This is a genomic window from Methylomarinum vadi, from assembly GCF_000733935.1.
In the GTDB taxonomy this organism is placed as follows: Bacteria; Pseudomonadota; Gammaproteobacteria; order Methylococcales; family Methylomonadaceae; genus Methylomarinum; species Methylomarinum vadi.
In genome coordinates this window covers 3022843-3080513 of the sequence record NZ_JPON01000001.1, presented here as the reverse complement: position 1 = coordinate 3080513, position 57671 = coordinate 3022843, and the positions used below count along the sequence as shown (strand labels likewise).

The window sequence follows — 57671 nt, the reverse complement described above, 5'->3', positions numbered from 1 at the left end:
CGATTTCAGAATCCATGTCGACGGTTTCAGCCGTTTTCTGATCGTTAACGACCACCTGAAAAAAGCGCAGGCCGGCCGCCTGTTGCAGCGCCTGTTCGAAATCGAGGATTATCGGGTCATGGCCCTGCTGGCCTTTCCGATCGCCCGCAAGCTGACGCCGGCATTGATTAAAGCCGACCGGCAATTGAAGGAAATTACCGCGGAAATGGCCGAGGCGGGTTGCAACGACGGGAAATTGCTGGATGAATTGACTACCTTGGCGGCCGAGGTAGAAAATCACATTTCCAGCAATCATTATCGCTTCAGCGCCGCCAATGCCTATTACAACCTGGTCAGCCAGCGTATCGAGGAATTGCGCGAAGTCAGAATCCAAGGCTTGCAGACCTTCAGCGAATTCATGAGCCGGCGCCTGGAGCCCGCCATCAATACCTGTCAATCTACCGCCAAACGCTTCACGCTGTTATCCGAAAGGATCAGCAATGCCGGCGAATTGCTCCGCACCCGGGTCGACATCTCGATCGAGCGGCAAAACCAGGATTTGCTGAAATCGATGAACACCCATGCCAAAATGCAATTTCGCTTACAGGGCACCGTGGAAGGCGTTTCCATTTTCGCGATCACCAGTTATGCGGTCAGCCTGATCGGTTCGATCGCCAAAGCGATGAAATCGACCGGGTGGGACATCAACCCGCCATTAATCATCGGGATTTCGATTCCCTTTGTGCTAACCCTAGTCGCGATCGGCGTGCGGCGGATTCATAAGTTGATTCAAAAAATAGACGAGAACTGAGTCAGTCTTCCTTGGTGTACTCGCCCTCGATGACATCATGCGGCGGCCTTCTGGTAAAGGGGGATCCGTTGGCACTGACGATCAGGTGGTGCTCGATGACATATTGCGCGATTTTCCGCCGCAATTGCGGAACCAGGCAGGCAAAGCCCAGCGCGTCGGTAAAAAAACCGGGCGTCAACAACAGGGCGCCGCCGACCAACAGAAGCGGTCCCTCAATCATTTCATAGGCCGGTATCGCGCCTTGATTGAGGCTGTCCTGGAACCGCCGCCAGGTCGCCAGACCTTGGCGCCGCAATAACCAAGCGCCGAGAACGGCGGTAAACACCACCATGAAGATGGTCGGAAACGGGCCGATCAAGCCGCCGATTTGCAGCAACAGATAAATTTCTACGAACGGCACGATCAGAAAAAACAGGAATATTATTTGTACGACTTTCATTAAAATAACCGGTAAAAGAGTAATACATTGCCGGAACGAGTATTTCCGTCGGCATTGATTTAATAGTATGGGCATCCCTGCCGAATTTCCACCACTATCTGACAAAGGGTTACTTTTTAACATGCATCAAATCATTTTCTGCACCTGCCCAGACCGTGAAACGGCGGAAAAAATCGCCCGCCATCTCGTCCAATCGAACCATGCGGCCTGCATCAATATCCTGCCTACGGTGACCTCTGTTTTTCAATGGAAGAATGCTATCGAAATGGAGCAGGAATTGTTGCTGCTGATCAAGACCCGCGCCGATCACTTTGCTGCAGTCGAGGAACAAATCAAATCCCTGCATCCGTATGAACTTCCGGAAATCATCGCGGTCTCAATCGACCGCGGACTTCCCGATTACCTGAAATGGATTGACTCATGCCTCGTTACCCGATAATCGTTCTTTTTTTACTGACCTTTTTCAGCCAACAAAGTGCCGCCATCAGTCCCGAGGAATTATTGCCCCCGCAGCAGGCGTTCAAACTGTCGGCCAAGGCGGTTGCCAAGGACAAGATCGAAATAACCTGGGACATCCACGACGGCTACTATCTGTACCGCAAAAAGCTGGGGTTCGAATCCCAAACGGCAACTATCGCAGCCGGGCAACCCGAACTGCCGGACGGCAAGATCAAGCATGACGATTTTTTCGGCGATGTCGAAATTTACCGCGGCCAGTTGCGAGTCATGCTGCCGTTGACCGGTGCCGCGCAACAACAACGCCTGCAACTATTGGTCAAATATCAGGGCTGCGCCGATATCGGCGTCTGTTATCCGCCGCAAAAAACGACGCTGGACATCGACCTACCGCAAGCGGCCGACAACGGCGGTACGGTCGGCGATTTGCTGAAAGGCTTGACCGGCGGCCTCAAGCTCAATCTGTTCGAGGACGAATTGCTGCCGGCCGAGCAGGCCTTCCAGTTCTTCGCCAGCGTCAAGAACGCCCATACCCTGCATGTCAATTGGGTCGTCGCCGACGGCTACTATTTGTACCGCGACAAGATCGGCTTCAACCTAAATGGCGCTAGCGCGACACGACTCGGCGAGTACCACATTCCACGCGGCGAACCTTACCACGACGAAGAGTTCGGGCAAGTGGAAATTTTTCACGGCGAATTGAGTTTCGATATTCCCTTGATACGCCAGGACAAGGCCGCCCAAATCCTACAATTGACGGCCAAATATCAAGGCTGCGCCGACCGCGGCGTCTGTTATCCGCCCATGCAATCGATCGTCGATTTGGCGCTGCCGATCGCACAAACATTGGCCAGCCCGGCAACCCCGCCATTGTCGGAACAGGACCGAATCGTCAATTCATTGCAACAGGATACGCTGTGGCTGACCCTGCTCAGTTTCTTCGGCTTCGGCCTGTTGCTCTCGTTCACGCCCTGCGTTTTTCCGATGATTCCGATCCTATCCGGCATCATCGTCGGTCATGGCAAGGAGATGACCACGCGCAAAGCCTTCATGCTGTCGTTCAGCTATGTATTGGCCTCGGCGCTGACTTACACCGCGTTCGGCGTCCTCGCCGCGTTGTTCGGCAGCAATCTCCAGGCCATCTTTCAGGAACCCTGGGTGATCGCCGTATTCAGCGGCATCTTCATCCTGTTGTCGTTGTCGATGTTCGGATTCTATGACCTGGAAATGCCGCAATCACTGCAGAACCGCCTGCACCATTCCAGCGACAAACATCGCGATGGTTCTTACCTGGGCGCCTTCATCATGGGCTCGCTGTCGTCCTTGATCGTCGGCCCCTGCGTGGCCGCGCCATTGGCTGCGGCACTGGTCTATATCGGCCAAACCGGCGATGTGTTGTTGGGCGGATCGGCCTTGTTCGTGTTAGGTATGGGCATGGGCACCCCCTTGTTGCTGATCGGCGCCTCGGCCGGGAAACTGCTGCCCAAGGCCGGCGGTTGGCTCAATTCGACCAAGGCGGTATTCGGCGTCATCATGCTGGCGGTCGCGGTGTGGATGCTGGACCGTATTGTGCCGGCACCGGTCACGATGTTGCTGTGGGCTTCTTTACTGATCGTACCGGCCATTTATTTGAGCGCCATCGATCCGTTGCCGCAGGAAGCCTCGAACTGGCGCCGGTTGTGGAAAGGCTTGGGCTTGATCATGCTCGTCTACGGCGTGCTGCTGTTGATCGGCGTCAGCGCCGGCAACAATAATCCCTTGCAACCCTTGAAAGGACTGGCCGCCAACACTGCCACAGCCAGCGAAGAAAGCTTACGCTTCACCCGCATCAAAACGGTGGCCGAACTGGACAGGCATATTCAACAAGCCAGCGCCAACGGCCAATTGGTGATGCTGGATTTTTATGCCGACTGGTGCATTTCCTGCAAGGAAATGGAAGCCTATACCTTTACCGATCCTGGCGTTCAGCAACAACTGGCGAACTTCGTGCTGCTGCAGGCCGATGTCACGGCCAACGACCAAGACGACCAGGCCTTGCTGCGGCGTTTCAACCTGATCGGCCCGCCGGGAATCATTTTCTTCGGCACCGACCGCCAGGAACTGGCCCACGCCCGGGTTATCGGTTATCAGGATGCCACCATCTTCAGCCAAACCATTCGCCAGTTATGAAACAAAACCTTATGATTCTGCTAGCGGCTTTGCTTGCCTTGACCGGCGGCATAATGCTGCAAAAGTTCACCGCTTCGCCTGCCCAGCTGCAAGCCAAGCCCCGGCTGGACATCAAACTGCCCGATGTAAAGGGTAAGATGCGCGACATCAACGAGTGGCGAGGAAAGATTCTGATCATCAATTTTTGGGCCACCTGGTGCCCTCCTTGCCTGAAGGAAATACCGGAATTCGTCAAACTACAAACAGAGCTGACGTCTAAGAACGTCCAGTTCATCGGCATCGCGATCGAGGAACAAGAGCCGGTCGCGGAATTCCTCGCGTCCCATTCGGTCAATTATCCGATGTTAATCGGCGGCGATGCCGGCATCGCGTTGTCGCAACAACTGGGCAATATCGTCGGCGCCGTACCGTTCACGGTCATCGTCAACCCAACAGGGCAAATCGTTCACAGACATCCCGGGGAATTGAGCAAAAATCGATTGCTTGAGTTATTATCTCCTCTAATCGATCAAGCTCAGACGCACTGACTTCTGATGCATTCGTAAAGCGGCAAATGACAAAACCTGCATGAATCAACGGACCAGGACGCAAACAGATTTTCCCGAAAGGTGATCTTCATGGCCATCAGTGTCTTCGATATTTTTAAAATCGGCATCGGCCCTTCCAGCTCGCACACGGTCGGGCCGATGCGGGCGGCGCGGCTATTCGCCGAACTCTTACTGCAGGAATATGGCGCAGAAGAGATCACCCGCTTGCGGATCGAGCTATTCGGCTCCCTCGGTGCGACCGGCAAGGGCCACGGCACCGACAAGGCCGTCTTGCTAGGTTTGCAAGGCGAACTGCCCGACCAAATCGATCCCGATACGATTCCCGACAAGCTCGACGCCATCCGCCAGCATAAACAACTGTTGCTGTTGAACCGGCTCCCGGTCGCCTTCAAGGAAAGCCGGGATTTGATTTTTCGCCTGGAAGCCTTGCCTTTCCATGCCAACGGCATGCGTTTCAGCGCCTTTTCCGGTTACCGGCTGTTGGCGGCGAAAGAATATTATTCGACCGGCGGCGGCTTCATTACGACCGGCGAGGAAGACCCGCAACAAAACGATAACGACGAAGATAATTGCCTACCCTATCCGTTCAACACTTCCGATGAATTGCTGAAACTTTGCATGCTGCACAAATGTTCCATCAGCACGATCATGCTCAACAATGAAAAAGCCTGGCTCAGCGAGGGGGAAATCCGCCAGGGCTTATTGAACATCTGGTCGGTCATGCAAGCTTGCGCCCAACGCGGCATCACCCAGGAAGGCATTCTGCCCGGCGGCTTGAATGTCAAACGCCGGGCGGCCGACCTATACAAGCAACTGCACTATGAACAACAACGCACCGAAGCCCCGTTGAACCAGCTGGATTGGGTGGATATGTATGCGATCGCCGTCAATGAGGAAAATGCCGCCGGCGGCCGGGTCGTGACCGCCCCGACCAACGGCGCGGCCGGTATCATACCGGCGGTGCTGCACTACTACATGCGCTTTTGCCGCAACGCCAATGAAGAGGGCGTGATCCGTTTTTTATTGACCGCCGGCGCCCTAGCCATCCTCTACAAGAAAAATGCCTCGATTTCCGGCGCCGAGGTAGGCTGCCAGGGCGAGGTCGGCGTCGCTTGCTCGATGGCCGCCGGCGCCTTGGCGGAAGTGATGGGCGGCAGCCCGGAACAGGTCGAAAACGCCGCCGAAATCGGCATGGAGCACAATCTCGGCCTGACCTGCGACCCGATCGGAGGCCTGGTGCAGATTCCCTGTATCGAACGCAATGCGATGGGCGCCGTCAAGGCCATCAATGCCGCGCGCATGGCCCTCCGTGGCAGCGGCACGCATCTGGTTTCTTTGGACAAGGTCATCAAAACCATGCGCGAAACCGGCGCCGACATGCAGAGCAAATACAAGGAAACCTCGCAAGGCGGCCTGGCGGTCAATGTCACCGAGTGCTGACCGGGTTCCCAACGGTTTCCACTCTCTTCCACCTCTCATTTTTGTCTTCGAACTCGCAATAAAGACAATACAATCTGTTTTTGATGTAAGCTTAGGCTTATATTTACGTAAGAAACAATCATTGTTGCCATTGCATCATTACTCATGAGGCTCTTCCCTGCCTTCCACAACCTGAGGATACTCAGCAAGCTGCGCCTTTATTTGGCTATTCCCCTACTCGGATTGCTTTTTTTTGCCGCCAGCGAACTCACCGATGATTATCAACGCTGGTCGAACGCCACTGCCTCTCGCGGCTTTTTAACCATGGGCACAACGCTATCATCCCTGGCCAGACAATTACAACAGGAACGGGGATTGAGCACTAAATTTCTGGCAGGCGATAACCACGTCGCCAACCAACTGCAACAGCAACGCATCAAGGTTGATCGGCTCATCGATAGGTTCAGGAGAGAAATCAGTCATCCCCCCCATGTTCACCTGCAGGATTTTCCTCGGGAATCCGAAAGGCTTGTCTCGTTGTTTAACAAGATCGCCTCCGTACGCGAAGACATAGATTCGGGGCAGTCCAGCATTTATTTCAGTGAGGTCATCGACCATATCCTGGAAATGATCTTGCAAATGCAGTTGGTTTCCGCAAACCTCGATATTGCCCAAATCGCTCGCTGTTACAATGCCTTGCAATGGTTGAAGGAAAATGCCGCGCTGGAACAGAGCGCTTTGTACAAATTACTTGCCGGCAAAAACTTCACCGCCTTGATCTATTCCGATCTGAATGCCCACATCGCCGCGCAAGATGCCTATTTGAACAAATTCCTAAAAATTGCCCCAGCTGCCTATCGAGATCTATTACAAAACCGGTTGAATGCCTCAGTTATCGGCGATTTCATGGATTTTCGCGGCGCCATTCTGCATAAGGCGGAAAAAAGCCTGGCGCTCAACGAACTGCAAATCATGATCGGCTATGGCGGCCTGATTCATCATTTCAAAAACTACGTTATTCGTGGCGACCTACACTATTTAAAACGATTTAAACGAATCCATAGCGAGGCGCACAACATTATCGCTAAGTACCGCAGTTTGCCCAATATTACCGCCAAGGAAAAGCATAACCTGGATGTCATCGAAAATACCTTCGCCACCTACGCAAACCATCTTTCCACGATACAGCGCATGCGGGAAGAAGGGCAACCGATCACGGCAATCGATGCCAGAGTCAGGGTCGACGACAATCCCGCGCTGAATGCCATTAACGAATTAAGCCTGCTAACCGGCCAATTCGACGCTCAACAGTGGTGGAAGTTGGCCGCGGCAAGAATTGATTTGCTTGAGAGCGTTATCGCCACGGTAGAAACCGAACTACGTCAACAAACCGAGCGCAATCAACTACTGACCGCCAGTAAATTTATCGGTAATTTCACCCTGACCCTTTCCATTTTCTTCGTCACTGTGCTATTGGGCAAACGCTTGAAGCGGCGCCTGGTCGGTGAAATTGTCGGCATTGCCGAAAAAATGCACGAGATTGCCAACAACCACCACGATCAAACGCTGATTGTCGAGGGTAGCGATGAAATCAGCGATATGGCGGAAGCCTTCAATCATTTGCTGGCGAACCTTAGAGAAACCAACCAAAAACTACGCCGCTCGGAAGCCAGATACCGCCTGATCAGCTCACTATTGCCACAACAAATCTGGACCGCCACCCCCGACGGCAATGTTGATTTCGTCAATCAGCGGGCTCTGGATTACTTCGGGCTTCCCGAGGAACAAATACTGAAAGAGGGATGGCCTCGAGTGATACATCCGGATGATTTGGCACAGACACTCGAATTATGGAGCCATTCTTTACAAACCGGCGCTGAATTTGAAACCGAATTTCGTCTCAAACATCATAATGGTTCCTATCGTTGGCATCTGGTCCGGGCAATTCCGCAACATGATGAAAATGACAGCATCAGCAAATGGTTCGGCTCCAATACCGATATTTCCGAGCGCAAGCGGTCCGAGGAGCACTAAACAACCACCCGCTCAAGCGGGTGGGTTCCAATAACGGACTGAAAGTCCGGATACGCGTCGACTAAACGACGCGTCTTAGTCGGGCTCCATCTTGAAATTATCGTTTGGATTAGGTTCAAAGTGATGCTCCAAATATTGCTTTATCATCTCATCAGTCATTTGCCCCACTGTGGCGCAAAAATAACCGCGGGCCCAAAAATGTCGACCCCAATATCGCTTTTTCAAGTGCGGGAACTCTTCGAACAGATAGCTCGAAGTTCGTCCCTTGATTCGCCTCATGATTTCGCTTGGGGCCATAGTCGGCGGCGCACTCACCAAAATGTGCACATGATCTTTGCTCACGACACCTTTGATAATCCGTATCTCAAAGGCTTCGCATGTCTGCCGCACCAAGTCTCTCACTCGTTCGGCTATTTCATCCTTCAGCACTTTATAACGATACTTCGTAACCCAAACAAAATGATACTCAATTTGGTAAACCGTATGGCTGCCGTATCTATAGTCCATCGCCACCTCCTTGGGCAAATTATCGCAGCTAAAGCTGACCGGCTAAAGCCGGTGGTTTAAACCTTATGATGGATAATTAAAACTGGCGGCCAAGGTTTTCAGTCATGCGCACGAAGGCATCATGATCACCGACACCCGCCCCGCGATCATAAACGTCAATCCGGTATTCAGCGAAATCACCGGCTACAGCGCCGAAGAAGTCATCGGCAAAAACCCCAATATTCTCAGATCCAACAAGCAATCCCAGGAATTTTACGCAAACATGTGGAAATCGATTCTGGAAACGGGGCATTGGCAAGGGGAAATCTGGAACCGAAAAAAAGACGGTACACTGTATGCGGAACTGCTGACGATTTCTTCGGTTTATGACGATGAAGGCAAGGTACAAAACTATATCAGCCTATTCTCAGACATCACTCAACTCAAATACCAGCAACAAGCGCTGGAACAAATGGCTCACTTTGATGTACTGACCCGCCTGCCCAACCGGACCCTTTTCGCCGACCGCTTTCATCAGGCCATTGCCCGCTGTAAACGCAACAAATCCCTGTTGGCCATTGTTTTTCTCGACCTGGATGGCTTCAAACCGATTAATGATCGCTATGGCCATGAAAGCGGCGACAAAGTCTTGATCGAAGTAGCGAAACGCATTAAACACGCCATTCGCGACGAGGACACCGCATCACGCCTGGGTGGCGATGAATTCGCCTTGCTCTTGACCGGTATCGTTTCCCAGGACCAATGCAAACAAATTTTGTCCCGCATTTATCAGGCCATTTCTCGCCCCTATTCGTTGGACGATCAAACATTGGCACTGGGGGTCAGTGGTGGCGTAACACTTTATCCCCTGGACGACGGCGATCCCGACACCTTGCTACGGCACGCCGACCACGCCATGTATCAGGCCAAAATGGCAGGCAAAAACCGCTATCATTTTTTCGATACCGGCGCGGTACAACAATTGGCGCATAAACACCGGCAATTACAAAACATCGAAAAAGCATTCGAACAACAGGAATTCTGTCTTTATTTTCAACCGAAAATCGATATGAGAAACGGCCGCGTTTTCGGCGCGGAGGCATTATTACGTTGGCGGCATCCACAAAAGGGCATGCTGCAACCTGCCGCTTTTTTGCCGATCATCGAAGGTAGCCACCTGGAGTGCCAAGTCGGGCAATGGGTCATCGAAACCGCCATCGACCAACTGGATCAATGGCGACAACAAGGGCTGACGCTCGAAATGAGCATCAATATTTCATCCCGGCATTTATTGGATTCGGACTTCATTACCCAGTTCCAGGAAATACTCAGCAATTATCCCACCATCAGCCCTGAAAATGTGCAATTGGAAATTCTGGAAAACAGCGCATTGGGCGATCTGAACCTGGTCAATAAAGTCATCAAGACCTTGTCCGAGACGCTGCACGTCAGTACCGCCCTCGATGATTTCGGTACCGGTTACTCCTCGCTGACCCATTTACGCTATTTACCGGTCGATACGGTCAAAATCGACCAAGGCTTTGTCCGCGACATGCTGGACGACCCAAACGACTTCAGTATCATCGAAGGCGTGATCAGCTTGTCGCAGGCGCTGCACCGGCAGGTCATCGCCGAAGGCGTGGAGTCGAGCGACCACGGCCTGATGTTGCTGATGCAGGGCTGCTATCTGGCCCAAGGTTATGGCATCGCCCGCCCCATGCCAGCCGAGGAGTTACCGCAATGGCTGAGCGAATACCGCTGTCCCAAGCAATGGATAGAATTGGCCAATAAGCCATTGTCCGAACATCAGGCCGCCCTGGAACAGTTGTGGCTGACCGACAAACATTGGTTGCAGCGGTTGAAAAATTGCCTGCTGTCTTCTTCTAATACCCTACCGGATTGGCCCATCATGAATTATCATTTATGTCATTGTGGCCGCTGGCTCAAACTCGCCCAGATACACGGCGACTTCGACCCGGCTAACTAAACAACCACCCGCTCAAGCGGGTGGGTTCCAATAACGGACTGAAAGTCCGGATACGCGTCGACTAAACGACGCGTCTTAGTCGGGCTCCATCTTGAAATTATCGTTTGGATTAGGTTCAAAGTGATGCTCCAAATATTGCTTTATCATCTCATCAGTCATTTGCCCCACTGTGGCGCAAAAATAACCGCGGGCTCAAAAATGTCGACCCCAATATCGCTTTTTCAAGTGCGGGAACTCTTCGAACAGATAGCTCGAAGTTCGTCCCTTGATTCGCCTCATGATTTCGCTTGGGGCCATAGTCGGCGGCGCACTCACCAAAATGTGCACATGATCTTTGCTCACGACACCTTTGATAATCCGTATCTCAAAGGCTTCGCATGTCTGCCGCACCAAGTCTCTCACTCGTTCGGCTATTTCATCCTTCAGCACTTTATAACGATACTTCGTAACCCAAACAAAATGATACTCAATTTGGTAAACCGTATGGCTGCCGTATCTATAGTCCATCGCCACCTCCTTGGGCAAATTATCGCAGCTAAAGCTGACCGGCTAAAGCCGGTGGTTTAAACCTTATGATGGATAATTAAAGCAACTGGATACGGCCCATAAGAAACTGCATCAAATCGGTTCCACGCTAATGAATCATTATATGAACGGCGACCGCACCCTGGCCCTGGAAGGAATTGTCGAGCTGAATGACGCCTTCGCGAAACTCGAACCTATGTTGTGGCAAGCCGGCGGCCTGCGAAAAAGTCATTAAATTGCAATTAAACAGAGATAAAATTCGAGTTTTTGCCGCCATCTGATAGGAAATGACATAGATCTAGACAAAACACTGCAAATTAGGCAAAATTACCGCCCTGAGTGTTTCCGATTCGATACCTTTCAATGGCGATAATAACAATACTAAACGGCCCCAACTTAAATCTTTTAGGCGTACGCGAACCCGGACACTATGGCAGCAGGACGCTTAGGGACATACAAAACGCAGTGGAATCGCTGTCTCAAAACCTGGGCCATCGTCTCAATTTTTACCAAAATAATGCCGAACACGAAATCGTCGGGCACATACACCAAGCCATGCAGGACGGCACCGATTTTATCATTATCAATCCGGCAGCATTCACCCATACCAGTGTCGCCATTCGCGACGCATTACTGGCTACGAAAATTCCATTTATAGAAGTGCATTTATCCAACGTTCATGCACGAGAGCCGTTCAGAAAACATTCCTATCTTTCCGACATCGCCAAGGGCGTTATTTGCGGACTGGGAGCTCATGGCTATGAACTGGCTCTGCAAGCCGCTCATCAGATAATAGCAGAGAGAAACTAACATCATGGATATTAGAAAAATAAAAAAACTGATCGAAATTATCGAAGATTCCGACGTCGCCGAACTGGAAATCAGTGAAGGCGAAGAATCTGTCAGAATCAGCCGAATTTCATCCATCGCGCCGCCGCAAGTCGCAGTGTCCGCCCCGGCCGCCGCTGCTCCGGCTCCTGCGCCAGCCGCCGTTGAAGCCGCTCCGGCTGCCGCCGAAGAGAAAATCAGCGGTCATGTGGTCAAATCGCCGATGGTCGGCACCTTTTACCGCGCCGCTTCTCCAGGCGCTAAACCGTTCGTCGAGCTGGGACAAACCGTTTCGCTTGGCGAGACCCTGTGCATCATCGAAGCGATGAAAATCCTCAACCAAATCGAAGCGGACAAGAGCGGTAAGATCAAACAAATCCTGGTCGAAAATGCACAACCCGTCGAATATGACCAACCCTTATTCATTATTGAATAACGAAAAGGTGAATATACATGTTCGATAAAATTGTAATCGCCAATCGAGGCGAGATAGCATTACGCATTCTACGAGCCTGCCGGGAACTCGGCGTCAAGGCCGTTGCCGTCCATTCCGTCGCCGACCGCGACCTGAAACATGTGCGCCTGGCCGACGAAGCCGTCTGTATCGGCCCCGCCGCTTCGACCGACAGCTACCTCAATATCCCGGCCATCATCAGTGCCGCCGAAGTGACCGATGCCGAAGCGATACATCCCGGCTACGGCTTTTTATCCGAAAACGCCGACTTTGCCGAAAAAGTCAGTCAAAGCGGCTTCACTTTCATCGGCCCCAGGGCGGAAACCATTCGCATGATGGGAGACAAGATTTCCGCCAAGAAAGCCATGCGGGACGCGGGCATTCCTTGTGTTCCCGGCAACGGTGACCCGTTGGGCAATGATAACGCGGCCAATTTGAAGCTGGCGCAGGAAATCGGTTATCCGGTCATCATCAAGGCGGCCGGCGGCGGTGGCGGTCGCGGCATGCGCACCGTTCATACCGAGGCGGCGCTAATCAACTCCATCACGATGACCAAGGCCGAAGCTTCGACTGCATTCGGCAACGATACCGTGTACATGGAAAAATTCCTGGAAGATCCTCGTCATATCGAATTCCAGGTTCTGGCCGACGCCCACGGCAATGCCATTCACCTGGGTGAACGTGATTGTTCGATGCAGCGTCGCCACCAAAAAGTGGTCGAAGAAGCGCCTGCTCCCGGCATCACCCCCGAACAACGCCAACGCATGGGCGAGTTATGCGCCAAAGCCTGTATCGATATCGGCTATCTGGGCGCGGGCACGTTCGAGTTCCTGTATGAAAAAGGCGAGTTCTATTTCATTGAAATGAATACTCGCGTCCAGGTCGAACACCCTGTCACCGAGATGATCACCGGTTTCGACATCGTCAAGGAGCAATTGCGTATTGCTGCCGGCGAGCCGTTGTCGATTACCCAAGATGAGGTAATCTTCCGTGGCCATGCCATCGAATGCCGCTTGAATGCCGAAGACCCGAAAACCTTCATGCCCAGTCCGGGCACGATCGACCAATTCCACATGCCTGGCGGCCCGGGTATCCGCTGCGAAACGCATATCTACAACGGCTACAAGGTGCCGCCTTATTATGACTCGATGATCGGCAAACTGATCGCACACGGCGATGATCGGCTAAGCGCCATCGCCCGCATGCAGACCGCATTGAGCGAAATGGTCATAGACGGCATCAAGACCAATATCCCGCTACAGCAGGACATCATGGCCGACAGCGCCTTTGCTCAAGGCTGCCAAAACATTCATTACCTGGAAAAGAAACTGGGTATTACGAAATAACCGGCGGGGTTTCCGCAGAGCGGAAACCCGTCCCTCGATCTATTAAAGCATGACCTGGCATCAATTATCGGTCATCACAGACCAACATACCGCACCGGAATTGTCCGATTTTTTCAGCGACCTGGGCGCCGTCTCCGTCACTTATATGGACGCCGAAGACCGGCCGGTTTACGAGCCAGCGCCCGGGGAAACCCGAATCTGGGAACAGACCAGGGTGATCGCCCTGTTCGAACAGGAGATCGAACCCGAGTTGGTCAAAACGCTGGTTTTTTCCCGATTCGAAGACCAAGAGTTGCAACATTGGCAACAAGAGTTAATCGAGGATCAAACTTGGGAACGGGCCTGGATGGACCATTACAAGCCAATGAAATTCGGCGGGCGCCTATGGGTCTGCCCAACCGGACAAGAGCGGAATGAAGAAGGCTGTGTCTGCATGACGCTGGACCCGGGCCTGGCATTCGGTACCGGCACTCATCCGACTACCGCCCTCTGTCTGGAATGGCTGGCAACCCATCCGCTTCAGGATAAGGTCGTCATCGATTACGGTTGTGGTTCGGGGATTCTGGCAGTTGCGGCCTTGTTATTGGGGGCTCGCGAAGCCCATTGCATCGATATCGATCCACAGGCTCTGGAAGCTACGCAAAGCAACGCCGAAAAAAACGGCGTTCAAGACCGCGTCTTCTGTTATTTACCGGAGCAGTTCAGCGCGCGGGAAAGCGATATCGTGCTGGCCAATATTCTGGCCAAGCCATTGATCGAATTGGCTGCCCCCATCAGTGCCCTCGTGAAACCCGGCGGTCAATTGATATTATCCGGCATTCTCAATGAGCAGGCCGAGGCCGTTGCATCCGCCTATCGCCAGCACGGATTGCATTTCGCCCCCCCTCTTAGCCGAGAAGACTGGAGCCGGCTGGATGGGAACAAGCCTGTTTAAGTAGAGTCATCGTGGGTATTGGCATTGGCTCCTGTCTGGTTGATTTTCTGCTTGGCGCGGAAAATGCAACTGCCGAAAAAACCAGCATTTCCAAAAGCGCGGGTAGGAAGCGATTTACTCGGCATTTTCCCAAGAACAAACCATGCCTATACTATGGCTTTAGCTTTTCAACATTATCGTCCCATGTACACGCAATGCCCGGAATGTAAGACTCAACATAGCATCGATACCGAGCTGCTGCGCACGACCCGCGGCATGTTGAAATGCGACAAATGCGGCGCCATGTTTGATGCGCTCGAATTCATCAGCGACACCCCAATCGACCAATCAATGGAGTCGAAACGGGTTGAATTTTTCCCCGTCGAGGAAGCGACAAGCGGTAAACATAATGCACTCTGGACGGTGGGGCTAGTCATTGGGCTGATGGCTTTGGCGGGACAGTTCTTTTATTTCGAAAGTTACAATCTAAGCCAGAATCCAATCTTGCGCCCTTGGCTAGTGCAAGCTTGCCAGACTTTTTCTTGCAGTTTGCCGGCGTATAAAAACGCCGAGGAAATCAGTATTCTGCAGGGGTCGTTGGAAGCAAGCGGCGCAACCAGCTACCGTTTTAAAGCCATCATCGTCAATCAAGCCGGTTTCAGCCAACCCTTTCCGAATATTCGTCTGACCCTGCTCAACTTTACCGGCGAAGCCTTCGCCGAGAGAGTTTTTACCGCCGACGATTATCGGCCCGCACTCCCTGTATTGGATGCCGATAAAAGCGGCGAAATTATTCTCGACATCGCCGCGCCGGCGCGAAAAATAGGCGGCTACAGTTTCAAATTATTGTAATACCCATGTCTTATCCCGAACTATTCCTGAAAAAACACGAAGACAAACGCCTGCGCAAGGGCCACATGTGGGTATTCAGCAATGAAATCGACACGCGGCGCAGTCTATTGGAGCATTTTTCCGCCGGCGATCTAGTCGTGGTCAAGGACCATGGCGGCAAAGCCTTGGGAACCGCTTACGTCAATCCCAACACGCTGATCGCCGCCCGCCTGCTATCGCGCAAGACCAACCTGAAAATCGGGGCCAAATTCCTGCATGCCCGGCTGAGCGATGCCTTGGCCTTGCGCGAACGCCTGTTCGACAACCCCTATTACCGTTTGGTTTTCGGCGAAAGCGACGGCCTGCCGGGCCTCGTCATCGACCGATTCGGCCCGGTGCTGTCGCTGCAAATCACTACCGCCGGTATAGACAAACTCAAGGATATACTGATCGCCTGCTTGGTCGACTTAGTGGCGCCGGCAGCCATCGTACTGAAAAACGACAGCGGACAGCGGCAACTGGAAGGCTTATCGCAGGAATCGGAAGTCATTTACGGTCGTTTACCGGAGCCCTTGATCATCGAGGAAAACGACGCCCGTTTTTACGTCTCCATCCTGGAAGGCCAGAAAACCGGCTGGTTCTACGACCACCGCCGCAGCCGGGCGATGCTCGCTTCATTGGCGCAGGGCCAAAAAGTCCTGGACCTGTTTGCCTATTCCGGCGCCTGGGGCATACCGGCCGCGCTGGCCGGCGCAACTCAAGTGAGCTGTGTCGACAGTTCCGAATCGGCACTGGCCATCGCGGCCGACAGCGCCAAGTTAAACCGCGTAGACCACAAGATGCATTTCATCCGCAGCGACGCGTTCGAATTTCTGCGCCAAGCTCGGGAGCAAAACGAACGCTATGACCTGATCGTGCTGGATCCGCCGGCGCTGATCAAGCGCAAGAAAGATTTCAAGGCAGGCTACGAAGCCTACCGTCGCCTGAACCATTTGGCCTTGCAAGTTTTGAACAAGAATGGCATTCTGGTCTCCGCCTCTTGTTCGCATCATCTGAGCCGGGACAATTTGCATGAGATCCTGCGTTCGTCGGCCCGCCATATCGATCGCCACGTCGTGTTTTTCGCCGGTGGCGGCCAGGGGCCAGACCATCCCATCCACCCGGCCGTACCGGAAACCGAATACTTGAAGACTTTCTTCTGTTCGGTTTCGGCCAGTTTATAACGCTTTATATGCAATCAATACTTCCCGTCCCATTTCGGCAATCGCCGCCAATTTCCGGGTGCAGCCCCTACCGGCGGAAGACCCAAGGCCCAAAAACAATTACGCTAACGAACAACATAACATCCAACCGCCAACCAAGGAGAAAAAATGAAAGCCTGCGAATCCTGTAACGACCGCGTCAAGATCGGCTGCAACCATAAACAACGTTCGGTGCTGTCCCGCGCCATCGGCCTGTTATTCATCTATTTACCAATTTTGACGCTGCCTTTCGTCATCCTCAGCGCCTACATGACTTATTTCAGCCTGAAGCTGGTAGGCGCCGAAAACGTCAAGACATGGGGAGACTTCCTGCCCGACCGTGCCAGCCACCGCTACGACCTGAAAAGCCAGATCACGATGGAAGGCACCTTCAAACTGAGCCTGGCGCAATCGAAACTTTATTGGATCCTTAACTGCACCTGGTATTGCCCTTACAGCGTCGCCTTGTTCGAATGGCACGCCTACATGGTCAAAGTGGTCGAGAACTGGTGGTGCCCGTTCGGCCATTCGCGTAAAGAGCAATACGACGAAGGCGCGATCGACCAATCGTTCTGGCATATCTACCCGGAAGACAAAATCAAATTGCATGAAGACGATAAAAACAATCCGATCTTCACCGAAAACTCTGAGAAATAACCTCGTGGGGCGGAGTTGTTATCTCTCCGCCGTTTCCACATTGACGCAGACAATCCCGATAAGGGAGGCATCTTCTGATCAAAGAAAACATCCGTTCGTCTTCTACAGCAATTTCTAATTTAGTTGCTGGCATCAAGACTTACACTGCTCGTCGGCAGCCTGACTGGATCCACGAAACAACGCATAAATGGACAAGCCCCGAATTGCTACGCCTTTCCCCGCACCTCCATTTTAGGTAGAATATGCGGCCTTTTCGCAACTGTCCAGACCCATGCAGATTGGCCCCTATCACCTCGCTAACAACTTGATTCTCGCACCGATGGCAGGCGTTAGCGACCGGCCTTTCAGGGACTTGTGCCTGCAATTCGGCGCCGGTCTGACCGTATCGGAAATGGTGACGTCCATTCCGCATCTGCAAGACCACCATAAGACATTGCGAAAAATCGATCACAAAGGCGGCAACGGCTTGCGCTCGGTGCAGATTCTCGGCACCGATCCGGAACAAATGGCCGCTGCGGCCCGCCTCAATGTCGACCGCGGCGCACAGATCATCGACATTAACATGGGTTGTCCGGCCAAAAAGGTCTGTTCGGTTGCCGCCGGTTCGGCATTGATGAAAAATGAAGGACTGGTAGAAAGAATCCTCTCCGTCGTCGTTAATGCCGTCGACGTGCCTGTTACCCTGAAAATCCGTACCGGCTGGAATAAACAGCATCGCAATGCGCTGAGTGTCGCCAAAATCGCCGAAAACTGCGGCATTCAGGCATTGACGATCCATGGCCGCACCCGCGCCTGTAGATTTACCGGCAAGGCGGAATACGACACGATCAGACAAGTCAAACAAGCCGTCTCCATCCCGGTAATCGCCAACGGCGACATCAATTCCGCCGCCAAGGCCAAAGAAGTATTAGCCCATACCGGAGCGGATGGCGTTATGATCGGCCGCGCCGCACAAGGTCGTCCCTGGATTTTCCGGGAAATCCTCAATAGCCGAAACGTAAGCGATAATGACGGCCGGCCTTCGTTGGCAGAGGCTCAATCAATACTTAATAATCATCTTGAAAACTTATACTGCTTCTACGGCAAAATCAGCGGTGTTAAAATAGCAAGAAAACACATCGGTTGGTATTTCGACAACCTGGGCGCTATTCCTCCGGCCCGCAAGCAAGAAATTAACCAGGCGCAACTCCCTTCTGAGCAACTGGCCCTGGTCAATTTATCGTTCACCGACATCACGCACAACGCAGCTTGAATAATGGAAGCATCATCCCAAATTGAAAATGACAGCATTGCTTTAACCCCGGCCAGCGATAACGGCCGACCGCTGTCCGAGCATGTCCGCCTTTCGATTGAAAATTATTTTTCCCAGCTCAACGGCCACGATTCTAGCGGGCTTTATGCGTTGGTCCTGACCGAAGTCGAAAAACCCCTGTTGGAAACCGCCTTGAAACACGCCAATTACAATCAAACCAAAACCGCAAAAATCCTGGGCCTCAGCCGCAGCACCCTGCGCAAAAAGCTCGATCAATACGGAATCAGTTAACATTCTTCCCAATTCCCCTTTTGAGGTTCTAATGAATAAAAAAGTCAACCGCGCCCTGATCAGCGTTTCCGACAAAACCGGAGTTCTTGAATTCTGTCGGGAGCTCGATCAACTGGGCATTGAACTGTTGTCTACCGGCGGTACTGCCAAGTTATTGCAGGACAACAATATTACCGTGACCGAAGTCTCCGATTACACCGGCTTTCCGGAGATGATGGCGGGACGGGTCAAGACTTTGCACCCAAAAGTTCACGGCGGCATTCTCGGCCGCCGCGGCATCGACGATAAGATCATGGCCGCCAACGGTATCAAGGCAATCGACATGGTCGTCGTCAACTTGTACCCATTCGAGCAAACCGTGGCCCGGCCGAGTTGCGATTTGGAAACGGCAATCGAGAATATCGATATAGGAGGGCCGACCATGATCCGTGCGGCGGCCAAAAACCACACCGATGTCGCCGTCGTGGTCGATCCGGAAGACTATGCACCGATCGTGACCGAGTTAAAAGCCAATGACGGTAACCTGTGCCAACAAACCCGTTTCAATTTGGCCCTGAAAAGCTTCGAGCATACCGCCCGTTACGACACCGCGATTTCCGCCTATTTGGGAGGACTCAACCAGCAACGCTTTCCTGGCACACTGAACCTGCAGTTTCACCATCTGCAAACGATGCGCTACGGTGAGAATCCGCATCAGCACGCGGCATTCTACCGGGAAAAAGACCCCGAATCAGGAACGATCTCGGCAGCCAGGCAATTGCAGGGCAAGGATTTATCCTATAACAACATAGCCGATGCCGATGCCGCATTGGAATGCGTCAAGGAATTCAGCGAACAGCCGGCTTGCGTCATCGTCAAACATTCCAATCCGTGCGGCGTGGCCGTCGCCGATTCCATTTACACCGCCTATGACCGTGCCCATGCTACCGATCCAACATCTGCTTTCGGCGGCATCATCGCCTTCAACAGCGAACTGGACGAACAAACCGCCGCCGAAATCATCAAGCGCCAATTCGTCGAAGTGATTATTGCGCCGACCGTCAGCGCCGCGGCGGAAGAGGTATTAGGGGCCAAACAAAATGTCCGTGTGCTGGAATGCGGCATCTGGAACAGCGGGCACTCGCCGGCATGGGATTTCAAACGGGTGTCGGGCGGTTTGTTGGTACAGGACAAGGACCACGGCTGCATCAGCGCCGCCGAAGTCAAAGTCGTCACCCAGCGCGCGCCGAGCGAACAGGAAATGCGCGATTTGCTGTTCAGTTGGAAAGTCGCCAAGTTCGTCAAATCCAATGCCATCGTCTATGCCAAGAACGGCCAGACCATCGGCGTCGGCGCGGGCCAAATGAGCCGGGTCTATTCGGCGAAAATCGCCGGCATCAAGGCGGCCGATGAAGGTCTGGAAGTACCGGGCTCGGTGATGGCGTCGGACGCCTTCTTCCCTTTCCGCGACGGCATCGATGCGGCCGCCGAGGCCGGTATCACTGCAGTTATCCAACCCGGCGGTTCCATGCGCGATGACGAGGTCATCGCTGCCGCCGACGAGCACGGCATTGCCATGGTATTCACCGGCATGCGGCATTTCCGACATTGATCGCGATAACCCGAAAAAACATTTGTAGGATGCGCTGAACAAAGTTAAGCGCATCAAAAAAAAGATTCGCTGATGCGCTTCCTATCGTCATCATCCTACAGTTTATTAGCAACTCCGTATTTACTGTGAAAGAATAATCATGAAAATCCTTATCGTTGGCAGCGGCGGCCGAGAACACGCACTGGCCTGGAAAGCAAAACAATCGCCTCAGGCGGACAAGGTTTTTGTCGCACCGGGTAATGCCGGTACAGCATTGGAAGACGGCATCGAGAATGTCGCCATCGGCTCCGATGACATCCCGTCCCTGCTAAACTTCGCCCAAAAGGAACAGATCGACTTGACCATCGTCGGCCCGGAAGCACCGCTGGTGGCGGGCATCGTGGACCGTTTCCGCGAGGCCGGTCTCGCCTGTTTCGGCCCCACGGCGCAAGCCGCGCAGCTGGAAGGCTCGAAATCGTTCTGCAAGGATTTCATGGCGCGTCACCACATTCCGACCGCCGAATACCAGACCTTTACCAATCCGCAACAGGCTATCGCTTACATTCAAAGCAAGGGTGCGCCTATCGTGGTCAAAGCCGATGGCCTGGCGGCCGGCAAAGGCGTAATCGTCGCCCAAAGCGAGGCCGAGGCCATCGCCGCCGTCGAGGACATGTTATCCGGCAACAGCTTCGGCGAGGCCGGCCACCGCGTCGTCATCGAGGAGTTTCTCGATGGCGAGGAAGCGAGTTTCATCGTCATCGCCGACGGCGAACATGCCCTGCCGATGGCGACCTCGCAGGATCACAAAGCCCGGGATAATGGCGATACCGGCCCCAATACCGGCGGCATGGGCGCCTATTCGCCGGCTCCGGTGGTCACTAATGAAATTTATCAGAAGGTGATGTCTGATGTGATCACCCCAACCTTACAAGGCATGCGCGAAGACGGCCACGAATACTGCGGCTTTCTTTATGCCGGCCTGATGATCGGCAAGGATGGTTCGGTCAAGGTATTGGAATACAATTGCCGTTTCGGCGACCCGGAAACCCAGCCGATCATGATGCGTCTGCAAAGCGACTTGGTGGAATTATGCCTGGCCGCGCTGAATAAGCAATTAGATACAACCGAGACGCAATGGGACAATCGCGTCGCACTGGGCGTTGTGCTGGCGGCCGGCGGCTACCCCAGCAGTTACCGCAAGGGCGACCCGATCAGCGGTCTGCCGCAAGATGAATCAGAGGACAGCAAGGTTTTTCATGCCGGCACCCGGCAGACCCCGCAAGGCGTTGTCACCGCCGGCGGCCGGGTTCTGTGCGCCTGCGCCCTGGGCGACAGTATCGCCGAGGCCCAGGACAAAGCCTACCGGCTGGCGCGGCAAATCAGCTGGGACGATGTTTACTACCGAACCGATATCGGCTTCAAGGCGATCAAATAGATAAGGCGCCCCATCACGTGCCAGGATAAATTCGGCGAAAGGTCAGGTTGATCCTGGCCTTTTTTGGCTGCCGGGTTTTCGGCAGCTCGTGGCGCCAATGATGTTGCAACTCGCCCGCCATCAGCAACAAGTCGCCATGCCCGAGTTCCAGTTCGAGTTTTTGCCGCTGCTTCTTATGGCGGAATCGCATCAGCCGGCGTTCGCCGAAACTCAGCGAGGCGATCAGCGGATTGATGCCCAATTCTTTCTCATCGTCGGCATGGCACCCCATCGAATCCCGCTCGTTTCGATACAAGTTGGCCATGACACTGTTAAATTCCACGGCACAGGCTTTTTCGACATCGGCCTTGATCCGCAGCAAGGTCCCGGTCCACGGCGTGGGGGAATGGTCGGTGCCTGAATAGTGGTAATGCATGCCGGGATCGCCATACCAGCACATCAGACGCGGTACGCCGACCTGACGGCCATATATCAGTATTTGCTCCTGCCGCCAGTCCAGCTCATCCAATAATGTTTGGAAAAAACTGTCGGCCCGCTCCGGTGGATAAAATTCCCTGATAAGATACAACTCCCCATCTATAGGGGCAAGATTTTCGGCATTAAAAAAGAGCCCGGCCATTAAAAATGAACGGCCGCTTCGAAATAAAAACTTTGCCCGGGAATGGGTATGCTGTCGGGATAGGCTGAAATCGCCGGCTCCTTGCCGTCACTGTCGAACAGATTACGCACCGAGGCGGTGACATCGACATGACCGAATAATTTCCTGCCATTCAAAGTGATATCGACCGTTTCATAATCATCCAATACCCTCGAATCGCCCACCGGACTGACCCGGTGTCCGACCCAGTTCAGCTGGGTTTGTAATTGCCATTGTGGAATGAACTTCCACGCCAGCGCCGAATACAATTTATGTTCCGGCACGCCGCTGACCCGGCGATTGAACTCCTTGTTGCGCGCATATTGCCAGGCGTAATTACCGCGAAAATGCCAGTCCTCGTGGAATTGCCAATCCCATTCGAACTCTGAACCCACACCTTGTTGACCTTTGCCATTTGCTACCGTTATTGTAGATTTGCTAGTAAATGCGTTTTCATTACCAATTAAATTGTCAATTTCATAATAAAAAATATTCAGAGCGGTGCGCAGATCTTTAGCCGGCCGATAATCGAAGGCCAGCTCGACGGTTTCGATTTCTTCTGGTTCCAACTCGGAATTGCCAATAAAAAATTGGCTGTTTTGTTGATATTGTTCCAGAAAACTAGGCGCCCGGTAGGCCTGACCATACAATAATTTGGTCGTCAGTTGTTCGTTGATATCCCATACCAACGCAACACGCGGATTGAATGTGCTGCCAAAATCGGAATATTCATCGTAACGAATTCCGGCGGTCAATTGCCAACCGTCGGCGAACTGCCATTCGTCCTGCAAAGCCAGCGACCAGATATCTCTATGGCGATTAGGTAAGAAAGTATTAGGAGTTCCGGTGACCTTTACCATATTACCGGCGATGAATGTCGGAGGATTAAAGGCTAATTGCAACAAATTGGCGCCATCAATGACACCCACTCCGAAATTTCTGCTTTCCTTAGTGACAACGGCCTCGTAACGGTAACCGGCTATGACACGAATCAAGTGATTATTGAATCCTTGATACAGACTGCTCAATTCGACAATGGGCATCCGGTTATCAATACCGATATTAGTGCGCATGCCATCTGGAAACATGACTAAAGCTGCCGGAGAAGAGCCGGGAGCGAAGACAGGATTGCCATCCGTCCCGATTGGCAGCACAGCACCCGCGGGAAAATTATAAATCTGGCTGTCGATTGATGTGGTTAAATAACTCAGATGAGCCTGAAATTCCCAGTCTTCCAAAGCATCCGCTGTGGACAATTTGATATCGGCCAAATAGCTTTCCCCATTTACTTTTCCGCGGTTATCCAGGGCCCCTCCTGCTCCCGCTCGTAGTCCGGCATCCACCTCGCTAAACGCCCAAAAATTGACATCGATGTATTTTCTTTGCAGATTGAGATGGGCATTCCATCTTTCCCCCTGCGTTTGCATCGCTCCCGGCGCCAGCGTAGCCTTAGTGCCAAAAATTTTGTCCAAAGCCGTCTGAGCGTCAGCTTTGATTATCCTATCTTCATCAACACCGTTATTGCTGTATTGCAGACTGGCGGCGATATCCCAACCCTGCCATTTTTTCCCGACTTGCCCCCAGGTGCTGCGTGTGCCCCAGGAACCGCCTCTTCCTCCGACAACGACGCCATCGATATCGGCGGCTTTCTTGGTGATGATATTAATGACCCCCGCGAAAGCGTCGGCGCCATACAAGGCGGATCCGGGCCCGCGGATCACCTCGATGCGCTGTATCGCCTCGACCGGAATTTCCATGCCTTGCATATGACTACCTTTATAAGGCAGTGAATAGCGGCTGCCGTTCATCATAACCAGCACTTCGGTATTGGTAGTATTGGCGATACCCCGCATGGTATAAACATAATCGTTGGTCACCGGCTGTTTACTGACGTGCAACCCCGGTACGGTATCCAGCACTTCGTGCAAATCGGTAGCTCCCATTTCGGTGATCTGTTCGACGGTGATCACGCTGGTCACGGCGGCGGAACGGAAGACCGGCTTGGCGGTGCCGGTGGCGATCGTTACCGGAATGTTGGCCAACTCGGCGGGAGACAAGGCGAAAAAATCGTCCAGGGCTTCCTGGCTATAGCCTAAACCACAGTCTGACAGCAGCAACAGCGAACAACTTAATCGTTTGAGCCTTGTTGAGATCATAAAAAATTAAAAGCCAATATTACAGTTCATCCAATGGCACGGGCTTAGCGATGCCATACCCTTGGGCATAATCCACACCTAGTTCGTCAAGTTTAGCCAGTATTCCGTCATTTTCCACAAATTCGGCGATGGTCTTCTTCCCCATGACATGACCAACCGAATTGATCGATTCCACCATGGCTAAATCGACTTTATCGTCTAGGATATCCTTGACGAAGAGCCCATCGATTTTCAGATAATCTACCGGCAAATTTTTTAAATAGGCAAAGGAAGACAGGCCGCTGCCGAAATCGTCCAGGGAAAAACTGCAACCTTTTTGCCTAAAATGATCGATAAAATGCCTGGCATAGCCCAGATTGCTGATTGCGGCGGTCTCGGTGATTTCGAAACAGATTTTTTGTGTCGGAATTTGCCAATGCCGAAGAGCACGGTCGATATATGCCAACATACTTTCATCCGACAGAGTCAATCCGGACAAATTGACCGAACATAAGGCCACTTTTTCCAAGACTCCAGGCTTTTCGGCCAGCCAAGCAAACAAATTTTCGATCACCCAGCGATCCAGCGAAGCCGCCATATTATAGCGTTCCGCCGCCGGTAGAAACGCACCGGGCGGGACGGCGACTCCCTGCTCGTTACGGTAACGGATCAACGTTTCGAAATGCAATCCTTCCGTCATTTTGCCGACCGGAACGATCAACTGGCCATACAAACAAAAGCGATTATTTTCAATGCCTTGCTGGATTTTTTGCACCCATTGCATTTCTCCCTGGCGTGAGGCCAGTTCTTCGTCATCCGGGCTGAAGACATGCACCCGGTTACGGCCTTTTTCCTTGGCGGCATAACAGGCCGCGTCGGCCATTTTCAACAATTCGACGGCATTGCCGCTGGTACGGTTTATCAACGTCACGCCAATACTGACGCCGACGCTGAAACTTCTATCGTCCCAGCCGAACTGGAAATCGCGCACCACATTACGCAATTTCTCGCTGACATTGATCGCTTGAATCAACGGGCAATCGTACATCAGAATACCGAATTCGTCGCCTCCCAGCCGCGCCAGCACATCATTCTGCCGGATATTTTGTCTTAGCAAATCACCCAACTGCCGCAACAACTCGTCGCCGGCCATGTGACCGCACGTATCGTTGACCACCTTGAATTGGTCCAGATCCAGATAACAAAGCGCATGTTCTCCCTGTAGCTGCCGGGTGCGTTCCACCAGTTTCTGTACATAAGTATCGAACTCCCGGCGGTTGACCAAGCCGGTCAAGGCGTCGTGACGGGCCTGATATTCTATTTTCTCGGTCAAGCGTTTGGTTTCGGTCACGTCTTCGCAAACCAGCAGCATATTGCGCTGGCCTTGATCGTTGGTCAGCAAACGCGCCGACACTCGTCCCCAAATGATGGTGCCGTTATCGCAAATGATCCTGACTTCCTGTTTATAAACCTTGTTGATATTCAATTGGCATAAATCGAACAAAGCCCTGATCGCATTGATATCGTCGGGATGCACAAAGTCATAAATCAAACACCCTTGAACCTGCTCCGCAGTCATATGCAATTGCCTGGCGCCAAAACGGTTGACCGACAATACCAAACCATCCATGTTCAGATAAAACACCATGGTCGGATTATTATCGTAAAGTGCCAAATAGTTGTTTTTGACGCTGACTAAGGCCTTGTTCTGCTGGTCGACGGTCTCGATCATATTATTAAAGGCATCGACCAATACATCTAACTCGTCATCACTGCGTTTGACCGCGCGTAACGAATAATTTTTTTCCCGGCTGATTTTACGGGCGGTGACGGCCAACTTGATGAGCGGTTCGGACACCAGGTTCAGCAGCGGCGCGGTTAGAAAAAAGGTGATCAGAGAGGCTATAAAGAGAATGCCCAAGACCAATCCGATGAATTGAAGTTTACGCCAGAGTAACGGCAGCAAATCGGCAGCGATATAGACGGCGCCGATTTTTTCTCCATCCAATAATACCGGCTCGATAACAAACAGGTCCAGGCGTTCGAAGTGTGTTCGCATCCCTTCGGAGGCTTGAGGGCAAGAGGAGACTTGTTTACGTCCCTCATGCAACGAGGTGAAAACCTTTCCGTCCATGCCATAGAGACAAGCGGCCTCGACTTCGCCGAACTCCTTCAATGCCGCCAAGTTTTCCTGGGCCACGTTAGGATCGTCAAATGACAATGCGGCGGTACTCCGGTTGGCGATCAAACTCGCCATTGCCGTCAAATCGCTATTGGCCTTCGCTTTCAATTCGATGGTTTCGACAATGACTAATAGCAATAACGCCAATAACAGCGACAAAATGCTGGAGAAACTCAGAATCGACAATAATTTCCATTTGATCGACAAATAGCGAAAATGACTAATCATCGCTCTCTCCTTCAACCAATTCCGCAACCTCCATCAGCTTCGCACTAATCTTCAAGCCATTTTTTTTGAATTCCTCCAGATTCACTTGCAGTTTTATCCTGCCATCACGCAGGATAAAACCGATCATGCCGCCCCGTTGAGCAAAAAATGGTTGGCTGCTGACCGTCAAGATGCCATCCAAGGAGCCGTCGGTTAAGAAGGCGGGCAATGGTTCGCCGTCGTCCATATAAAGGATATGACACATTTTGGCTTGATCGATCGTATCGAGCCGTTGTAAACGAATAGGCTTCCCCAGAGCTGTCCTTTGCTCCAACGGCTTCAACAATGCTAGAAATTGATCGGCGCCGAAAATGCACAAATTAAAGGTTTCGCTGTGCTTTTCGGGCCAGGTGATGAATTTGGTGAAATTATACAGATAGGCTGCCTTGATCTTATATTCCAACGCTGGTTGGCTATTAGCCAGGGCCAAAGAGGAAATACAAAAAACTAATACTATCCGTCGAAGCAGCATCAATTTGTTACCCGGCGGATCACCAAGCGCGGTGATCCGGCAACCAGATATCCTTGAATTATGTGAAAAAAATATTATGTAAGACTATAAGCATAGACCATTTCCCGTCATAAGCTATTATCCTGCAAAAAAACAGCGCAATACCTTAATCAAATCAATATGGTCATACACTCCGGCGGATTCTCGTGCGCTATGCATTGCCCACATCGGATTTCCGATATCGACGGTACGAACGCCCAACCTGGCCGATAGCATCGGCCCGATGGTGCTGCCGCAGGCGATATCGGTGCGATGGGAATATTGTTGCCAGCCCACTTCCGCTTGTCGGCACCATTCCATGAACATTGCTTCGGACAAACTTTCCGACGTATAGCGTTGATTGGCGTTGACCTTGATGACCGGCCCCCGGTTGATCATGACCTTATGATCGGGCTCGTAGGCATTGGGAAAATTGGGTTGATAGGCGTGCGCCATATCCGCGCTGATCATGAAACTGCGCGCCAGCGCCCGTTGATAGCCGTCCCGGTCTTCCCCCACGGCGCGCGACATCCTTTCCAACACATCCGGTAAAAAACAGCCGTCCGCCCCCTTGTGACTTTCGCTGCCGATTTCCTCGTGATCGAAAAATGCGCAGACCGATGTAGCCTCCGCATTTAGACTGTTCTCATCGAGTAAGGCGCTCAATCCGGCATGACACGAAGCCAGATTGTCCAGTTGGCTGTCGGCGAAAAATTCCTCGCTCGGCCCCCAAAATACTCCCTTCTGGGTATCGTAAACCTGCAGCTCCCAACTCAATACCCGCTCTTTATCGATGGCGGTTGCCTGCTGCAACAACTGATAAAAATAAGCGGGCGGCAACTGTTCCTCGGCAAAAGTCGTCAACAATAACGGCAGTTCCAGCTGCTTGTTCAGTTTCAAACCCTCGTCGTTGACGTTCCTATTCATGTGGATCGCCAGATTTGGTAGACGCAGCAAAGGCTGGTCGAAGCGGCACAGACGGCTGGCGATAGCCCCATCGTCGGCCTTATAACTGACCCTGCCCGCCAAACTTAAATCGCGATCGGTAAAGGTCGCCAGGATCGGCCCGCCATAAACCTCGACGCCGACCCTGATCACGCCATCGAGCAAACCGATGGCATTCGGCTTGACCCTCAACCCAGGCGAATCGGTATGCGCGCCGAGAATCTTGAAACCGGTATCGCTGAGCGGCTTACTTCCCGCCACGAAGGCGATGATCGAGGAGCCGTCGCGGATAACATAGTACCGGCCGCCGGGCACCAACGACCATTGTTCGGCCTCGTGCAAACGCACGAAATCGAATTGTTGCAAACGCTGTTCTAGCGTCGCGACCGCATGCCAGGGGCTGGGACTGGCATCGATGAAATTGAGTAAGTCCTGCACCTGTTCCTTAGCATTCATGTTCTTTCCTTCAGTTCCAAAGCCGCCGAGTTGATGCAATAACGCAAACCGGTCGGCTCCGGCCCATCCTCGAACACATGTCCCAAATGCGCGCCGCAGGATTGGCAGGTCACTTCCACTCGGCGCATGCCGTGGCTTTCGTCGAGCACCCGATCCAGACTTCGTTCGTTCAACACCTCCCAAAAACTGGGCCAGCCGGAACCGGAATCGTATTTGGCCGAGGAGTCGAACAGCGGATTGCCGCAACAAACACAATGGTAAATGCCGTCTTTCTTGCAATCGGCGTATTTACCGGTAAAGGGCGGCTCGGTTCCCTTCAACCGGCAGATGCTGAATTGTTCGGGCGTCAGTTTTTCCCGCCATTCCTGTTCTGTCGTTTCTTTATCGACCATCTTCAACCTTCCCCTTTGCAAATGCTTCATTGTACGCCGTTAGTGCGGCCTGTCCAAAACAGACCAGATAAACCTTTTCCAGTTCAGGATTGTCGGCGAGAGCGTGTCGCACAGTGTTGATGGCAATAGCTGCAGCCTGATCGACTGGAAAACGATAAACGCCACAGGAAATCGCCGGAAAGGCAATACTTTTCAATCGGTATTGTTGCGCCAGTTTCAGGCTTTCACGGTAACAAGAAGCCAACAATTCGGCCTCGTTGTTTGCGCCTCCCCGCCACACCGGACCGACGGTATGAATGACATATTTGGCGGGCAGGCGATATCCTTGCGTGATCTTGGCCTGACCTGTCGGACAGCCGTTCAGGGTCCGGCATTCTTGCAACAATTCAGGTCCGGCCGCACGATGAATCGCGCCGTCGACACCGCCGCCACCCAGCAACGACGTATTGGCGGCATTGACGATAGCATCGACAGGCAATTGGGTAATATCGGTGTCAATGATTTCAATAGTCCCCATAACGATATTCACCTCATATCTCGTACAATTTTGAATAATTTGCTGATTCGGGTTATGTTTCGACCGTCATACCGACACATCGTCACATTAACCTATCGAATACCATGAGAAAAAATACCCGCTGGGTCAAGGAATCCGCTTTCGGCATTTGGTTTTTAAACTCATCCATTTGGTTAAACCATGTGCTAAAGCTGGCTCTGAACGACCTGGAACGGCTGATGCCGGACAAACAAGAGCGTTATGCGAAACTTTTGGATATCGGCTGCGGCCGGGGCCATTCCCTTAAGTTGCTGGACGAGCGGTTCTCCCCGGAATCTATCAACGCGATAGAAATCGATCCTACCCTATTGCCGGAAGCCATCATGCACGGGCGGCAATGCAGCGCTCGGGTGGCCATCGCGGCGGGCAACGCCGAATGCCTGCCTTATATGGATAACAGTTTCGACCTGTTATTCTGCCACCAAAGCTTTCACCATCTGATTGAGCACGAACAGGCCATGCGCGAATTCTACCGGGTGCTGAAACCTGGTGGCGTCCTGCTGTTCGCCGAATCCTGCCGCAAATTTATCCACTCGCCGGTCATTCGCCTGCTATTCCGCCACCCGATGGACGTACAAAAAACGTCGGAACAATACCTGGCATTGATTCAAGCTACGGGTTTCAGCGTCGCGCCCGAAACCATTTCCAAGCCTTATCTTTGGTGGAGCCGTTGGGATTTGGGCATCTGCGAATTTTTCGGTTTTCATCCATCCCAGCAACGCGAAGAAACGCTGCTCAATCTGGTCGCTACGAAACCCGCCTGAATATCAGCGAGGTATTGATGCCGCCGAAGGCGAAATTGTTACTCATCAGAACCTCGCAATCCAGCCGGCGCACATCCCCCATGATGTAATCGAGCTCGGCGCAAGCGGGATCCACCCGCTGAAGGTTAGCGGTCGGATGAAACCAGCCTTCCCGCATCATCCGTAAAGCAGCCCAAGCCTCAATTACGCCGCAGGCGCCTAGGGTATGCCCCGTATAACTCTTCATCGAACTGATCGGCGTGCGGTCGCCTAACACGGCTAATGTAGCCTGGCTTTCGGCGATGTCGCCCAGTTCGGTGGCGGTACCGTGGGCACTGACATATTCGATCGCCTCCGCCGCCAGGCCAGAATCCTGCAAAGCCAACCGCATCGCCACCTGCATGCTGTCGCTGTCGGGCTGGGTCACATGCAAGGCGTCGCAATTGGTGCCGAAACCGATGATCTCGGCATAAATCTTCGCTCCCCGGCTCAAGGCGTGCTCGCGCTCCTCTAGAATGAAGCTGCCGCCGCCTTCGCCAATCACCAGCCCGTCGCGGTCCTGATCGAACGGACGAGGCGTTTTATCCGGCTCGTCGTTGCGCAGGCTGGTGGCAAACAGGGTATCGAAAACCGCGGCCTGCGAGGCCGACAACTCGTCGCTACCGCCGGCCACCATGATCAATTGCTGACCATGCTTGATCGCCTCATAGGCATAACCGATGCCCTGGCTACTGGAAGTACAGGCACTGGATGTCGGAATGATACGGCCGTTGATGCTGAAATGCAGGCTGATATTGACCGGACAGGTATGCCCCATCATGCGGATATAGGACGTCGCGTTCAGGCTGCCCTTGTCGAAATTCAACAGCATCTTGGTAAAATCGATCAGCCCGTCGAAACTGCCCGAAGAACTGCCGTAGGCGACGCCCACCCGGCCGCTGCGCAGGATCGGATCGTCCAGCAAACCGGCATCGAGCAACGCCAGCTCCGTCGCATAAGTGCCTAGCATCGCCACCCGCCCCATGCCGCGCACCTGTTTGCGGGTATAATGCTCGGGCCTAGAAAAATCGACCGGCGCGGCCAAGCGGGTATTGAGACCGTTATACTTGTCCCAATCGGCCATGTGCCTGATGCCAGTAATCTGCGTCTTCAGTTTTTTCGCGACCGTATCCCAATCGTTGCCCAACGGCGTGAGAGCAGCCATCCCTGTCACCACGACCCGTTTCATCAGCATAATCCTCCGTTGACCGAGATCACTTGGCGGGTGATATAGGCGGCATCCTCCGACAGCAGAAACGCCACCGTCGCGGCCACTTCCCTGGCGGCGCCGACCCGCCTCATTGGAATCATTTTCTTGATCTCGTCCAGCGGCAAATTTTCCACCATTTCGGTATCGATCAGTCCCGGCGCGACGCAATTGACCGTAATATTGCGCTTGGCCAGCTCCAGCGCCAACGCCTTGGTGGCGCCGATGATGCCGGCCTTGGCCGCGCTGTAGTTGACCTGGCCGCGATTGCCGATCATTCCCGACACGGAGGACAGCGTCACGATGCGTCCCGGCTTGCGCCGCCGGATCATCGGCATGATTAGCGGATTCAGCACATTGTAAAAGCCGTCCAGATTGGTATGCACGACACTGTCCCATTCCTCGCCGCTCATCGCCGGGAAGGCGTTGTCGGCGCTGATGCCGGCATTGCAGACCACGCCATAATAGGCGCCATAAGCCTCGATATCGTCGCTCAAAACCTGCGCGCATTGCTCGCGGTCGGCCAAATCGAATTGCAGCACCCGGGATTGCCGGCCCATCTCCCGCAACTGCGTCGTCACCTGTTCCGCTTCGTCGCGGCGACTCCGACAATGCACCACCACATCGAAACCCTGACGTCCCAAATACAAGGCTACGGCCTTGCCGATACCGCGACTGGAGCCAGTCACCAATATTGTTTCATTCATTTTCTATTCAATCGGTTATTACCCGGTTCACCGCGGAATCGGGTTGATACACATTCAGTTTGGCCGACGCCGCAATGCCATCAGCCTCGATACGGCAATCGAACACGCCCAGCCCCTGGTCCTGGATCACATGCCGAACGCCGACCGTCAGAACCGTTCCTACCGCAAACCGGTCCACATTGGATTCATAACGCCGGGTCCCCAACAAAAAGCCCAAATTGATCGCCTTGCCGGCCAGCCTCCGCTTCATGCCGCCCAAGGCCGCCACCGTTTGCGCCATGTATTCTATGCCCAGCCAGGCCGGGACCGAGCCTTCGTCGCCGAACAACCCGTCTGCGCGCACGATCACCTCTGCGACCATCTTTTCCGGCTCGAATTCAATTACCCGCTCCAGCAACACCATGTTACCGGCATGGGGAACCAGTTCCTCGACGCTGAATTGCCGCCAGTCCGTCATGTCCGGGAAACGATAATGGAAATATTGTTGCCACCGAAAGCAAAGGAATTGCTCTGGCAATGATTGATGCGCCGGCCCAACGTTTGCCCGGCCTGGACAAAATTCAACGCCGGCAACGAATCGTCCAGCTCGTCGTCGCTGCTATTCGGTAATAATAGCCCTTGCTCATCGTCACTGGTCAACAGCAACCAACACAGCCCCAACTCCAGCGCGGCGGCGGCGCCCAAGGCATGGCCGGTCATGCCTTTCGTAGAACTGACCGCGATCTGCCTGCCGAAAACCTTATCGACGGCCTTGCTTTCCATGGCATCGTTCAACGGCGTGGCTGTGCCGTGCAGGTTTATATAATCGATTTGCTCAGGCCGCATGTCCGCCTCGGCCAAAGCCATTTCCATCGCCCCGATCACCGACCCGCCCTCGGGATCGGGCGCGGAGAAATGATAGGCATCGCTGCTGGCGCCGATACCGCTCAAACGCACCGGCCCTTCGTCCCGGCTCAGAACAAACAAACCCGCCGCCTCGGCCAGATTGATGCCGTCCCGATGCTGGCCGAAGGGTTTACAATGCCCCGCCGACACCGATTCCAGCGCGCCGAACCCGGTCACGGTAAAGCGACACAGGCTGTCGGCGCCGCCGACGATGACGGCATCGCAAAGCCCTAACGCCAACAAACGGCGCGCCGAGGCGAACGCCCGCCCGCTGGAGGAACAGGCCGTCGACACGGCGTAAGCGGGACCTTGCAACTCCAATAAATGGGCGAGAAAATCGGCACCACCTGCAAACTGTTGCTGCTTGTAATGGAACCAGTTTGGTTTGGGCCTGCCAGCAGCAACTTCGGCCAGCGCCAACTCGGTATTTCTGACGCCAGAAGTGCTCGTCCCTATCACGACGCCAACCCGCTCCGGTCCATACTTGGCGATCATCGCGTCCACCGTCGGCCGAATCTGATTCAGCGCCGCCAGCAACAAGCGGTTGTTGCGGCAATCATAAACGGCGAATTTCGCTTCGATTTTCGGCAAATCGCCTTGTACCTCGCCGACAAACACTTCCTGTCCCGGCGAATAGCGCTCGGTTTTGACCAATCCCGAGCGGTCGCCGGCCACTAATCGACGCAAGATTTCATTCTTTTCGCTGCCCGCCGCGCACAGCAAGCCCAGGTCATTCAAAAACAAGGTCATAGCCATCCCGGCTCGCGGCATAACTCGACCAGGGTCTTCAGGCGCAGGCGGTGGTTTTTGACATAGGGGTTGCTCTCGTCCCAGACATAGCCGGCCAGAATCGAACAGATCATCTGTTTGATATTGTTCTTCTGCTCGGCCTGTTTCAAGTGCGGATAAAACACGATATCCTGAAATCCTCCGTCATACCAGGCACTGACAAAAGTTCGGAATGTCTCTACGCCCTGTTGCAGCGGCTCGGCGAATTCACTCCGCCAATCAACTTGCTCGCCCTTGAATTGGCGGTCCAATACTGCGGCGGCCAGGCTGGCTGATTTCATCGCGATCGTGACGCCGGAGGAGAACACCGGATCGAGAAATTCGCCAGCATTGCCCAACAAGGCAAAGCCGTTGCCGTGCAAACTTTTGACATTGGCGCTGTAGCCGCCAAGACTGCTCACCGGGGTATCGAACACGGCATTATGCAACAGAGCTGACAGCCCAGGCTCTTCGGCGACAAAGCGCTGCAACATCGTTTCATTATCTAGTCCGGGCTGATTGAATATCTCCGGTTTACCGACCACGCCGAGACTGCACCGGCCGTTACTGAACGGAATCAACCAAAACCAGACATCGTGCATCCGCGGATGTACGATGATTCGGATCAGATTCCGATCGTATCCTGGATCGTCGATGCGGTCTTCCAGATGCGTGAACAAGGCTTGCCGGAATGGAAAAGCGGAAGGCTTTTCCAGTTCCAGCAAACGCGGCAATACTCTGCCGAAACCGCTGGCATCGAGAACGAAGTCGACACTTAAATCAAACTGCTCGCCGTTTTCATCGCGGATCGTTAGTACCGGTTTTGTGCTGAAATCGGCCGCGACCACCTCCTGCCGCCAGCGGATGCCGACGCCCATTTCTTGCGCTTGTTCTGCCAGTAAGGCATCGAAACGATCGCGCTGTACCTGAAAAGTGGTATCGAAACCGGGCGTAAATTTATCGGCGAAGCAAAATTCGGAATACTTGTCTTGATGCAAAAAAGCCGCGCCGGTTTTCAATTGGAACCCGGCCTCCCTGACCGCTTCCAGCATGCCGGCCTCGGCGATGAATTCCATGCACTGCGGTAACAGGCTCTCGCCGATACAAAATCGGGGAAAAGCGTCCCTCTCGACGATAGTCACCCGGTGCCCTTTCTTGCTCAGCAGCGCTCCTGCAATGCTGCCGGCAGGTCCCGCACCGATAATGACGACGTTGCCTCTCTCAGCCATGTTGCCGGCCTACCTGCCTGTCCATATTCATATTGCAAAAAATCTCTAAAAAGTCGCAGCGGACTCTGTTGTAATGCCGCCCGAGTAAAAATCGGCCGGTCCGATTGGTGGTGACTATTGTAGCCGCAATCGGCTATCATTGGCCGCCATAAGTATAACTTACCAAGACCATGAAAAAGAAACTACGCGACTTTATCTTTCAGGAACTGGTGTTCGTGGCCGAACCGGAGCTCTTCGGCGATGACGACGACTTGTTGGAAGCCGGCCTCGACAGCATGGGTATCATGCGCTTGATCATGTACATAGAAAACGAGTTCGGCGTCACTCTGCCCGATACCGAAATCGAACCGGATAACGTCCAATCCTTTAACGCCCTGGAGCAATGGATTTTACGGCATAAAAGCACATGAGCGCTGATAAACAGGCTATTCTCGAACGGCTCAATCCCGCCGATAGTTTTACTCTGGCCATGGACGACGAAATCCGCCGCGACGGCCTGGCCGGCAGTTACGGCTGTTTTGCCCTGGAATTAAGTAAAACGCCGAATATCGAGGAACTCAAACGGCGCATCGAAGAATTCGCCGAACGTTTCCCGGTGGCGCAGGCGAGTCTTCGGCAAATCGGCCGCCGCTTTTACTGGTGCAGACGCGAAGAGGCGCCGCCGTTATTTTTCCATCATCGGTGTCCGGAAGATCAGGAAGAAGCCGGATTCCAGCGCGCCACGATCGACCTTATCGTCAACGAAAAATTGGCACGGGAAAGCACTCCGCCGATCGAATTTCATCTGCTGACGGGACCTCGGCAAAACACCCTTTTCACCCGTTGGCTACATCCCTTCTGCGACGCTCGCGGCGCCGATTTGATCCTCAAGTTTTTGTGCACAGCCGATGCTGAACAGCGATCCGCTTTCGGCCAGCCGCTCGGCGAACCGTTGGTGTATGCGCAATTAGCCAAATACCGTTGGTGGCAAAAAATAGCGTTGTTGTGGAAAGGCAAGCGCTATATCGACAACCTGGACCGATTGGAAAGCATTCAGCCTTTCGATTGCGACAGGCCCCGGCAACGGTTGAACTATTCATTGCACAGGCTGAGCGAAGCGCAAACCGAACAGGTGCTTAAACTGGCGAGAGAATCGGTCGGCCTGACCGGCACCAGTCTTTACTACATCGGTTGTTTGATGCGCGCCCTGGAAAGACTGCATCCCGACCGTGACGGCGAGGCCTATTGCGTACCCTACGCCTTCAACCTGCGCAAGCAACGTGCCCTGGCGCCGGTAACCGGGAATCATGTCTGCGCCTTATTCGCCCAGGCGCCGCGCGACATCGTTAAAGACCGTTCGCGAATTTTCGAACACTTGAAACGACAAAACGCCGAGGTCATTCGCAAACAGCAGGATTACGCCTTTCTGCCCTTGATGTGGGCCGGCAGTTGGCTGTCCTTGCCCGAGTACGGCAAGACCCTGCGCCTGTCTTACGGCTCTGGCAAGGAACGCAGCTCGTTCTGGTTTTCCGATATCGGACGGCTGGACATAGCCCCTGGTAGTTTTCCGGGGGCCGAAATCAGCAATGTGTTTCATGTCTGCCAAATGACGACGCCGCCGGGGCTGGCATTTTTGAGCTGCATCTTTCAGGGCCGATTGACATTAAGCTATAACTTCGTCGAACCGATTGCCGACAGCGCACTCATCGAACGATTGCACCAGCTGATGCTGGAGGAGCTGTTGGGGCAAACCTCGTAAAGGCGATACGGAAAACAACGAATCATGCCACTACTTTCAGCTTTTCATCGGCAATGCCGAACCGCTCCCGACAGCATCGCTTTGTGCGAGGGAGAACGCCGGCTCAGCTATCGTCAACTCGAACGACAAGCCTGCCAGCTACGTGCCAGAATATTAACCGCATCAACAAACTGCGAGCGAGTCGCCATCGCGCTGGAACGCGGCATCGACGCGACAATCGCCATTCTGGCAACATTGCAGGCCGGCGCATGCTATGTGCCGCTGGATATGAAAAACCCCGCCGACCGTCTGCGCTTCATTTGCAGCGATGCCGCCCCGCATTGCATCATCGGCCAAGGCCCCTGCCCGGACTGGCTGGAGCACCCTTCCCTATGGCTCGATATCGCCGCTATTGAGCCGCCGTCAACCGCCTACCCATCTCCTCAAATTCGCAATGACGAAGCCATGGCGGCGATACTCTATACGTCCGGCTCCACCGGAACGCCGAAAGGCGTTGCGCTGAGCCACAGGGCCATGACTAATTTTGCCGACTGGGCGGTTCGCACTTTCAACATTGGTCCTGCCGACCGTATCGCCTCGCTGGCCCCGTTTCATTTCGATTTATCCGTTTTCGACCTGTTCGCCAGTCTGCGCAGCGGCGCGACGGTGTGTTTCGTTCCCGCCGGCCTGACACTGTCGCCGAGCCGGTTAAGCGCCTGGCTGAGCCAACAGCGCATCACGGTTTTCTATACGGTACCTTCATTACTCGCCTTCCTCGCGCTGAAAGGCGCTTTGACCACCACGCCGCTGCCCGCCCTAAAATCGATCTTATTCGCCGGGGAAGTCTTCCCGACGGCGCAGTTGAAACAATTGTGCGAATTGTTGCCAAGGGTCGAGTTCTTTAATTTATACGGACCCACCGAAACCAATGTCTGTTGCTATTGGCCGGTCGAACGCCGGCGCCTGCGAAACAATCTTCCCATTCCGATCGGCTTTCCGGCCAGCGGCGCCGAGCTAAAAATTACCGACAGCAACGGCGAACTGCTGGTCAAATGCGCCAATAACCTCTCCGGTTATTGGCAGCAAGGACGGCTGGTCGACGCCTTATCGGCCGACGGTTATTTCGCGAGCGGCGACAAAGTTTCGTTGAACGAACACGGCGAAGTTTGCTATCACGGCCGACTCGATCGCATGTTGAAATGTTCCGGTCACAGAGTCGAACCGGCGGAAATCGAAACGGCCCTGTTACGATGTCCGGGAGTGACTCAATGCGCTGTCGTTGGTATCATTGACAGTGCTAGCGGTCATAGGCCGGCCGCCGCCCTGGTCGTCACTCCCGGCGCCGACCTGGCAACCATCGTTAAAACGTGTAAACAACGCTTGCCGACCTATATGCATCCCTGTAAATTTATCGTGCTGGAAACGCTGCCCTATTTGAGTAACGGCAAAATCGATTATCAGGCTTTGAAACTTCAATTGGAGCCTAGCTAAGCATGGACACGAACGACCTACCCTGCGGCGGGAATCATACCGCCTCATTACAACGGCTATTACATTGCGCGCAACAAGGCCTCTTAAAACACGCCATCCATAGCAATCGCGGCGGCTACGGCAATCGTTTCACTGACCTGGTCGACGCCCATGAAGCGCTCGGCAAAGACAGCCAGGATCCAGGCTTGTTACTTTCCATCAATGCCCATCTGTGGGGCGCCTTGTTCCCGTTATTGAATTACGGCAATCCGCAACAACAAGGCGACTATATCAACAAACTGATGTCCGGCTTGTTAGTCGGCGGTCATGCTATCACCGAACCGCAAGCAGGCTCCGACCTGAATGCCCTCGCCATGAAAGCAATAAACACCGATAGCGGTTTTTTGCTGAACGGCCACAAACGTTACATCACCAATACACCGATCGCCGATATACTGGTGGTGTACGCCCGCATCGACGATAAATTATCCGCCTTCATCGTCCATCACGACGACATCGGCGCCCACTTTTTGGACTCACCTCAGGTAACGGCCTGTCGCAGTGCCCCGATGGGTGATGTCATTCTGGAAAATTGCCTAGTCCCTGCGGACAGGCAACTGGGCCGAAGCGGCTCCGGCAATATGATGATTCAGCAGGCGCTGGAACTGGAACGGGCATTCATCTTCGCCGGTATCTGCGGCATCATGGACTGGCAATTGGACTACGTGATCAAGCATAGCCGCGAACGTAGGGTCAACGGTGTGCATCTAGGCAAGAACCAGGCGATCAGCCATAAAATCGCCGACATGAAACTGAGGCTGGACACTACCCGATTATGGGTCAAAGAATGCGCCAGGCTGAAGGACGGCAACAAACGAATCACCATGGCCAGCGCCCAGACCAAATTGTTCGCCGCCGAAGCCTTCCTGCAATCCAGCCTCGACGCCGTCCACATCCTCGGCGCCTGCGGGCTGCAACAGAACAATCCGCTGGCGGAACTGGTCCATGACGCGCTCGCCAGCCGCCTGTTCTCCGGCTCATCGGAAATACAGAAGAATATCATCGCCGCATTACTGGGTACTGGGGACGGTTATAAATAGGCAATAAAGCCAAACAATAAGCCCCTGTTAATCTTACGTCAGATTTTGTCGGATATTTTCGATAATCAGCTTTACTCCACTTTGAATAATTCCGCCGCAAAAAAGGGCCAATATCCTTGAGACGATGCCCTCACCTTCAAACGGTTCGACAGGCTGAATGCTATATTGAGTGGAGGAAACGCTCGTAATGAGGCGGAGCTAACCGGCGTTGAAGTTTTCAACCTAATTGAATTGATAGGGCTTTCATGTTTTCGACCTTGCCGGCCAAAGACATGATATTAGTTGATTTTGGAAATTACCAGTTGCCAATCAGCGGAAAAATTTCAACGCCAGTTAACCCTTAGTATTTTACGGACCACAAAATGGTCTAGAAACAGCCTTGTTAACCACAAGGTCGCGGGTAGACAAACCACCCTGCAACAGCAATAACTTACAATAGATTTGTCGCCACCCAATAAATTGCGGCAATTTCTAGCACAATAGGTAGAATGAAATAATATGGATTCTGTATTCTTACCGCTAAATGTGATTCTTTAACACTTTCACCCCCATATAAGATTGGGTTCTCTTCGTCATAAGAAGGACCGCTACTTGTCGCTTGAGATGAAGAAGAGGGACTGTTGATAAAATAATTATCGTCGTCGAAAATCGAATCAAACAGCTCGTCCATCTTCTTTTGGTTATCAAAAAGATCGTTTAATGTATTTATATCAATGGAAACAGCGCTCATGACAATTACCTCCGATGCGATCGCTATGGTTAATAGACTAGCTATAAATCCGCCCATAAAATGTGAAGAATTTCATGAAACACGGTATTGCTTAGATGATTACCCAAAAGGGTGGTCTCTGCCTGGGTCTTAAAATCTTCAAATACGAAGCCTTTTCTACAATCAACTCCGGGGCCAATGATAAGTTTAGCGCCTCAGATGCCGAAAGCGTTAACCGATTACACATTATTTATGCTCCGGTCGCCAGCACAAGGAACACAGGATATAGTCTATCGCTCTTATTCAGAACATGGGCGGTGACGAAACGGATGTCTTTGAAACCGTGTCGTGACAATAAGGACTGCAAGGTTTCGCGGTCGAAGCCGGTATGATAGACCCCTTTCGCGTCGACGGAATGAAAAGACCCGTCCTCCTCATCCAAATCGGCCAGCGCTATCCTGCCTCCCGGCTTCAGATGTTCGGCCAAGCATGCAACCATTTTATCCGTGTCTTCCACATGATGCATGGCCATCGCGCTGACGATCAGGTCGAAACGAATCCCCAATGGTTGCTCCAGAATATTTTGGCACAGAGCCTCAACTTTTCCATGCAATTCCGCCTTGGCCTGCAGTTTATCCAACATGGCCTGGGAAACATCTACGGCGGTCACCTTGTTAACCTTGTCTGCAATTTGCAAGGCGATCAGACCGGTGCCGGCACCGAAATCCATTACCTGCAGCGTCTCGTCCAAAGCCACATTAGCCTGAATGGCGTTAGCGATGCCAGTGGAAAGCCCTCTGACCATGTCGTTAGCATCCCAGTCCTGCGCTTTTTCTTTAAACAAATCCGTCATGGTGCGATCCTTTGAATAAAATAACGTTGCAAACGCTCAACGCCGCGAATCCTCCTGTCTAGGGAAAAGCGGCGCGATGTTTCATCGATCCGATCGCATCCAGGCTATTTTGTTCCAACATAGACAGATATCGGATAGGAAAAGTGAATGTCCGTTCCCACCCAATGCGCATCGACACCCAGACAGTTAGGACCAATATCATGCCTGAATATATGCCTTAACTTGTCATCATCGCCTGGCTTCGGAAATGAAGCCTCGAGCTGTTTTTCCAGTTCCATAGTTACTTGATAACTGCCTCGCCGAAGATTTCGCAATCCAGCCTCCCCCAGAAGTTGTTCCCACTCTTGCAAAGAAAGCGCTTTAATATGAGAAGGATCGCGAAGTTTTTCCATACGATTGTAGGCATCGACCTTCTCTTTCGGCAACGCGACATCGGCAATCAAAACCATGCCATTGTGCTTACACACCCGAATCATTTCCATTAAAACTGCTTTATGATCAAGAAAATGATGAAAACTGTATCTGGAAACCACGACAGCAAAAGAATTCGATTCATACGGCAAAGACAATACGTTTCCGGTATCCCATGAGAGATTAGTCAACCCCATGTCCATTTGCCGCAGTTTGGCCTGTTCGATCATGGTTTCGGTGAGATCGATACCCGTGACATGCCGGGCGATCTTGGCAAACTCGCAAGCCACCAATCCTGGCCCACAAGCCACATCGAGCACGGAGTCATCTTCGGAAACCTTGCTCAGCTCGACGAGCAATTGCATCGAATCGCGATGGCCGGTCAATTGCGCAAAGGGAATAGCTTGTTTGGAAAACTGGTTAACGATTTCTGCATCGTGCGCTTGTTGCTTTATCATGCTCTCTCCTGGCTGTAAAACAAAGGGATGGAGAGAAAGCATAGAGATTATTCGTCGCTTTTTCTTGTATGAGAATGACGTGTTTCCAACACGGCTTCACGGTACTTTTGCGGGCTAATCTGATAAATCGCCTTGAATACCCGCGTAAAATGACTTTGATCGTAAAAACCGCACATTAGCGATATTTCGGTAAGCCTTGTCTCGGAAACCAGCAACTCCCTGGCCTTGGCAGCTTTTTGATTGAGAAAATAGGCCTGCATAGTAAGATTAAAAGTTTGCTTGAATACCCGGTTGCAATGTTCCTTACTGCAGCCACAAGACCTCGCTATATCATCGTAGGAAGGGATTTCTTTCCACTCTTCATCCAGCATTTTCCGAATTCTATTAGCAAGCGAATTCGGTTCGTAGCTTTGGGGTATTTGTGGCGAATCGCCACTGAAACGGTCGCTGAAAAGACGATACACCCAATCGATATAGACCTTGACCTTATCAAAGACAGATGCGCGGCCCAAAAGTGTTTGGCAAAGAACAAGAAAAGCGTCATAACTCCCTTTTCCTTGATATACCCGGCTGCCGAATGCTTGAAGATGGAATTCGTCGAATTCTTCGCAACCCGTTGGCAAGCTCGATATTTCCAACACATAGACACCGGCAAAGTCAGGAGAATAAGAGCAGACACAATGGCGGACATGGGGCCCGATAGCGGCAACCTTTTCTTTTCCCAGACAAATTTCATAGCTATTCATTTGCAGCGAAACAGTCCCTTTCGATACGGCAGCAATAATCAACGAGGAATGCGTATGGGGCCTCTCGCACCCTCCGGCACGATCAGCGAAGCGCACCTCAAATAAAGAGGGAATTGTGAATGCTTTAACCGCCATGGACTTGTATTTGCTCGTCTTACGCCGCCTGGATTGTTCGTTCGCGTGCATGAAATGACGACGTCGGTCCGTAGCATAGCAAAATCCCAAGCGTTTGACCCTCGGTAATTTGGTTAATTTCCACCGTTGGGATTGGTTGTAATTAACCACTTTTGCTTAAGTTGCCCCTTTTTTTTCCAACATCCGCGCAACGGTCAGCATCGACAATAACCCTTGCCCCACTCAATTGCAAGACACATCAAGCTTTTGCAGCGCCTTGGCCATTGAATACTACCGACCTTACAGGCTTTTAATTTTCTTGGCATCGACTTTGCTGTTAGTGAAGTAAACGTTAACCCATCAATCAAGGAGAAACAGCCATGTATCCAGCTAAATTGAAAACAATCACCGCCGCCGTCGCCTTAGCCCTGACCGCTTCCACTTTTATAGGCCAGAGCGTATCCGCCGCGGCTGCCAATCCCCCGGCCACTACGAACAGCAAACAAGAAAAGGGCACGCAATCGACCAAAGAGCAATTACTGCGAGAAAAGCAGCAAAAAATTGAGCAGGAAGCCAAAGCCGCCATTCAAGGCACCCGCGAAGCGTTGCAAGCCTTGCGCCAGAATGATAGCGTCAAAGCCACGGCTTTGTTACAAAAGGTATCGGGGGAACTCGATATCTTGCTGGCCAAGCACCCCGACTTGAAAATGATCCCCGCGGATGTGCAGGCGCAAGTCTTCGATTTGGACAGCAGCCCGGAACAAGTCGAGAAGATGGTCGATTCCGCCGACGAATTGCTTGACGATGAAAAAGTTCAAGACGCCCGCTATATCTTGTCGGCGTTGGTTAGCGAAATCCGTATTACCACGACCAGTATTCCGTTGGGCGTCTTTCCGGAAGCAATCAAGGAAGCGGCCTCGCTCAGCGAGCAGGGTAAAACCGATCAGGCGGCCGAGGCCTTGTCGGACGTCCTGAACATGTTGGTGTCGACTACCGACGTCATCCCTTTGCCGGTACTACGCGCCGAAGCCTTATTGACAGCGGCATCGGAATTGGAGCACAAAAGCGATCTTAGTAAACAAGAAAGCAGAGCGGATATACTGAGACTGACCGACGCCGCCAAACAAAAATTAAAACTGGCCGAAGTGCTTGGCTACGGCGATAAAAAGGATTATAAACCGCTTTACCAGTCGATCGACGAAATCAAGGACGTCATCCATTCGGAAAAATCAGCGGCGACCTGGAACAAGATCAAAAAATCGCTCTCAGACTTTAAAAACAAAATCATCCATCCGACGAAATAAGAGTGATCGGGCGCTAAGCCTTTCCCTTCGTTGCCCCGGCGACCGGGGCAACGAATACAGTGCCGCTATTTTACTGCAGAAGGCGGAACTTTCCCGGTCTACAACCGGGAACGCGGACTTGATCAAACTGGAGGAAAATTTTTTATCCTTTTGCTTGTCAAGGACGTTATATTAATCCAAACCATCGAGGTAAGGTCATGAACAAATCGTTGGTAATGATCGCCGGACTCATCCTGTTCGCCATCATCGGCTGGCAAGCTTACATGATTTACACCTTGCACCACCAGGTGCAACGATTATCCGAGCCGGCCGGCATTGATGATGAATCGTTTTTCAACCAATTACCCCAGGACGACTTTTTCGGCAATAAGACCTGGGACCCCTACCAGGAATTCCAACGGCTGCAGCAGAATATCGACCGGACCTTCGGCAATGCCTTCTCCCGTTTCCATCTGCATCGAGGCTTTTCCTCCCTGACCAAGATGCCGGCATTAGACTTGAAGGAAGAAGCGGATCGGTATATCGTCAAGATGGACATTCCAGGGGCCGATACGTCATCGTTATCGGTCGATTTGGACGGCGAGCAATTATCGATCACCGTGAAAACGGAACAGCAAGACGAAAGCAAGCCGGGCCAAGGCCGGCAGCATTTTCAACGCCGTGAACGTTTTGCCGGCACTTTTCATCGTTCGCTGACGCTGCCGGGCCCGGTCAACGCCTCGGCAATGAAATCCGATTACAAGAACGGCGTTTTGACTATTATTATCCCCAAGGCCTAGCGATGAAAAAATATCGTTCTCGCGTTACAAAATAACCAAGAAGGCTGCCCATGAAAAAAAAGCTTCAGCAATTTCCTCCGCAACCGAACGACGAAAAAATTCGCTCGCTAGGCGTCGACAACCTTCTCGACTATCTGCAAAGCGGGAAAAACGGTCTTTCCCAGCAGGCGGCCCAAGCCCGGCTGACGTTCTACGGCCTCAATACCATTCAGGAGCGGCGTAAACATCCGCTGCTGAAATTTCTTTCCTTTTTTTGGGGGCCCATCGCCTGGATGATCGAAGCGGCGGCCGTATTGTCAGCCTTCGTGCGTGACTACGAAGACCTCGACATCATCCTGGTGCTGCTGCTGTTCAACGCCGTCGTCGGTTTCTGGCAGGAATACCAAGCCGGCAATGCGATAGCGCAATTGAAAAAACAATTGGCGCTGCACGCCCGGGTGCGCCGCGATGGCGAGTGGCACGACACCCCGGCCGAGCAATTGGTGCCCGGCGATATCGTCCGCCTGCGGCTTGGCGATATCGTCCCGGCCGATATCGTGTTGCTGTCCGGCGACTATCTGAGCATCGACCAGTCGGCCTTGACCGGAGAATCGTTGCCGGTCGATAAAGGCGCCGGCGACCTGGTTTATTCCGGATCGATCGCTAAACAAGGTGAAATGACCGGCGTCGTCGTCGCTACCGGCGCCCATAGTTTCTTCGGCAAGACCGCAAAGCTGGTCGGCTCGGTAAAAACGGTCTCGCATTTTCAAAAAGCGGTGCTAACCATCGGCGACTACCTGATTTTCATGAGCATGGCATTAGTCGCCGTTCTGGTTCTGGTCGGCCTGGAACGGCATCTGCCGATCATGGAACTGGTGCAATTCGCGTTGATCCTGACCGTGGCGTCGATTCCGGTGGCGATGCCGGCGGTTTTGTCGGTGACGATGGCGGTCGGCGCGATGACGCTGGCCAAGCTTAAAGCCATCGTCTCTCGTCTGGAGTCGATCGAGGAACTGGCCGGCATGGACATCCTCTGCTCCGACAAGACCGGCACCTTGACCCAGAACAAGCTGACGCTGGGTGATTCGGCCTTATTTAACGGCGCCGACGAAACAACGCTGATTTTGACGGCGGCGTTGGCGGCCGAAGCGGAAAATCCCGACGCGATAGACAGCGCCATCCTGCACAAGCTCGGCGACAAAAATGTCTTAACCGCCTACTCCCAAACCGACTTCATTCCTTTCGATCCGGTCAGCAAGCGCACCGAGGCGCTGATTCAAGCCGGCGACGGAAAGCAGTTTCGCGTCAGCAAGGGGGCGCCGCAGGTCGTGCTGGATTTATGCCAACCCAATCCGCAACAACGGCGCCAGGCCGAAGAAGTCGTCGACGGCTTTGCCGTCAAGGGTTATCGCGCCCTGGGCGTGGCCCGCACCGACCAGGAGGGTCGCTGGCAATTCCTGGGCATCCTGTCGCTGTTCGATCCGCCCCGGGAAGACGCCAGGGAAACCATCGCCACCGCCAAACGCCAAGGCATCGCGATCAAAATGGTGACGGGCGACAATCTGGCCATCGCCAAACAAATCGCCGGCCAGCTAGGTCTTGGACAAAATATCGTACCGGCCGAACAAATCAGCAGCAGTAAAGACCAGGACGATGTCGAGGCGGTCGCCCGCTGCGCCGAACATGCCGACGGTTTCGCTCAGGTGTTTCCGGAACACAAATACCGCTTGGTCAAAAGCCTGCAAGCCGACCATCATTTCGTCGGCATGACCGGGGACGGCGTCAACGACGCGCCCGCCCTGAAACAGGCCGATGTCGGCATCGCCGTCTCCGGCGCGACCGACGCGGCCCGGGCCGCGGCCGATCTGGTGCTGACCGCGCCGGGGCTGAGCGTCATTACCCATGCGATCGAGGAAGCGCGGCGTATTTTCGAACGCATGAACGCCTATGCCATTTATCGCATCACCGAAACCATCCGCATCATGCTGTTCATGGTGTCGGCGATCCTGGTGTACAACGTTTATCCGATCACCGCGGTGATGATCATTCTGTTGGCGCTGCTAAACGATCTGCCGATCCTGACCATCGCCAAGGACAACACCCGTCTGCCTTCGGCGCCGGTAAGTTGGGATATGCGGCGGGTTTTGACCGTAGCGACCGTATTGGGCATGGTAGGAGTCATCGAAACATTCTTGTTGCTGATTATTGCCAAGAACCACTTTCACGTCGAAACGGCGCAATTGCAAACCATCATTTTTCTGAAACTGGCGGTGGCCGGGCATTTGACCTTGTTCGTGGCGCGCGGCCGGCATTTTTTCCTGACCCGCCCTTATCCCGCGCCGTTATTGCTGATGACGATCATCGCCACTCAACTGGTCGCGGTACTCATCGCTCATTATGGCTGGCATGTAACACCGATTTCCTGGCAATACATCGGCCTGATCTGGGCCTATTGCCTGGTATGGGTATTCATCGAGGACGGTTTGAAACTGACGGTCTACCATCGCCTTGAACATAGCTCGCCGCGGCACAGGTCTTTTTTGTCCGGGCTCAGGCATTCCATGCACTTTCATGGCAAAAACAACGATCATGAATAGACTTTTCCATAAAGCACGGTCTTTCTTCCCAATGCATCATTAGAGGCAACCCATGAAGCAAGAACAACCGCTCAATCATACCGTTTGCCGCCCTCAGCTGATGGATATCGACGGCTTCGACTCCCTGGTCGAACTGGCCCTGAACATGCGCTGCGCCTGGAACCATGCGGCCGATAAGATATGGCGCCGGCTCGACCCGGAACAATGGGAAATCACCCGTAACCCTTGGGGCATTTTACAAACGGTCTCCCGCAGCCGGGTAGAAGAGGTCACCGCAGACCCGGAGTTTCGCGATACCATCGCGGAATTATTGAAATGTAAACAGCAATTTAAGGAAGCCCCCGGCTGGTTCCAACAAAAACACGCCAACTCGACGCTCACAGGTGTCGCCTATTTCAGCATGGAGTTCATGCTGGGCGAGGCGCTGCCGATTTACTCTGGAGGTCTGGGCAACGTCGCCGGCGACCAATTGAAAGCCGCCAGCGACCTGGGCATTCCCATCATCGGTGTCGGCCTGCTTTATCAACAAGGTTATTTTCGGCAACTGATCAGCCAGGACGGTTCGCAACAGGCTTTTTATCCCTACAACGATCCGGGACAGTTACCGATCACACCGGTGCGCGAAGCTGACGGCGAATGGCTACGCCTTAAAATCGTGCTGCCCGGTTATTCCGTCTGGTTGCGTACCTGGCAAGTCCAAGTCGGCCGGACCGTGCTATATCTGTTGGACAGTAACGACGCGGCTAATTTCCCAGCCCATCAGGGCATCACCAGCGAGCTATATGGCGGCGGACTGGAACAACGATTGCAACAGGAAATGATCCTGGGCATCGGCGGCTGGCGCCTGCTTCACGAACTGGGTATAAAGCCAGAAGTCTGCCATTTGAACGAAGGACATGCCGCCTTTGCCGTGCTGGAGCGCGCCCGGCTGTTCATGGAACAGACCGGGCAGCCATTCGAGATCGCCTTGGCCGCCACCCGCGCCGGCAACTTGTTTACTACCCATACCGCAGTCAAGGCCGGCTTCGACCTCTTTCCCCCCGCCTTGATCGAACAATATCTCGGTCACTATGCCGAGCAACGGTTGGGCATTTCGGTGGAGCAATTACTGGCATTGGGACGCAACAACGCCGACGATCCGGCGGAAAGCTTCAACATGGCCTACCTGGCGATCCGTGGCAGCGGCGCCGTTAACGGTGTCAGCCAGTTACACGGCAATGTCAGCCGCAGCATATTCCAGCCGCTTTTTCCACGCTGGCCGAAGACCGATATCCCGGTCGGTCACGTCACCAACGGCGTGCACATGCCCAGCTGGGATTCGCCAATGGCCGATAAAATATGGACACAATCGTGCGGTCAGGATCGTTGGTCGGGAACCAGCGAAACACTGACCGAAGACATCTTCGCTATTCCCGATGCGCAATTGTGGGAATTCCGCGCCGCCGCCAGGAAATCCCTGGTGATTTATGCCCGCAAACGGCTGACCCGACATCTTGCCGCCGGCGGCGCGCCTGCCGAGGCAGTCGACGAAGTCCATAACTTGCTCGACCACAATTTTCTGACGTTGGGTTTTGCCCGCCGCTTCGCCACCTATAAAAGACCCGCCTTGTTGTTGCACGATCCGGAACGGCTTTTACGCATCTTGACCAATCCGCAAAGGCCGGTTCAACTAATTCTGGCCGGCAAGGCGCATCCGGCCGACCAGCAAGGGCAGGAACTGATTCGCAAGTGGATCCACTTTATCCGCCAATCGAAGGCACGCAAACACATCATTTTTTTAAGCGATTACGACATGCTGCTGACCGAACGTCTGGTCCAGGGCGTGGATGTCTGGATCAACACCCCGCGTCGTCCCTGGGAAGCCTGCGGCACCAGCGGCATGAAGGTGCTCGTCAACGGCGGCATCAATCTTTCGGAACTGGACGGCTGGTGGGCCGAAGCCTATTCTCCCGATGTCGGCTGGGCCTTGGGCGACGTCCGCGAACACAACGACGATCCCGCCTGGGACGCCATCGAGGCCGAAGCCTTGTACGACCTGTTGGAACAGGAAGTAATCCCCGAATTCTATGCCCGGGACGATCAAGGAATTCCTTCCGCCTGGGTCGCCCGCATGAGGGAAAGCATGGCGCGGCTGACGCCGAAATTTTCGGCCAGCCGGGCCGTTCAGGAATATACTGAACAGTACTACCTGCCCGCTGCCCAAACTAAACAACCACCCGCTCAAGCGGGTGGGTTCCAATAACGGACTGAAAGTCCGGATACGCGTCGACTAAACGACGCGTCTTAGTCGGGCTCCATCTTGAAATTATCGTTTGGATTAGGTTCAAAGTGATGCTCCAAATATTGCTTTATCATCTCATCAGTCATTTGCCCCACTGTGGCGCAAAAATAACCGCGGGCTCAAAAATGTCGACCCCAATATCGCTTTTTCAAGTGCGGGAACTCTTCGAACAGATAGCTCGAAGTTCGTCCCTTGATTCGCCTCATGATTTCGCTTGGGGCCATAGTCGGCGGCGCACTCACCAAAATGTGCACATGATCTTTGCTCACGACACCTTTGATAATCCGTATCTCAAAGGCTTCGCATGTCTGCCGCACCAAGTCTCTCACTCGTTCGGCTATTTCATCCTTCAGCACTTTATAACGATACTTCGTAACCCAAACAAAATGATACTCAATTTGGTAAACCGTATGGCTGCCGTATCTATAGTCCATCGCCACCTCCTTGGGCAAATTATCGCAGCTAAAGCTGACCGGCTAAAGCCGGTGGTTTAAACCTTATGATGGATAATTACCTGGGACGTGCAGCCGATAACGCAGCCGAAGGTCAACGCTTGGTTGCCTGGACCCAGATGCTGAAACAACATTGGAACAATCTTCGCTTCGGCGAGATCCATATTGAAAGCGCGAACGGCCAGCATTATTTCGAGATTCAGGTTTATGCCGACGATATCAACATAGAGGGGTTGGCGGTCGAGCTGTATGCCGAGGGCGTCAACGGCGATTTCCCCATCTGCCAGCCGATGCAGCGCAGCCGGGAATTAGTGGGCGCGGTAAACGGTTACATATACACGGCAAGCGTTTCAAGCAGCCGTCCCGCAACGGACTATACCGCGCGTATCGTACCTTACGATGCCGCGGCTTCGGTCCCATTGGAATCGAACTGTATTTTATGGCAGCGATAAGAAAATGCAATCATACCCACATAATCACGGATAATTGCAGCAAGCGGTACGAACCGCGCAACCACCGAGAAAAGTGCAATGGAAAAACCTAAACCGATAGACCTGCAACAAATGCGGGAGGCCATGCTGTCTTTCCTGCAACAGCATTGGAAAATTTTTCTGCTGGAAGGCCTGATTTTCGTGATTCTAGGCACCCTCGCCGTCATCGCGCCTCATGTCTCCACCATCGGCATTACCCTTTTTCTCGGCTGGCTGTTATTGCTGGGCGGTATCGTTCAGCTCGTCAGGTCGGTTGGCTTGATGACCATGCCGGGGTTCGGCCTGTGGTTTTTTATCGGGGCCGCGCAAACTGCGGTAGGTTATTATCTGATTAAAAACCCGACTCAAGGCAGCCTGACCTTGACATTAATCATCACCGTATTTTTTGTCATCGAAGGTATCAGTAAGGTTTCGCTGGCCCTGATGATGCGCCCCTTGGCTCACTGGGGCTCGATGTTCTTTACCGGCATAACCGCCATCTGTTTTGCTTTTGCAGTATGGCTGGGCTGGCCGGAAACCGGTTATTGGGTGCTCGGGCTTTTTTTGGGCGTCAATATGATGCTATTGGGCTGGGTGTTAATCAGAATCAGTCTGCATCACAAGACGACATCATAGGATTCATTGAATGGCCATGCCTCGCGAAGGCCGAAACCCAACCCGCATCGCTATGCCGCGAATAATATACGGCACGGCTTGGAAACAGGAACGCACCGAAGACTTGGTGGTGACGGCAGTGCAGGCCGGCTTCAGGGGCATCGATACCGCCTGCCAACCCAGGCATTACCAAGAGCCGTTGGTCGGAACCGCCTTGCAACGCTTGCAGACTCAGGGCATCGGGCGGAAAGATTTATTCCTGCAAACCAAGTTCACCCCTTTACCCGGGCACGATCCCAACCGGGTTCCCTACGATCAACACGCGCCGCTGCAAAGCCAGGTTGCGCAATCGTTTAAGACATCGCAACAAAACCTGCAAACCGATTACGTCGATTCCCTGCTGCTGCATTCGCCGCTCTCCCCTTATTGCGATTTACTGACGGTTTGGCGGGCCTTGGAGCAAATCCACACAAGCGGCGGCGCGCGCCAATTGGGCATCAGCAACTGTTACGACCTGGCTCGACTGAAACGCCTCTATGCCGATGCCGAGGTGAAACCGACCATCGTACAAAACCGTTTTTATCGGGATTCCGGCTATGACGCGGCATTAAGACAATGGTGCCGTCAGCATGACATCGTCTATCAAAGCTTCTGGACGCTGACGGCCAATCCCCATATTCTGTCCAGCGAAACCGTTTTCAGGCTGGCCCGCCGCCATCGCAAAACGCCGGAGCAGATTTTCTTTGGTTTTCTCGGTCAAATCGGCATCGTCCCGTTGACGGGCACTTGCTCTGAGCGGCATATGCGGGAAGACCTTAATAGTTTCGACATAAATCTGACGGGAGACGAGCTGGAAAGCATGCATCGCCTTATTGCCTAATTGTCTGCCGGCGAAAAACACGGTTATGACCATAGGCAGACCATGAGATCGGCGCATCGCGCCAGTGCCGATAAAAAACGAATCCGCTAAACGGCCAAACTTTTATCCTTAATGATGACATCATCGTTCCGACAAAAAAGTCCGCATACAGCGATACCCCGAACGATCTGGGCTCTGGGCTTTGTCAGTCTGTTCATGGATTTATCCTCGGAACTGATCCATAGCCTGTTGCCCGTATTTTTGGTCACGACACTCGGTGCCAGCGCTATCACCGTCGGCCTGATCGAAGGCTTCGCCGAGGGGGTCGCCCATATCGTAAAAGTGTTCTCCGGCGCGCTCAGCGATTTTTTTGCCCGCCGTAAACTGGCTTTGTTGCTCGGTTACGGCCTCGCCGCCGTGTCCAAACCCTTGTTTCCTCTGGCTGAATCAGTCGGCCTTGTATTTGCCGCGCGTTTTCTGGACAGAATCGGAAAAGGTATCCGTGGGGCGCCACGCGATGCGCTGGTCGCCGATATTGCACCGGCCGAAATTCGCGGCGCCTGCTATGGCTTGCGCCAATCGATGGATACGATTGGCGCATTCCTCGGCCCATTGTCTGCGATGTTTTTATTGTGGTTGCTTAACGACTCGATCAACTGGGTTTTATGGTTCGCTTGCATTCCGGCCTTAATTGCCGTTTTGTTGATCGTTGTCGCCGTCGATGAACCGGCGCTCCATAGCCGGGACCAAGAAATGCAACTCACATTTAACCCCGCTATGATCTCCCGCTTTTCGCGGGCCTATTGGTGGGTATTAATAACTGGCGCGCTGTTTACTCTGGCTCGTTTCAGCGAGGCCTTTCTCGTCTTGCGCGCGCAACAAATCGGCTTGTCGATCGTCTGGATTCCGTCTGTCATGGTCATGATGAACCTGTGCTACGCCCTTTCGGCCTACCCGGTCGGTATATTGTCCGACCGTTTCAACAAACGTTGGCTACTGGCTACCGCTTTGTTGATTCTGATCTTGGCGGATCTGTTGCTGGCGCATACCGTGTCGATTTCCGTTCTCATGCTCGGCGCCTGTTGCTGGGGCTTGCATATGGGATTCAGCCAAGGCGTTCTAACTACGCTCGTTGCCGAAACCACTCCGCTGGAATTTAAAGGAACGGCCTTTGGTTTATTCAATTTTACCTGTGGAATATTGTCGCTTTTGGCCAGTTTTATTGCCGGTTGGCTATGGGACCGGTTGGGCGCCGAATTTACCTTTTATGGCGGGGCCGCATTTTCCTTGCTGGCGTTGATACTACTGTTTTGTCAACCGTCGAAACCATCCAATCAAATGCTATTTTGATTTAGATTACTCGACAACATCCATGAAAATATTTTAACGTTTACCCGAAAGGCCATCATATTTTAATCAGGAGAAATAAATGAAGAATCTTCACTATGGTTTATTAATGATTAGTTTAGCGTCGGCAGCCACGGTGGCATTCGCCAAGGAGGAACGCAACGACATCAAATTCGAGGCGATGCCGGAATCGGTTCGCGCCACCGTCTCCAACTTCATCAAAACGGATAACATTACCAAGATAGAACAAGTGAACGATGACGGCCATATAAAGTTCGAAATCACCAGCGACAAAACTGTCGGTAACAAAGAGTTTACCGACATGTCCATGACCGTCGCTACCGACGGCGAGATCATGAAAATAAGCAAGGAAGTACCGGTTTTCAAAATTCCGTTTCCAATCATGCAAGAGATCAATCGACAATATCCCGGCCTCAAGGTCAATGAAGTCGAAATCGTGCAAACCCGTCATTTTTTACTGCAGGGTAACAAGGAGGGCCAGCCGGTCAATTTAAAAATCTTCGACGATGGCACGATTCGAGATATGTCGGTCGACAAAACTACGCCTGAACAAGCTTCCGGGCCAGGGCAGAAAAAAAGCTCGGCTACCCCAGCCGAGGAAGAGCAGTTACCTCTTCCGGGACATATAGACGAGCTTCCGGACGATGATTTTGAAAACGAAATCAAACCGCTGCTTAACGATAAATGAACATACCGGTTTGATTCCAATCGAATTAGACAAGAACGAATGCAGACAGGGAATCGTTCAAACTGAACAAAGCGCGATAATTCTTAGGAAATGCAGAGTAATTCAGTATTTGTAGGGTTAAGGCAAATCGCATTTTTCTTAACCGGGCGCTCTGAGAAATCCAGGCCGGATTTATTCGGCGCTTCCCTAAAGAAATAACCGCTACAGGGTTAAGCCAAAATCGCGATAGGAAACGAATGTGGAGGCAAGCGATGTACCTAAAAAGCCGCAAGAACATGTTGCTAGCTTACAGCCGCCTTGCGCTTATCATCGCTTGCCTCGTCAACTTCGGCGCCGGCCATTGTATGGAATTGATCGATCTCGAACCATCCGGACCGGTAGCCCGCGATATAGACGAGTTGTTTTGGACGACCGTGGCCCTAATGTCGCTGGTACTGATTCCCGTGCTGGCGATGACCGGCTGGTTTGCCTGGAAATACCGGGCCGGCAACGGGCGGGCTCCTTACGCTCCCGCGTGGGACCGCTCTTTTTGGCTGGAATGCCTGGTCTGGTTTGTACCCGGCTTGATCATCACTGTCTTGGCCGGCATGACATGGATTTTCACCCACCGCCTCGATCCCTACCAGCCCTTGCCGTCGGATAAGCCGCCCTTGGAAATCCAAGTGGTCGCGTTGGATTGGAAATGGTTGTTCATATATCCGCAACAGAATATTGCCGCGGTCAACGAGTTGTATTTTCCAGTCGGCCGCCCCCTCCATTTCAAAATCACCTCCGCCACCGTCATGAATTCTTTTTTCATTCCGCGCCTGGGCGGTCAAATCTACGCGATGGCCGGTATGCAGACGCAGCTGCATTTAATCGCCGACAAACCAGGCCATTATTTCGGCGAAAACACCCAATTCAGCGGCCGGGGGTTTCCCTATCAACACTTCCTCGCCATGGCGACCGGCAAACAGGATTTCAACGCCTGGGTGGAACAAGCGAAGCGTTCGCCCCAGCATCTCGACCGCGACAGTCTAGACGAACTGGCGCAACCCAGCATCCGTCATCCGGTTTCTTATTATGGCTCGGTAACGCCTAGTCTATTCGAACACGTCATCGCCGCCTTCAAGACGGCGAAATCAAACGCGCTTCCCTCCTCCGACAACCGATACGGAGCACGCCCAAATGTTCGGTAAGCTCAGCCTGCAAGCCATCCCTTTCGACCAACCGATCATCATGACGGCGGTCGCCATGATGTTGCTGGGAGCACTGGCCGTGGCCGCGTTGATTACCTATTTTCAAAAGTGGCACTACTTGTGGAAACATTGGCTAACCAGTCTGGACCATAAGAAAATCGGCGTCATGTACATTACACTGGCCTTGATCATGCTGCTAAGAGGCTTCGCCGACGCCCTCATGATGCGCAGCCAACAGGCCCTGGCGGTCGGCAACGAGCAAGGGTTTCTGCCGCCCCATCATTACGACCAAATCTTCAGCGCCCACGGCACGATCATGATCATATTGATGGCGATGCCATTTCTGACCGGCCTGATGAATATCCTCGTGCCGTTGCAACTCGGCAAACGCGACGTCGCCTTCCCTTTCATGAATTCCCTAAGCCTGTGGATGACCGTGGCCGCCGCCATTCTGATGATGCTGTCGCTGGCCGTCGGCGAATTCTCGACGGCCGGCTGGAGCGGATATCCGCCTTATTCCGAAACAGAATTCAGTCCCGGCGTCGGCGTCGATTACTGGATCTGGGTGTTGATGTTGAGCGGTGCCGCCTCGACGATGACCGGCATTAATTTTCTCGTCACGATTTTGCTGGACCGGGCCCCGGGCATGACGCTGATGCAGATGCCGTTGTTCAGTTGGACCGCTTTGTGCACCAGCATGCTGATCGTGCTGGCCTTTCCCGCCTTGACCGTGGCCACCGCCCTGCTCGGCCTGGACCGATATTTGGGCATGCATTTTTTCAGCAACGGCCTCGGCGGCGACATGATGAACTACGTTAACTTGTTTTGGATCTGGGGCCATCCGGAAGTGTATATCGTGATCCTGCCCGCCTTCGGCATTTTTTCCGAAGTGATTTCAACGTTCTCCGGGAAAAAGCTGTTCGGTTATGCGTCGCTGGTCTACGCCACGCTGGCCATCACGTTGCTGTCCTTTACCGTCTGGCTGCACCATTTCTTCACGATGGGCGCCAGCGCCAACGTCAATGCCGCGTTCGGCATCGCGACGATGATCATCGCGGTGCCCACCGGCGTCAAGATCTTCGATTGGCTGTTTACCCTGTATCGGGGCCGCATCCGTTTCTCCACGCCGATGTTGTGGACCCTGGCCTTCTTGCCGACCTTCGCAATCGGCGGGGCGGCCGGCGTGCTGCTTGCCGTGCCTCCGGTCGATTTCATGATGCACAACAGCGAATTCCTGGTCGCCCATTTTCACAACATGCTGATCCCGGGCGCCCTGTTCGGTTACCTGGCGGGCTATCACTATTGGTTTCCCAAAGTTTTCGGCTTTCGCCTCGACGAACGTTGGGGCAAACTGGCCTTCTGGAACTGGCTGGTCGGCTTCTACCTGGCCTTCATGCCGCTCTATGCGCTGGGACTAATGGGCATGCCGCGGCGGATGCAACATTACGGCAACCCGGAATGGCAACCGCTATTGATCGTCGCGGCCATCGGCGCGCTGCTGATAGCGCTCGGCATCGGCTGCCTGCTCGTCCAGTTGGCGATCAGCCTCCGCAAACGGCATGAGCTGGCCGACCTGACCGGCGACCCCTGGGACGGCCGCAACCTGGAATGGGCGACTTCCTCGCCGCCGCCGGTTTATAACTTCGCCGTGATTCCTGAAGTCGACGGCACCGATGCGTTCACGGCCATGAAGCAAAATCATACGGCCTATCGCAAACCGGCGCATTATTACGATATTCATCTGCCCAAGAACAGCGCCATCGGCATCGTCTTCGGCGGACTGTCACTACTGTTCGGTTTCGCGATGGTCTGGCATATCTGGTGGCTGGCCGTGACAGCGGCCCTGTCGATGGTGGTCGCTCTCATAGCCCGTGCCTTCGACGAGAATTGCGAGTACCGCATTCCGGCTGAGGAAATAAAACGCATCGAGGAAAACCGTTTCCAACAACTACAGCTTGCACAAAAACTTTCCAAGGCAAACTCTCCGCCAATCAATGCGCCAAAAGGTTGCTGATCATGCCGGATCTAACTAGTTTTCATCATAACGACATCATCACCAATCCGGCCGACGCTTCCGCATCGGCCAAGGAATTGGGGTTCTGGATTTATTTACTGAGCGATGCCGTTATCTTCACCTTGCTGTTCGCAACCTATGCGGACATGAGCCAAAACTTTGCCGGCGGTCCCGGCGGCAAGGAATTGTTCGACCTGAGC

At 53.2% G+C, this 57671-nt stretch carries 54 protein-coding genes and 2 pseudogenes (2 of these 56 only partly in view); 36 read left to right on the top strand and 20 right to left on the bottom strand.

Annotation, left to right across the window (positions count from 1 at the left end):
- Window positions 1–790 carry the 3' portion of a DUF3422 family protein gene (locus EP25_RS0115335; RefSeq protein WP_031434707.1) on the top strand. It extends 506 nt beyond the left edge of the window, so the window shows 790 of its 1296 coding nt (coding positions 507–1296); its start codon lies off the left edge, out of view; its stop codon occupies window positions 788–790.
- A 1-nt stretch (window position 791) separates the two neighbouring features.
- On the opposite strand, the gene EP25_RS0115330 is transcribed toward EP25_RS0115335, so the two are convergent.
- On the bottom strand, window positions 792–1229 hold the full coding sequence (locus EP25_RS0115330) for an FxsA family protein (protein WP_031434706.1): 438 nt from the start codon (window positions 1227–1229) through the stop codon (window positions 792–794).
- Window positions 1230–1296: 67 nt separating this feature from the next.
- On the opposite strand from EP25_RS0115330, the gene cutA reads away from it, so the two are divergent.
- From cutA to EP25_RS0115305, 5 genes are all read left to right on the top strand, one after another.
- The gene (gene cutA, locus EP25_RS0115325) at window positions 1297–1668 is read left to right on the top strand and encodes a divalent-cation tolerance protein CutA (protein ID WP_235185917.1); all 372 of its coding nucleotides are present in this window, start codon (window positions 1297–1299) and stop codon (window positions 1666–1668) included.
- Window positions 1650–3854: a protein-disulfide reductase DsbD gene (gene dsbD / locus EP25_RS0115320; RefSeq protein ID WP_031434704.1), complete on the top strand. Its 2205-nt coding sequence runs from the start codon at window positions 1650–1652 to the stop codon at window positions 3852–3854. Before cutA ends, dsbD begins: the two co-directional genes overlap by 19 nt.
- Window positions 3851–4381: a TlpA family protein disulfide reductase gene (locus EP25_RS0115315; protein ID WP_031434703.1), complete on the top strand. Its 531-nt coding sequence runs from the start codon at window positions 3851–3853 to the stop codon at window positions 4379–4381. Before dsbD ends, EP25_RS0115315 begins: the two co-directional genes overlap by 4 nt.
- A gap of 90 nt (window positions 4382–4471) precedes the next feature.
- Complete coding sequence (locus EP25_RS0115310; protein WP_031434702.1) at window positions 4472–5842, top strand: L-serine ammonia-lyase; 1371 nt, start codon at window positions 4472–4474, stop codon at window positions 5840–5842.
- A gap of 144 nt (window positions 5843–5986) precedes the next feature.
- Window positions 5987–7855 carry a nitrate- and nitrite sensing domain-containing protein gene (locus tag EP25_RS0115305; protein WP_084191058.1) on the top strand — a complete coding sequence of 623 codons (1869 nt, stop codon included), beginning with the start codon at window positions 5987–5989 and terminating at the stop codon, window positions 7853–7855.
- A 75-nt stretch (window positions 7856–7930) separates the two neighbouring features.
- On the opposite strand, the gene tnpA (EP25_RS0115300) is transcribed toward EP25_RS0115305, so the two are convergent.
- Complete coding sequence (gene tnpA / locus EP25_RS0115300; RefSeq protein ID WP_031432165.1) at window positions 7931–8362, bottom strand: IS200/IS605 family transposase; 432 nt, start codon at window positions 8360–8362, stop codon at window positions 7931–7933.
- Window positions 8363–8444: 82 nt separating this feature from the next.
- On the opposite strand from tnpA (EP25_RS0115300), the gene EP25_RS0115295 reads away from it, so the two are divergent.
- On the top strand, window positions 8445–10328 hold the full coding sequence (locus tag EP25_RS0115295; protein WP_268745442.1) for a putative bifunctional diguanylate cyclase/phosphodiesterase: 1884 nt from the start codon (window positions 8445–8447) through the stop codon (window positions 10326–10328).
- 75 nt (window positions 10329–10403) lie between these two features.
- Here EP25_RS0115295 and tnpA (EP25_RS0115285) read toward each other — a convergent pair.
- Window positions 10404–10835: pseudogene (gene tnpA / locus EP25_RS0115285) on the bottom strand (IS200/IS605 family transposase).
- A gap of 130 nt (window positions 10836–10965) precedes the next feature.
- Between tnpA (EP25_RS0115285) and EP25_RS24065 the strand changes: the two are divergent.
- The 12 genes from EP25_RS24065 (at window position 10966) to purD (ending at window position 21671) form a co-directional block, all read left to right on the top strand.
- Entirely contained in the window at window positions 10966–11088 is a 123-nt protein-coding gene (locus EP25_RS24065) for a hypothetical protein (protein ID WP_268745416.1), read from the top strand.
- Between the two features lie 128 nt (window positions 11089–11216).
- A complete protein-coding gene (gene aroQ / locus EP25_RS0115275) occupies window positions 11217–11663 on the top strand; it encodes a type II 3-dehydroquinate dehydratase (RefSeq protein WP_031434699.1) in 447 nt (148 codons plus the stop codon).
- A gap of 4 nt (window positions 11664–11667) precedes the next feature.
- On the top strand, window positions 11668–12117 hold the full coding sequence (gene accB / locus EP25_RS0115270; protein ID WP_031434698.1) for an acetyl-CoA carboxylase biotin carboxyl carrier protein: 450 nt from the start codon (window positions 11668–11670) through the stop codon (window positions 12115–12117).
- 17 nt (window positions 12118–12134) lie between these two features.
- The gene (gene accC / locus EP25_RS0115265; protein ID WP_031434697.1) at window positions 12135–13481 is read left to right on the top strand and encodes an acetyl-CoA carboxylase biotin carboxylase subunit; all 1347 of its coding nucleotides are present in this window, start codon (window positions 12135–12137) and stop codon (window positions 13479–13481) included.
- Between the two features lie 49 nt (window positions 13482–13530).
- Complete coding sequence (gene prmA, locus EP25_RS0115260; RefSeq protein ID WP_031434696.1) at window positions 13531–14415, top strand: 50S ribosomal protein L11 methyltransferase; 885 nt, start codon at window positions 13531–13533, stop codon at window positions 14413–14415.
- Window positions 14416–14568: 153 nt separating this feature from the next.
- A complete protein-coding gene (locus EP25_RS22575; protein WP_160172742.1) occupies window positions 14569–15246 on the top strand; it encodes a zinc-ribbon and DUF3426 domain-containing protein in 678 nt (225 codons plus the stop codon).
- A 5-nt stretch (window positions 15247–15251) separates the two neighbouring features.
- A complete protein-coding gene (locus EP25_RS0115250) occupies window positions 15252–16448 on the top strand; it encodes a class I SAM-dependent rRNA methyltransferase (RefSeq protein ID WP_031434694.1) in 1197 nt (398 codons plus the stop codon).
- A 147-nt stretch (window positions 16449–16595) separates the two neighbouring features.
- Window positions 16596–17123: a hypothetical protein gene (locus EP25_RS0115245; RefSeq protein WP_031434693.1), complete on the top strand. Its 528-nt coding sequence runs from the start codon at window positions 16596–16598 to the stop codon at window positions 17121–17123.
- 271 nt (window positions 17124–17394) lie between these two features.
- Window positions 17395–18375 (top strand): tRNA dihydrouridine synthase DusB, encoded by a 981-nt coding sequence (dusB, locus tag EP25_RS0115240; RefSeq protein WP_031434692.1) that lies wholly within the window; start codon window positions 17395–17397, stop codon window positions 18373–18375.
- Between the two features lie 3 nt (window positions 18376–18378).
- Complete coding sequence (locus EP25_RS0115235) at window positions 18379–18666, top strand: helix-turn-helix domain-containing protein (RefSeq protein WP_051906761.1); 288 nt, start codon at window positions 18379–18381, stop codon at window positions 18664–18666.
- A gap of 31 nt (window positions 18667–18697) precedes the next feature.
- Entirely contained in the window at window positions 18698–20257 is a 1560-nt protein-coding gene (gene purH / locus EP25_RS0115230; protein ID WP_031434690.1) for a bifunctional phosphoribosylaminoimidazolecarboxamide formyltransferase/IMP cyclohydrolase, read from the top strand.
- 139 nt (window positions 20258–20396) lie between these two features.
- Window positions 20397–21671, top strand: a complete 1275-nt coding sequence (gene purD, locus EP25_RS0115225) for a phosphoribosylamine--glycine ligase (protein ID WP_031434689.1) — start codon at window positions 20397–20399, stop codon at window positions 21669–21671.
- Between the two features lie 13 nt (window positions 21672–21684).
- On the opposite strand, the gene EP25_RS0115220 is transcribed toward purD, so the two are convergent.
- The 7 genes from EP25_RS0115220 to EP25_RS0115190 all read right to left on the bottom strand — a co-directional run bounded on the left by EP25_RS0115220 (window position 21685) and on the right by EP25_RS0115190 (window position 29692).
- The gene (locus EP25_RS0115220) at window positions 21685–22290 is read right to left on the bottom strand and encodes an alpha-ketoglutarate-dependent dioxygenase AlkB family protein (protein WP_031434688.1); all 606 of its coding nucleotides are present in this window, start codon (window positions 22288–22290) and stop codon (window positions 21685–21687) included.
- The gene (locus tag EP25_RS0115215) at window positions 22290–24464 is read right to left on the bottom strand and encodes a TonB-dependent receptor plug domain-containing protein (protein WP_031434687.1); all 2175 of its coding nucleotides are present in this window, start codon (window positions 24462–24464) and stop codon (window positions 22290–22292) included. The genes EP25_RS0115220 and EP25_RS0115215 overlap by 1 nt, the downstream gene beginning before the upstream one ends.
- Before the next feature lie 19 nt (window positions 24465–24483).
- Window positions 24484–26853 carry an EAL domain-containing protein gene (locus tag EP25_RS0115210; RefSeq protein ID WP_031434686.1) on the bottom strand — a complete coding sequence of 790 codons (2370 nt, stop codon included), beginning with the start codon at window positions 26851–26853 and terminating at the stop codon, window positions 24484–24486.
- A complete protein-coding gene (locus EP25_RS0115205; RefSeq protein ID WP_235185916.1) occupies window positions 26846–27295 on the bottom strand; it encodes a YfiR family protein in 450 nt (149 codons plus the stop codon). Before EP25_RS0115205 ends, EP25_RS0115210 begins: the two co-directional genes overlap by 8 nt.
- A gap of 186 nt (window positions 27296–27481) precedes the next feature.
- Window positions 27482–28783 (bottom strand): M18 family aminopeptidase, encoded by a 1302-nt coding sequence (locus EP25_RS0115200; RefSeq protein WP_031434684.1) that lies wholly within the window; start codon window positions 28781–28783, stop codon window positions 27482–27484.
- On the bottom strand, window positions 28780–29175 hold the full coding sequence (msrB, locus tag EP25_RS0115195; RefSeq protein ID WP_031434683.1) for a peptide-methionine (R)-S-oxide reductase MsrB: 396 nt from the start codon (window positions 29173–29175) through the stop codon (window positions 28780–28782). The genes EP25_RS0115200 and msrB overlap by 4 nt, the downstream gene beginning before the upstream one ends.
- The gene (locus EP25_RS0115190; protein ID WP_031434682.1) at window positions 29165–29692 is read right to left on the bottom strand and encodes an O-acetyl-ADP-ribose deacetylase; all 528 of its coding nucleotides are present in this window, start codon (window positions 29690–29692) and stop codon (window positions 29165–29167) included. The genes msrB and EP25_RS0115190 overlap by 11 nt, the downstream gene beginning before the upstream one ends.
- A 104-nt stretch (window positions 29693–29796) precedes the next feature.
- Here EP25_RS0115190 and EP25_RS0115185 point away from each other — a divergent pair, with 104 nt between their 5' ends.
- Window positions 29797–30495 carry a class I SAM-dependent methyltransferase gene (locus EP25_RS0115185; RefSeq protein ID WP_031434681.1) on the top strand — a complete coding sequence of 233 codons (699 nt, stop codon included), beginning with the start codon at window positions 29797–29799 and terminating at the stop codon, window positions 30493–30495.
- On the opposite strand, the gene EP25_RS0115180 is transcribed toward EP25_RS0115185, so the two are convergent.
- Genes EP25_RS0115180 through EP25_RS0115160 form a run of 5 tightly spaced genes read right to left on the bottom strand, consistent with a single transcriptional unit; the run spans window position 30479 to window position 35309 of the window.
- Window positions 30479–31708 carry a beta-ketoacyl-ACP synthase gene (locus EP25_RS0115180; RefSeq protein ID WP_084191057.1) on the bottom strand — a complete coding sequence of 410 codons (1230 nt, stop codon included), beginning with the start codon at window positions 31706–31708 and terminating at the stop codon, window positions 30479–30481. The genes EP25_RS0115185 and EP25_RS0115180 overlap by 17 nt on opposite strands.
- Window positions 31702–32427, bottom strand: coding sequence for a 3-oxoacyl-ACP reductase FabG (fabG, locus tag EP25_RS0115175; RefSeq protein WP_031434679.1), 726 nt, complete (start codon window positions 32425–32427; stop codon window positions 31702–31704). The genes EP25_RS0115180 and fabG overlap by 7 nt, the downstream gene beginning before the upstream one ends.
- 7 nt (window positions 32428–32434) lie before the next feature.
- The gene (locus EP25_RS0115170) at window positions 32435–32884 is read right to left on the bottom strand and encodes an ApeP family dehydratase (protein ID WP_031434678.1); all 450 of its coding nucleotides are present in this window, start codon (window positions 32882–32884) and stop codon (window positions 32435–32437) included.
- A complete protein-coding gene (locus EP25_RS0115165; protein ID WP_031434677.1) occupies window positions 32881–34062 on the bottom strand; it encodes a beta-ketoacyl-ACP synthase in 1182 nt (393 codons plus the stop codon). Before EP25_RS0115165 ends, EP25_RS0115170 begins: the two co-directional genes overlap by 4 nt.
- Window positions 34059–35309 (bottom strand): NAD(P)/FAD-dependent oxidoreductase, encoded by a 1251-nt coding sequence (locus EP25_RS0115160; RefSeq protein WP_031434676.1) that lies wholly within the window; start codon window positions 35307–35309, stop codon window positions 34059–34061. The genes EP25_RS0115165 and EP25_RS0115160 overlap by 4 nt, the downstream gene beginning before the upstream one ends.
- A gap of 170 nt (window positions 35310–35479) precedes the next feature.
- On the opposite strand from EP25_RS0115160, the gene EP25_RS0115155 reads away from it, so the two are divergent.
- From EP25_RS0115155 to EP25_RS0115140, 4 genes are read left to right on the top strand one after another with little or no spacing between them, the layout of a single operon-like run.
- A complete protein-coding gene (locus EP25_RS0115155) occupies window positions 35480–35719 on the top strand; it encodes an acyl carrier protein (RefSeq protein ID WP_031434675.1) in 240 nt (79 codons plus the stop codon).
- Window positions 35716–37047 carry a hypothetical protein gene (locus EP25_RS0115150; protein ID WP_051906758.1) on the top strand — a complete coding sequence of 444 codons (1332 nt, stop codon included), beginning with the start codon at window positions 35716–35718 and terminating at the stop codon, window positions 37045–37047. Before EP25_RS0115155 ends, EP25_RS0115150 begins: the two co-directional genes overlap by 4 nt.
- 24 nt (window positions 37048–37071) lie before the next feature.
- Entirely contained in the window at window positions 37072–38517 is a 1446-nt protein-coding gene (locus EP25_RS0115145) for an amino acid adenylation domain-containing protein (RefSeq protein ID WP_031434673.1), read from the top strand.
- A gap of 2 nt (window positions 38518–38519) precedes the next feature.
- The gene (locus tag EP25_RS0115140; RefSeq protein WP_031434672.1) at window positions 38520–39596 is read left to right on the top strand and encodes an acyl-CoA dehydrogenase family protein; all 1077 of its coding nucleotides are present in this window, start codon (window positions 38520–38522) and stop codon (window positions 39594–39596) included.
- A 430-nt stretch (window positions 39597–40026) separates the two neighbouring features.
- On the opposite strand, the gene EP25_RS0115135 is transcribed toward EP25_RS0115140, so the two are convergent.
- The 4 genes from EP25_RS0115135 to EP25_RS23005 all read right to left on the bottom strand — a co-directional run bounded on the left by EP25_RS0115135 (window position 40027) and on the right by EP25_RS23005 (window position 42908).
- On the bottom strand, window positions 40027–40326 hold the full coding sequence (locus tag EP25_RS0115135; RefSeq protein WP_031434671.1) for a hypothetical protein: 300 nt from the start codon (window positions 40324–40326) through the stop codon (window positions 40027–40029).
- 229 nt (window positions 40327–40555) lie between these two features.
- Window positions 40556–41158: a class I SAM-dependent DNA methyltransferase gene (locus tag EP25_RS0115130; RefSeq protein ID WP_031434670.1), complete on the bottom strand. Its 603-nt coding sequence runs from the start codon at window positions 41156–41158 to the stop codon at window positions 40556–40558.
- 104 nt (window positions 41159–41262) lie between these two features.
- Complete coding sequence (locus EP25_RS0115125) at window positions 41263–42027, bottom strand: class I SAM-dependent methyltransferase (RefSeq protein WP_031434669.1); 765 nt, start codon at window positions 42025–42027, stop codon at window positions 41263–41265.
- A gap of 47 nt (window positions 42028–42074) precedes the next feature.
- Window positions 42075–42908, bottom strand: a complete 834-nt coding sequence (locus EP25_RS23005; protein ID WP_160172741.1) for a helix-turn-helix transcriptional regulator — start codon at window positions 42906–42908, stop codon at window positions 42075–42077.
- A gap of 359 nt (window positions 42909–43267) precedes the next feature.
- Here EP25_RS23005 and EP25_RS22065 point away from each other — a divergent pair, with 359 nt between their 5' ends.
- From EP25_RS22065 to glgP, 4 genes are all read left to right on the top strand, one after another.
- Window positions 43268–44191 (top strand): YfdX family protein, encoded by a 924-nt coding sequence (locus EP25_RS22065; RefSeq protein WP_036300677.1) that lies wholly within the window; start codon window positions 43268–43270, stop codon window positions 44189–44191.
- A gap of 197 nt (window positions 44192–44388) precedes the next feature.
- Entirely contained in the window at window positions 44389–44970 is a 582-nt protein-coding gene (locus EP25_RS0115110; RefSeq protein WP_031434666.1) for an Hsp20/alpha crystallin family protein, read from the top strand.
- A gap of 50 nt (window positions 44971–45020) precedes the next feature.
- Window positions 45021–47546 carry a plasma-membrane proton-efflux P-type ATPase gene (locus EP25_RS0115105; protein WP_051906753.1) on the top strand — a complete coding sequence of 842 codons (2526 nt, stop codon included), beginning with the start codon at window positions 45021–45023 and terminating at the stop codon, window positions 47544–47546.
- A 52-nt stretch (window positions 47547–47598) separates the two neighbouring features.
- Window positions 47599–49788, top strand: a complete 2190-nt coding sequence (gene glgP, locus EP25_RS0115100; protein WP_084191055.1) for an alpha-glucan family phosphorylase — start codon at window positions 47599–47601, stop codon at window positions 49786–49788.
- A gap of 41 nt (window positions 49789–49829) precedes the next feature.
- On the opposite strand, the pseudogene tnpA (EP25_RS0115090) reads toward glgP, so the two are convergent.
- A pseudogene (gene tnpA / locus EP25_RS0115090) lies at window positions 49830–50261 on the bottom strand (IS200/IS605 family transposase).
- Between the two features lie 65 nt (window positions 50262–50326).
- Between tnpA (EP25_RS0115090) and EP25_RS0115085 the strand changes: the two are divergent.
- From EP25_RS0115085 to cyoC, 8 genes are all read left to right on the top strand, one after another.
- Window positions 50327–50731 carry a hypothetical protein gene (locus tag EP25_RS0115085; protein ID WP_031434663.1) on the top strand — a complete coding sequence of 135 codons (405 nt, stop codon included), beginning with the start codon at window positions 50327–50329 and terminating at the stop codon, window positions 50729–50731.
- A gap of 78 nt (window positions 50732–50809) precedes the next feature.
- Window positions 50810–51385: an HdeD family acid-resistance protein gene (locus tag EP25_RS0115080; protein ID WP_031434662.1), complete on the top strand. Its 576-nt coding sequence runs from the start codon at window positions 50810–50812 to the stop codon at window positions 51383–51385.
- A 52-nt stretch (window positions 51386–51437) separates the two neighbouring features.
- Window positions 51438–52244, top strand: a complete 807-nt coding sequence (locus tag EP25_RS0115075) for an aldo/keto reductase family protein (protein ID WP_235185915.1) — start codon at window positions 51438–51440, stop codon at window positions 52242–52244.
- Window positions 52245–52358: 114 nt separating this feature from the next.
- Window positions 52359–53573: an MFS transporter gene (locus EP25_RS0115070; RefSeq protein ID WP_235185914.1), complete on the top strand. Its 1215-nt coding sequence runs from the start codon at window positions 52359–52361 to the stop codon at window positions 53571–53573.
- A gap of 79 nt (window positions 53574–53652) precedes the next feature.
- Window positions 53653–54279, top strand: coding sequence for a hypothetical protein (locus EP25_RS0115065; protein ID WP_152555660.1), 627 nt, complete (start codon window positions 53653–53655; stop codon window positions 54277–54279).
- A 251-nt stretch (window positions 54280–54530) separates the two neighbouring features.
- Window positions 54531–55457, top strand: a complete 927-nt coding sequence (gene cyoA / locus EP25_RS0115060; RefSeq protein ID WP_152555659.1) for a ubiquinol oxidase subunit II — start codon at window positions 54531–54533, stop codon at window positions 55455–55457.
- Entirely contained in the window at window positions 55447–57471 is a 2025-nt protein-coding gene (cyoB, locus tag EP25_RS0115055; RefSeq protein WP_051906751.1) for a cytochrome o ubiquinol oxidase subunit I, read from the top strand. The genes cyoA and cyoB overlap by 11 nt, the downstream gene beginning before the upstream one ends.
- Before the next feature lie 2 nt (window positions 57472–57473).
- Window positions 57474–57671 carry the beginning of a cytochrome o ubiquinol oxidase subunit III gene (gene cyoC, locus EP25_RS0115050; protein ID WP_036300674.1) on the top strand. 414 nt of this gene lie beyond the right edge of the window, so only the first 198 of its 612 coding nucleotides appear in the window; its start codon is at window positions 57474–57476; its stop codon lies beyond the right edge, outside the window.

What these genes read in the sequence shown, in the direction of transcription:
- EP25_RS0115165 (WP_031434677.1), bottom strand. Translation starts at nt 34,062, where the DNA reads ATGACCTTGTTTTTGAATGACCTGGGCTTGCTGTGCGCGGCGGGCAGC.
- accB (WP_031434698.1), top strand. Translation starts at nt 11,668, where the DNA reads ATGGATATTAGAAAAATAAAAAAACTGATCGAAATTATCGAAGATTCC.
- EP25_RS0115190 (WP_031434682.1), bottom strand. Translation starts at nt 29,692, where the DNA reads ATGGGGACTATTGAAATCATTGACACCGATATTACCCAATTGCCTGTC.
- EP25_RS0115085 (WP_031434663.1), top strand. Translation starts at nt 50,327, where the DNA reads ATGATGGATAATTACCTGGGACGTGCAGCCGATAACGCAGCCGAAGGT.
- EP25_RS0115180 (WP_084191057.1), bottom strand. Translation starts at nt 31,708, where the DNA reads ATGCTGATGAAACGGGTCGTGGTGACAGGGATGGCTGCTCTCACGCCG.
- EP25_RS0115315 (WP_031434703.1), top strand. Translation starts at nt 3,851, where the DNA reads ATGAAACAAAACCTTATGATTCTGCTAGCGGCTTTGCTTGCCTTGACC.
- EP25_RS0115215 (WP_031434687.1), bottom strand. Translation starts at nt 24,464, where the DNA reads ATGATCTCAACAAGGCTCAAACGATTAAGTTGTTCGCTGTTGCTGCTG.
- glgP (WP_084191055.1), top strand. Translation starts at nt 47,599, where the DNA reads ATGAAGCAAGAACAACCGCTCAATCATACCGTTTGCCGCCCTCAGCTG.
- prmA (WP_031434696.1), top strand. Translation starts at nt 13,531, where the DNA reads ATGACCTGGCATCAATTATCGGTCATCACAGACCAACATACCGCACCG.
- cyoA (WP_152555659.1), top strand. Translation starts at nt 54,531, where the DNA reads ATGTACCTAAAAAGCCGCAAGAACATGTTGCTAGCTTACAGCCGCCTT.
- EP25_RS0115220 (WP_031434688.1), bottom strand. Translation starts at nt 22,290, where the DNA reads ATGGCCGGGCTCTTTTTTAATGCCGAAAATCTTGCCCCTATAGATGGG.
- EP25_RS22575 (WP_160172742.1), top strand. Translation starts at nt 14,569, where the DNA reads ATGGCTTTAGCTTTTCAACATTATCGTCCCATGTACACGCAATGCCCG.
- fabG (WP_031434679.1), bottom strand. Translation starts at nt 32,427, where the DNA reads ATGAATGAAACAATATTGGTGACTGGCTCCAGTCGCGGTATCGGCAAG.
- tnpA (WP_031432165.1), bottom strand. Translation starts at nt 8,362, where the DNA reads ATGGACTATAGATACGGCAGCCATACGGTTTACCAAATTGAGTATCAT.
- EP25_RS23005 (WP_160172741.1), bottom strand. Translation starts at nt 42,908, where the DNA reads ATGGCGGTTAAAGCATTCACAATTCCCTCTTTATTTGAGGTGCGCTTC.
- EP25_RS0115105 (WP_051906753.1), top strand. Translation starts at nt 45,021, where the DNA reads ATGAAAAAAAAGCTTCAGCAATTTCCTCCGCAACCGAACGACGAAAAA.
- accC (WP_031434697.1), top strand. Translation starts at nt 12,135, where the DNA reads ATGTTCGATAAAATTGTAATCGCCAATCGAGGCGAGATAGCATTACGC.
- EP25_RS24065 (WP_268745416.1), top strand. Translation starts at nt 10,966, where the DNA reads ATGAATCATTATATGAACGGCGACCGCACCCTGGCCCTGGAAGGAATT.
- EP25_RS0115245 (WP_031434693.1), top strand. Translation starts at nt 16,596, where the DNA reads ATGAAAGCCTGCGAATCCTGTAACGACCGCGTCAAGATCGGCTGCAAC.
- EP25_RS0115150 (WP_051906758.1), top strand. Translation starts at nt 35,716, where the DNA reads ATGAGCGCTGATAAACAGGCTATTCTCGAACGGCTCAATCCCGCCGAT.
- EP25_RS0115330 (WP_031434706.1), bottom strand. Translation starts at nt 1,229, where the DNA reads ATGAAAGTCGTACAAATAATATTCCTGTTTTTTCTGATCGTGCCGTTC.
- EP25_RS0115135 (WP_031434671.1), bottom strand. Translation starts at nt 40,326, where the DNA reads ATGAGCGCTGTTTCCATTGATATAAATACATTAAACGATCTTTTTGAT.
- EP25_RS0115125 (WP_031434669.1), bottom strand. Translation starts at nt 42,027, where the DNA reads ATGATAAAGCAACAAGCGCACGATGCAGAAATCGTTAACCAGTTTTCC.
- purD (WP_031434689.1), top strand. Translation starts at nt 20,397, where the DNA reads ATGAAAATCCTTATCGTTGGCAGCGGCGGCCGAGAACACGCACTGGCC.
- EP25_RS0115305 (WP_084191058.1), top strand. Translation starts at nt 5,987, where the DNA reads ATGAGGCTCTTCCCTGCCTTCCACAACCTGAGGATACTCAGCAAGCTG.
- aroQ (WP_031434699.1), top strand. Translation starts at nt 11,217, where the DNA reads ATGGCGATAATAACAATACTAAACGGCCCCAACTTAAATCTTTTAGGC.
- EP25_RS0115065 (WP_152555660.1), top strand. Translation starts at nt 53,653, where the DNA reads ATGAAGAATCTTCACTATGGTTTATTAATGATTAGTTTAGCGTCGGCA.
- EP25_RS0115155 (WP_031434675.1), top strand. Translation starts at nt 35,480, where the DNA reads ATGAAAAAGAAACTACGCGACTTTATCTTTCAGGAACTGGTGTTCGTG.
- EP25_RS0115070 (WP_235185914.1), top strand. Translation starts at nt 52,359, where the DNA reads ATGACATCATCGTTCCGACAAAAAAGTCCGCATACAGCGATACCCCGA.
- EP25_RS0115235 (WP_051906761.1), top strand. Translation starts at nt 18,379, where the DNA reads ATGGAAGCATCATCCCAAATTGAAAATGACAGCATTGCTTTAACCCCG.
- EP25_RS0115310 (WP_031434702.1), top strand. Translation starts at nt 4,472, where the DNA reads ATGGCCATCAGTGTCTTCGATATTTTTAAAATCGGCATCGGCCCTTCC.
- EP25_RS0115130 (WP_031434670.1), bottom strand. Translation starts at nt 41,158, where the DNA reads ATGACGGATTTGTTTAAAGAAAAAGCGCAGGACTGGGATGCTAACGAC.
- EP25_RS0115160 (WP_031434676.1), bottom strand. Translation starts at nt 35,309, where the DNA reads ATGGCTGAGAGAGGCAACGTCGTCATTATCGGTGCGGGACCTGCCGGC.
- EP25_RS0115080 (WP_031434662.1), top strand. Translation starts at nt 50,810, where the DNA reads ATGGAAAAACCTAAACCGATAGACCTGCAACAAATGCGGGAGGCCATG.
- purH (WP_031434690.1), top strand. Translation starts at nt 18,698, where the DNA reads ATGAATAAAAAAGTCAACCGCGCCCTGATCAGCGTTTCCGACAAAACC.
- EP25_RS0115145 (WP_031434673.1), top strand. Translation starts at nt 37,072, where the DNA reads ATGCCACTACTTTCAGCTTTTCATCGGCAATGCCGAACCGCTCCCGAC.
- EP25_RS0115210 (WP_031434686.1), bottom strand. Translation starts at nt 26,853, where the DNA reads ATGATTAGTCATTTTCGCTATTTGTCGATCAAATGGAAATTATTGTCG.
- cyoB (WP_051906751.1), top strand. Translation starts at nt 55,447, where the DNA reads ATGTTCGGTAAGCTCAGCCTGCAAGCCATCCCTTTCGACCAACCGATC.
- EP25_RS0115140 (WP_031434672.1), top strand. Translation starts at nt 38,520, where the DNA reads ATGGACACGAACGACCTACCCTGCGGCGGGAATCATACCGCCTCATTA.
- msrB (WP_031434683.1), bottom strand. Translation starts at nt 29,175, where the DNA reads ATGGTCGATAAAGAAACGACAGAACAGGAATGGCGGGAAAAACTGACG.
- EP25_RS22065 (WP_036300677.1), top strand. Translation starts at nt 43,268, where the DNA reads ATGTATCCAGCTAAATTGAAAACAATCACCGCCGCCGTCGCCTTAGCC.
- EP25_RS0115170 (WP_031434678.1), bottom strand. Translation starts at nt 32,884, where the DNA reads ATGACGGACTGGCGGCAATTCAGCGTCGAGGAACTGGTTCCCCATGCC.
- cutA (WP_235185917.1), top strand. Translation starts at nt 1,297, where the DNA reads ATGGGCATCCCTGCCGAATTTCCACCACTATCTGACAAAGGGTTACTT.
- dusB (WP_031434692.1), top strand. Translation starts at nt 17,395, where the DNA reads ATGCAGATTGGCCCCTATCACCTCGCTAACAACTTGATTCTCGCACCG.
- dsbD (WP_031434704.1), top strand. Translation starts at nt 1,650, where the DNA reads ATGCCTCGTTACCCGATAATCGTTCTTTTTTTACTGACCTTTTTCAGC.
- EP25_RS0115200 (WP_031434684.1), bottom strand. Translation starts at nt 28,783, where the DNA reads ATGAATGCTAAGGAACAGGTGCAGGACTTACTCAATTTCATCGATGCC.
- EP25_RS0115250 (WP_031434694.1), top strand. Translation starts at nt 15,252, where the DNA reads ATGTCTTATCCCGAACTATTCCTGAAAAAACACGAAGACAAACGCCTG.
- EP25_RS0115185 (WP_031434681.1), top strand. Translation starts at nt 29,797, where the DNA reads ATGAGAAAAAATACCCGCTGGGTCAAGGAATCCGCTTTCGGCATTTGG.
- EP25_RS0115110 (WP_031434666.1), top strand. Translation starts at nt 44,389, where the DNA reads ATGAACAAATCGTTGGTAATGATCGCCGGACTCATCCTGTTCGCCATC.
- EP25_RS0115075 (WP_235185915.1), top strand. Translation starts at nt 51,438, where the DNA reads ATGCCGCGAATAATATACGGCACGGCTTGGAAACAGGAACGCACCGAA.